This window comes from Mammaliicoccus sp. JADD-157 (assembly GCF_049310805.1).
Lineage (GTDB): Bacteria > Bacillota > Bacilli > Staphylococcales > Staphylococcaceae > Mammaliicoccus > Mammaliicoccus lentus.
In genome coordinates this window covers 634,387-692,057 of the sequence record NZ_JBMOVZ010000001.1, presented here as the reverse complement: position 1 = coordinate 692,057, position 57,671 = coordinate 634,387, and the positions used below count along the sequence as shown (strand labels likewise).

Sequence of the window (57,671 nt, the reverse complement as noted above, 5' to 3'; positions counted from 1 at the left end):
ATCTGTATAAGTATTTAATCCACCATGATACAGCATAATTAAAAAGTCAGGGCTTTCTTTCTCATGTAAATACCTCACCCATCTCTTAGCTGATACCATTGATTCTCCAACAGTTACTTCGTTCTCTAATTCTACATTTTTATTCTCCATTAAACCGCTTGAAGTAAATCCTATAATTCCTATTTTAATTCCATCGACATATTTTATAGTGTAAGGTGTTGTAAAATAAGGTTCTTTTGTTTTGCTATGTTCTATATTAGCTGCTAACCAAGGGAAACGGCTTAAAGCAATTGAACGATTTAAAAAATCTAACCCGAAGTTAAATTCATCTGGGCTAACCCCACTCGCATCAAATTTCATATCATTCATAATCTTAATCATTGGATTACGTTTATACGGCGCAATTTGAGCATAGTAAAATGCAAACATTGAACCAGATAACATACCACCATTATCAAGTAATAATACATGATGATTTGTCTTACGCTTATGCTTAACATAAGTAGCCATTTTTAATATATTACCACTTATTCCTTTCCTACCTATTTGTCCATGTAAGTCAGAAGTAGCTAACAAATCAATTGTCACAGTTTCATTAGTATTCAATGTTTTTCCCCCTTTTATTTTATTTTACCATTTTTAAAAAGAGTTATGTTTTTTTCTGCTAATTTGGTAGAATAACATCAACAGAGGTAGGAGACGTTTATGAAATCATTTAAAAGAATAATCATTCTAAATATTATCGTTGCTTTAACTGTTTCAGTATTAATTGGTTGGGTATTAAACAAAAATTATACCACTAGGATACATCAAAGATTAGATGCTACAAAAGAGATCATAGATTTAAAAATAGGAACTTTCATTACTCAAGCAGATAGTATTTCAGAGTCTTTAACGACTATATTATCTAATACGAATAATGAAGACTTTATAAATAAATTTTTAGAAGATAATCACACGAGATACAGATGGATTGATCACATTTACATAATAGATAATCAAGATAATATTGTATATGACTCTAAAGGTAAGGGCTATACAGATATAGAAGAATATCAAACTTATAAACATCGTTTTCCAGTTTCTAATAAAGACGAATTAAGAACTAAAAAGAAATCTCTTAAAAATTCAGATATACTACTTTTAACAACTCAACTAAAAGTTAAAAATAAAGATTATACATCAGCTGTTGAAATTAATATGAACGCATTTCAAGATGAGATAAAACTTATTTCAAACCGATTGAATATTAATATTCAATCGATTAATGGAACAGAAATTTATCAAATTGGACCTGAATTTAAAAACTCTAAATCCATCAACTATGTATATAAAGACTTACCATTCTTGGTAAATATTTCTGGACAATACTTTTTCATTTCAAGAATAGTAATTCCAAGTTTATTAATATTTTTAGTTATATTTTTATTATTAACAATCGTTGCATTAGTGTATAAAAGTCGCTTAGAAAGGATAGAACACGAGCGTTTAATAGAACAAGCAAATAATGAAAAACTTAGACTAATAGGGACATTAGCTGCAAATACTGCTCATGAAATTAAAAATCCCCTGACAAGTATCAATGGATTTATAGAATTAACGAGAATGAAATATGATAAAAATAAATTAGATACACATTTCAATATTATAACCGAAGAGCTAGAACGTATAAATGATATCGTTACACAGTTTTTATATTTAGGTAAACCAACAAACCTAGAGTATAAAAATATTAATATCGTACAAACAATCCAAGATGTGGAAGCATTCTTAGAGTATGAACTTGAACAGAATAATATCAACGTTATACTCAACTTACCTGATAAACCTGTTTATTCATATTTATCAGAAGACCAGTTGAAACAAATATTGATAAATTTATTCCAAAACTCTAAAGACGCTTTACTACAAACAACAGCTGCAAATATAACTATTAATTTGAACATAGATTCTAATAACAATATAACACTAGAATTTAAAGATAATGGTGCAGGTATTACAAAAGAAACAATCCAAAACATATTTGAGCCATTTTTCACAACGAAATCTTCAGGAAGTGGCCTCGGCCTATATTTAAGTAAGAAATTAATAGAAGATTGGAATGGTAAAATATACGTTCATTCTGAAGAAGGAGAAGGAACAACATTTACTATTTCGTTACCACTTTCTAAAAACTAAATATGTAATAGACCTCTAATATCAGTAGCAGACCCAAAATAAAAAGGAACTTTTCGTTAAAATTTCTAAACGAAAAGTTCCTTTTTTAATACTAACCTATTTGTATACGTTCTTTAGGATAATGGAATTTATCTGGCGTTGATTTTCCACCTAACATTACAACGAAACATAATAATCCTACGCGACCTATAAACATGAGTATCATGATTACTATTTTCGATCCTAATTGCAATCCATCTGTAATACCCATGGACAAGCCACATGTACCAAATGCCGACATGGTTTCAAAGAAAATAGATAATAAATCATGTTTTCCATCTTCGAACCTCACAATCGCAAGTACACCGACAAATGTGATAGCTAATGCTAATGAAATAACGGCAAATGATCTTTGTATATCTATCGGATGTACTTCCCGATTAAAAGCTTTAATTGTCGTTCGTCCATTACTAAAGTTAACTAAGTATAATACTAGTATAGTAAATGTTGTTGTACGAATACCTCCACCAACAGAACTTGGAGATGAACCGATAAACATTAACCCCCCTAAGAAAAAGTTGGTGGCTTCTGAAAATTGAGTTAAATCTATGGTTGATAAACCGGCGCTTCGTGTTGAAGATGATTGAAACATCGCATAAAACAATGATTTGTGCCAAGTAGCGCCTTTAAATGTATTTGAGAATTCAAATAGGTAAATGACTATCGTACCTAATACAAATAAAAATAAATATGTAGCACTCGCAATTTTCGTAAACAATGAAAATCTAAAGTTTGGTATAGTATTTTTCATATAAGTTTTAACTTCTATTAAAACAGGGAAACCTATTGCGCCTAACATAATGAGCAACATTATAATCGTTTGAACAAAATAATCATTCGCATATGGTGCTAACGAGTCTCCAGTAATATCTAGTCCACCATTCGTCGTGGCAGAAACTGAAGCAAAGATACCTTGATGTATAGCTTCATTCACAGACCCAATATCTTTATAAAAATAAAAAGATAATAAAATAGCCCCAATAAGTTCTATCATTAAAATCGTTCTTACAATATCTAATATTAATTTTACAACGCCATTCATTGCAGTTGAATTACTATCTAGCATAATAAGCTGTCTTTCTCTAAGTCCTATATGCTTACCTAATATAACCCAGAGCAATGTCCCTATAGCCATAACACCAATACCACCAATATTCAGTATGACTAATATAACTGCTTGTCCAAAAGTCGTAAATGTTTCTCCAATAACTACAGGAGTTAGTCCTGTAACACTGACTCCAGACACTGCTACAAATAAAGTATCTACAGGCTCAATATTTACACCTGGTTTTACAACATAAGGTAAATTCAATAATAAAAAGGCGACAATTATTGCGGCCAAATAATACAAAACAATACCTTGTTGCGGCGTCATTTTTTGAAAAAAGTATTTAATAATGGACACAAATTGTCACCTCTATTTATTTTAAAGTTAATGTCTTAGTTATTTCTTTACCCTCTCGGATAAGTTTAAGCTTAATTTCTTCACCTGACTTATGATTATTATACAATTCTTTACGGAATTCAAGGTTATTTTCTATTTTCTTGCCATCCATTTCTACAATAACATCAAGGAATTTAACGTCCGCTTTTTGAGCATTGCCTTTTTCATCAATACCAGTTACAACCATACCAGAGTTATATTTACTAGGCAGTGTTATTTGCGATTGTTCGTCAGATTTTAAAGTTTTATAATTTTGAGCCATTATGCCCATTTCTGGTCGTTTAATTTTACCATCTTTTTCTAATTTCTTGATATATTCAGCAGACTCATTTGAAGGAATAGCAAAAGCCATACCCTCTACATTAGGCATATCAATTTTTAATGATACTACACCAATTAAATTACCTTGTGCATCTAATATAGGCCCACCTGAATTACCAGGGTTTACAGCTGCGTCAGTTTGTATTGCTTTTATTTCCCAATCATATTCGTCATCCCCATTAAAATCAATAGGAACGGTTCTATCTAAACCAGAAACTACACCTGTAGAAATACTGTTTTGGAATTCCGCCCCTAATGGGCTACCAATAACAATAGCTGATTCTCCAAGTATTAAGTTATCAGAGTCTTCAAATTTAATTGGTTTAAAATTAGCATCTTTATCTGTAGGAATTGTAACAACAGCAATATCAGACCATTGATCCGACCCTACTACAGTACCTTTATACCTTTTACCATTTTCACCACTAATAACTGGTGATTTATCATTAGATATAACGTGTGAATTTGTCACTATGTATGTTTTGTTATTTTCCACTTTATAAATTACACCTGATCCTACACCGCTATTTTCTTCTTTCTCTTTTTGAGAGGATTCAGTTTTACTTGAAATATCTGAATCCTCATGAGAAACACCAACTACAGAGTTTTTAGACTTCTCAACAGCTTCCATTACATTTGTTATTGGTTTTTGAAAACCTTTTTGAGATTGCTTCTCTTCTATAGATTTACGACTTTCATTTGGTGGGTTAACATTTTGGAATATACTCCAAACTAATATGAATATAAGTATAATAGCTAATACAATGGCGATTATCGGCCAATGCTTTTCAATTTTCGATAAGATGATATTAAGTATATTTTTATCATTTTGAGATTTCTTTTCTACCTTTTCATCATGTTCGGCGCCGAGTTGTTTATTTATTTCGAATTCATTCTCTTGCTTATTATTCAGCTTATTTGATTGATTATGTACTTTCTTATACTTGATTTCTTCTGAATCATCTATATTTTGGTTATCTTTTAGATTTTCAAATGAATCTTCATTATTTTCTGTTGAGGGAGCATCATCTTCAATAGATGAACCTTCTTTAGAAAATTTATCTTCATGACTGGATTCTAATCTTTCATCATCTAAATCTAACGTTGGATGATCCTTTGATTCTTCTTTCTGCTTTTTGATTTCTTCTTTTGTTAATTTTTCAATACGTGCCTTTTGCATATTTTCTTTAACGCGTTGTTCGTTTTTCTTCTGTTGTTCTTTTTCATGAGCACGTCTTAATTCGTCTTCTTTACGTTCTTGTCTAATTCTTTCCTCACGTTCTGAATTATGAAAGAATTCACGTCTTTGTCTCTTATATTCATTTCTAGGAATGACATGTTTCTTTTGTGACATTTCTTGTCCTCCTCAACCAAAACACTTAATGTATCTATTATGCCATATAATGCAAAATTATTTAACCTAAATCCATTGCATTCAAGCAAATTTGCACATAAAAATTTATAATAAATTTACGAAAAATTAACATTACCTTAAACTTGTACTTTTGGCTATAGGTAAAATTTTTATATAAGCTCTTCTTTGTTGATAAAAACAATTGGTTGGGACGTAATCTCTAACTCATACTATTCCCTCAGGTGTCAGCACTTCACAAAATCGTAGATAACATCGCGCTAACGGGCTTGTTTAGAACCACTAGCTCGTTAGAAAATGTAACGGGCTTATCTCAAATTTCTTGCACGTTAGAGCAGTCTACCAAGTCCATATTTATAAAAAAATAAAGCACTTCGCATAATTTAATTAATAATGACAAAAATTAAATTAACGAAGTGCTTATATCAAACTTTTTTCATTACTAGTAATTCTTCCTATAGTGGGCTACGAATTTTTTAGCAAAATGAGAACTCTATCCCACTCCCTCGTAAATAACTAGTTATGAAGATTTTTTATTATGTCGAACTGATGTAATCCAACCGATAATCACTAATGCTAATAAAACTGTCCAGAAAATAGACTGCCATACAATACCGTGTGGGAAATCATGTGGTATTAATGCAATCTCATCGTGTGCTAATACGATAACGAGTAGCTTTATACCTACCCAACCAACTATAGCGAAAGCTGCTGCTTCTAAGTTCGGATATTTATTTAATAATTCTACGAAATATGTTGCAGCGAATCTCATAATGATTACACCCATCATACCACCGATGAACATTACACTGAATTGCCCTAAGTCCATTCCGCCAAAATGAATACCTAAAGCTGGTAATGTAACCGCGATTGCAAATGCTGCTAACATAGAGTCTATAGCAAATGCGATATCTGCAAATTCAACTTTTAATACTGTCATCCAGAAGTTCTTCTTCAATTTATGATGACCTTCACTATCAGAAGGGAATTCTTCTTCGGTAAAGTTTTCATCACTTTCTTCAACATCATCGGGCGTTTTAATATCTTTATCTTTATGCTTTTTAAAATCTATTAAGTTCTTAACAGACATATAAATAAGGTAAAGTGCTCCTGCTGCTTGAATTGGCCAGAAATTAGCCAAGAAGCTGATTAAGAATAACGAAATAAAACGGAAAACAAATGCACCTAATAAACCATAAAACAATGCCTTTTTCCTTAAATCTTCAGGTAAATGTTTTACCATTACTGCCATTACAACTGCATTATCTGCAGCTAATAAACCTTCAAGAAAGACCAATACGACTAAAACCCAACCATAGCTGAGCAATAAACTTGGATCCATCATCCTCACACTCCAATTTTTATTTTGCAAAACAAAAGAGACCATGCCTAATAAAAGGCAAAGGTCTCACTTAACATTTATAACATGCCCATATTACCGGAAACTTGCGTTTCGTAATGACGATAATATGCTAGAATTTACATTCTAAAGTTACTCCCCTTCGACAAAGTCGTAGGTCTATTTAGTTTTCTTCGTTATTATACATTGTTTTTTAGTTTATAACAAACTATATAATTTAATTTCTGGGAATTTATCTTCAAACCATCTTGTAGCAAATTCATTTTCAAATAAGAATACGAAATTATCATAACGATCTTTCACTAATATTGAACGGCTAGAGTTCATATTATCTTTAATATCTTTTTCGTTTTCAATCCATCTAGCTATTTTCTTACCAACTTGTTCCATTACAACGTCAACATTATATTCGTTTTTCATTCTATGTTCGAATACTTCAAATTGTAGCTGTCCAACAGCACCGAGTATAATTTGGTTCGTGTGTAATGTTTTATACAACTGAATAGCACCTTCTTGTACTAATTGTTCAATACCTTTATGGAAATGTTTTTGTTTCATAACGTTTTTCGCACTAACTTTCATAAAGATTTCAGGTGTAAACTGTGGTAAATTTTCGAAATGGAATTTCTGATTATTTCCTACAAGTGTATCTCCTATTTGATAATTACCAGTATCATACAGTCCGATTATATCCCCACTCACTGCATGGTTAACAGTCTGTGTATCATCAGCCATAAATGAAGTTGAACGTGTGATTTTATGTTTTTTCTTCGTTCTTTGCAATGTTACGTCCATACCTCGTTCAAAGGCTCCACTCACGACACGCATAAATGCGATTCTATCTCTATGTTTTGGATCCATGTTTGCTTGAATCTTGAATATAAAGCCTGAAAAATCTGTATCAAATGGATCAACTACTTCACCTTCTTCAGTCTTTCTACCATTTGGCATTGGTGCATGGTCTACATAGGCATTTAAGAAGTTTTGTACACCAAAGTTAGCTAATGCAGAACCAAAGAATACAGGTGTTAACTCTCCAGCAAGCAACATTTCTTTATCGAATGTTTCACCCGCTTCTTCAACTAACATCAATTCGTCAATAGCTTGTTCAAACTGTGAATCATTTTTAATTGGATGATCTTCTTCTAATTCATAATCATCATTTAAATGTAGTACATTTTCTTCATCTCTAAATGGCTCAATAGTTTTCTCTTCTCTATCTATAATACCGAAGAAATTTTGACCCATTCCAACTGGCCAGTTCATAGGATATGTTTCAATTTCTAAAGTTTTTTCAATTTCTTCAAGTAATTCAAATGGTTCTTTACCCATACGGTCAAGTTTATTAATAAACGTAAAAATAGGGATTCCTCTCATTTTACATACTTTAAATAATTTTAAAGTTTGGGGCTCTATCCCTTTAGCACAGTCAATTACCATGACAGCACTGTCTACAGCCATCAATGTTCTATATGTGTCTTCCGAAAAGTCTTCGTGTCCTGGTGTATCTAGAATATTGATATTATAGTGATCGTAATTAAATTGCATAACAGAACTGGTTACTGAAATACCACGCTCTTGTTCTACTTTCATCCAGTCACTCGTAGCAAATTTTCCTGACTTTTTACCTTTAACGGTACCTGCTTGTCTTATCGCACCACCGAATAGTAATAATTTCTCTGTTAACGTCGTTTTACCAGCGTCTGGATGCGATATAATCGCAAAGGTTTTTCTACTTTCTACTTCTTCTTTAATTGTCACAATTCATTTCTCCTTATAGTTCGGAAGTCCAATGGCTAATTCTATTCGCTAATTCGTTTGCGTCTTCTTCATCTAATACATTAAATAAATGTAGGTATAGATGCTCAATTAATGATTCACCGAATAAATCATAATCAATTTGAATAGACCAAAATAAATCTGGAATAGAAATAACAAAGTATTCTTCCTTTTTGTTCTCGTATATAAAAACTTTACATTTTAAGTTATCAGAATGGCTTTCTCTAATCTTCACTAGGTTTACCTCCATATTTTTCATAAGCTGCTTCTAGACCGATTAAATCGTCTCTATGAGGTGCTTTAATATGTCCTGGCATGATTTGATAAGGTTCTCTTCCTTTTGATGCTAATACCACTGTATCTCCTGGTTCTGAAATTTCAATAGCGTGTCTAATACCTTCTGCTCTATCTTCAAATTCTACATAGTTTTGGTGTGTCGCTCCTTTAGCTAATTCTGCTGTTAACATTTTCGGATCATCATTTGCTGGATTATCTGGTGTAAATACAACGTAATCTGCTCGACAACTTATTTTACCCATTTCAGGTGTTTTTGTTAAGTCTCTTTCTCCAGCCATACCTATTAAGAATATCAATTTTTGCTTAACAAAAGGTTTTACAGCATCAATTAATTTATCGATACCATCAGATGTATGTGCATAGTCAATAATTAAATCAATCGGTAGGTTTTTATCTAATACTTCTAAACGTCCTTCAACTGGGGGCATCTGTTTAACAGCTTTAATGATTTCTTTTAAATCATAACCTTGCACCCAAACACCAAGAAGGCTAGCTAATAAATTAAGAATATTGAATTTACCTAAATACGGAGATTCAACTTCATATTCACCAAATGGCGTTGTTAAAGTAAATGTCGCGCCATTGATAGATTCATTAATATTTTGAGCCATAAAATCAGCTTCATTGTCTATTCCATATGTAAATATTTCAAATGGAGTAACCGGCTCTAGCTCTTTAGAAAAAGCATCATCAGCGTTCAATATGACAAATTTATCTTTTCTATAGTCTTGGCCTAATTGGCTAAATAATAATGATTTGGCATGACCATATGCTTCCATTGTTCCATGAAAATCTAAATGATCTTGTGTTAAGTTTGAAAATATCGCAATATCAAACTCTACGCCTCTTAGTCTACCTATTACTAGACCGTGACTAGATACTTCAAAAGTCATGCTTTCACATTCTTGCTTAACAGCCTCGGATATATGTTTAGTTAATGTAACTGTTTCCGGTGTCGTGTTCACACCCTCCGTTACAGTTTCATTAATTTGAAACCCATTTGTTCCAAGATAAGCACTATTTTTACCAAGCGCTCTAGTTAAATGATGTACCATCGTTGCTATTGTCGTCTTACCATTCGTTCCAGTAACACCTATTGTTTTTAATTTTTGGCTTGGATATTCAAAAATTATATGACTAAAAATACTTGCTATTTTTAATGTATCTTTTACAACAATTAATAGTACTTCTTCAGATAATTCAATATATCTATCGCTTACGATTACAGTACACCCTTGTTCAATAACATTAGGGATAAATTCATGACTATCTACTGTATAACCTCGGGAGGCTACAAATATATATTCTTCAGTTGCAGTTCTAGAATCAGTTGTAATATCGTTTACTTCTTGGTTTGTATTCCCATAAACTTGCTTTAATTTTATTTTGTTTAATAACGTCTCAACTTTCATCGTTATTTCTCCTTTATTTTCAATAGGTCTATTATACACTTTCTTTATATGATTTTATAGTTTTGACTTAAGATAGATCTAGTTGTAAAATGAGTGAGTACTCACTTTTAAAATAAAAGAGGTGTTCATAATGATAAAAGTAGATAATATAACTAAGTCATACGGAAAAGTTAATATATTAAATGATATGACAACACATTTTGAACCAGGTTGTATCACAGGTTTAATTGGCCCTTCTGGTGCTGGTAAAACAACGCTCATAAAATGTATTTTAGGAATGGAAGCCATTGATTCAGGTAATATTACGATTGAAGATGTCGACATACCTAACCGTAAAATTTTACGTTCAATTGGATATATGGCGCAAAGTGATGCATTATACGAGGATTTAACTGCTTACGAGAACATGTTATTCTTTGGAAAATTATATATTACTAAAGAACAAAATTTACAAACCAATATACATCGTGCTTTAGAGATGGTGAATTTATATGATGAACGCAAGAAAAAAGTAAGTGCTTTTTCTGGAGGTATGAAAAGAAGACTTTCTCTCGCTATTAGTTTTATTCAAAACCCAAAAATATTAATTTTAGACGAGCCTACTGTAGGTATAGACCCAAAATTAAGAAAATCTATATGGAACGATTTATTTGAGGAACGTAATAAAGGAAAAACGATACTCGTCACGACTCACGTGTTAGATGAAGCAGATAAATGTGACAGACTATTATTAATGAGAGACGGCAATATTATTTCTTACGGTTCACCTGATGAAATAAAATCATCATTTAAAGTCAACACGATAGAAGAAGTTTTTCTTGAGTTAGGAGATGGTGTAGATGCTTAATATAGCAACAAGAATATTTAAACAAGTGTTGCGAGATAAACGTACACTAATGCTTCTGCTCGTTGCCCCACTGCTCATCTTAACATTAATTTATTTCTTGTTTAATTACTCAGATGAATCTAAAGAGTTAAAAATCGGCACGTATCAAGCTAATGAACATTTAATAAACCAATTACATGATAAAAATATTGAAACAGTTCAATATGATGATTATAAAAATCTAAAAGATAAATTTAAAAATGATGACTTAGATGGTTTTGTAGAAGATAGTAATCACGAGTATTCTATTACTTATGAAAATTCAGACCCTAGTGTAACGAATCAATTAAAGTTAAAGGTTAATCAAATTTTAGTCAGTAAAAATATCAATCAGTTAACAAACGCGTTAAATAATCAAAGTAAAATGTTAAGTGAAATAACGAAAAAGTTACCAGACAACATAAAACAAGATTTACCTCAACAAGACAAACCAAAAATTGAAAAAATTGAAACATCAAATCACTATTTGCATGGCAATAAAGATACGAATTATTTTGATACAATCAGCCCAGTTTTAATTGCATTCTTTGTATTTTTCTTTACCTTTTTAATTTCAGGTATTTCTTTACTGAAAGAAAGAACTTCAGGCACACTTGACCGTACACTATCCTCTCCAATTAAGAAATATCAAATTATTATAGGTTATATAATTGGTTATGGTACATTTGCTGTTATTCAAACAGCATTAATTGTTATTTATTCAATATATATATTACAGATGACAACAGAAGGAAATATTGCGCTCGTATTTATAACAAATATATTGATTTCATTTATTGCTTTAACTTTAGGCTTGTTATTATCAACTTTTGCATCATCTGAATTTCAAATGATTCAATTTATACCTCTAGCTATTGTTCCACAAGTGTTTTTTGCGGGTATAATACCAGTAGACTCAATGCACAAAACATTGCAATATATTGCACATATAATGCCGCTTTATTACGCTGGCGATGCAATCCAAAACGTTATGATCAGAGGTTATGAAATATCAGATATATATGTGAATTGGATTATTCTCTTCCTAATATTTGTCTTGTTGCTAGTCTTAAATATATTAGGTATGAAAAGATATCGGAAAGTGTAGGTTTATATTATGAATCGCTCTATTAAAGAAATTATGAACGAACAACTAAAAAAACAATCACAAATAAGTGAAAAACAAAAAGCAGTATTAAATAGCGCAACGGTATTATTTAGTGAACGTGGATTTTATAATACCTCGACAAAAGACATTGCGAGAATGGCAAAAGTTTCTGAAGGCACTGTATATAAACATTTCAAAACAAAAAATGAATTATTATATGCAGGATTATTACCTTTATATAAATCGATAGTTGCTCCTGAAGTGTTAAAAGAATTCAGTTCAGAATTATCAAAATGTGATAATTTAGATGCATTTATTGACACATTTGTAGATAATAGAATAAAATTCATTGATAATAATAAAAATATAATAAAAATAATTTTTGGAGAAATAATGTATAATACAGATTTCCGTAATATAATGACTGATGTTGTTAAGCAATCAATCGGACCCACTATTTCTCAATATATTCAAAATTTAAAAGACAACAATCAAATTGATAAAGATATACCCGCTGATTTAGCCTTTCGAATGATGGCTAGTCAAACGATTAGTGTGATGTTACCTGTATTACTTTCTCAAGATTACTCAAAATCAAAATTAAATGAAAATATCATATTAACTAAACAATTATTGATAAAAATGTTGAGATAATCATAAGAAATTGTATAGATTATGTAATAAATGCAATATCTTTTCACAAATTAAGGAAAATACGTTAAACTATCATAGATAATAAATACAAATACGGAGTGTGGCTAATGGTTTCTCAAAACAAAAAATTATTGATTATTACCGGTTCTTTTGGTAACGGTCATTTACAAGTAACGAATAGTATTGTGAAACAATTTGGTGAAATGAATCTTGATCATTTAACTGTCATTCAACATGATTTATTTCTTGAAGCACATCCTATTATGACTTCTATTGCGAAACAATGGTACATTAATAGCTTCAAATATTTTAGAAATATGTATAAATTTTTCTACTATAGTCGTCCTGAACAAATAGATAAGTGTTTTTATAAATATTATGGATTAAATAAATTGTTAAATTTACTAATTAAAGAGAAACCTGATTTAATATTACTGACTTTCCCTACGCCAGTAGTATCTGTTTTGACTGAACAATTTAATTTGAACATACCTATTGCTACAGTTATGACTGATTATCGTTTGCATAAAAACTGGGTTACACCACACTCAAATCGCTATTATGTAGCGACTAAAGATTTGAAAGAAGAGTTTAATTCAATAGGTATCGACTCAGAATCGATTAGAGTTACAGGAATACCTATTTCAAAACAGTTTGAAGAACCTATCAATCGTCATGATTGGTTAATGAAACTAAATTTAGATCCAAATAAAAGCGTTATATTAATGTCCGCTGGAGCATTTGGAGTTTCTACAGGTTTTTCATCTATGATTGAAAAAATTGATGCACATGCTAAAGACTCTCAAGTAGTCATGATTTGTGGAAACAATAAATCTTTACGCTCTGATTTAGCTCAATACTTTAAAGGTAATAAAAACGTACTTATATTAGGTTATACAAAACATATGAATGAGTGGATGGCTTCTAGCCAACTGATGATTACGAAGCCTGGTGGTATAACAATATCTGAAGCGTTTGCTAGACACTTACCATTAATTTTTCTTAACCCTGCTCCAGGACAAGAACTAGAAAATGCTGAATACTTTAGTGAAAAAGGATATGGGAAAGTTGCTAACACACCTGAAGAAGCTACTAAATTAGTTATTTCACTTGTAAATCAACCTGAGGAACTTAAAGAAATGACACAACTACTAGAAGAAAACTATTTAGAAAAACCAACTGAAACAATTTGTAAGGATTTACTTTCATTACTAAGCGATTCACTTACTTACAATGAAATTTATGGAAAGGTCCCTATGTATGCCAAATACTTCATCAGGTAAATCATTCTATAAAAAAGATTTTTGGATAATGCTCGTCATTTTATTTATGATGGAATTTGCTAGAGGTATGTATATATTAAGTTATTTACCATTTCTACCAACGACTACAGCGAAAGTGACTGTTGGTATTACTTCTACAGCAATTTCTTTACATTTCATAAGTGACGCGTTAACAAATTTCGTAATTGGTTTTCTATTAAAAAGATTCGGTCCAACTGTAATCTTAACTAGTGGTTTTTTATTAGCATTTACAAGTTTAGCATTAATTATTTTCTTCCCATCACCTGTTATTTATATTCTGAGTGCTATTTTACTCGGAATTGCAGTCAGTCCTATATGGGTGATTATGCTTTCGAGCGTAGAAGAATCATCACGTGGTAAACAAATGGGTTATGTTTACTTTAGTTGGTTAGTCGGTATGCTTTCAGGTATGATATTTATGAACTTATTATTCAAATTACATCCGACTAAATTTTCATTTATGATGGCATTATGTGTATTAGTCGCTTGGGTGTTGTTCTATTTTGTTAAAGTACAATTGACTGATTATGAAAGTAAATCTGTAAAAAAACAATTAAAAGAAATTGTAGATGTTACAAAGAGACATTTATTATTATTCCCAGGTATATTTTTACAAGGTGCTTCAATAGGTATGCTTGTTCCAATATTACCAACATACGCAACTAAACATATGGGTGTTACAACCTTAGAATATACGATTATTTTGATAGTTGGTGGTATTGGTTGTACAATTTCGATGCTATTCTTTTCAAAACTGATGGATAAATACGCTAAAGTATTTACTCATATTATTATTTTTATAGGCTTCTTAGCTTACAGTTCATTTATTTTTGGATTAACTTTATTAACACAGCTATTTATTGTTATAACAATCGCCCTATTAATCGGTACGATTTACGGTCTATTGTTGCCAGCATGGAATACATTTATGGCTAGTCATATAGATACAAAAGTACAAGAAGAAACATGGGGTGTATTCAACAGCGTACAAGGTTTTGGCACGATGATTGGACCTATACTAGGTGGCGTTATTTCAGAAATATTCGCTGACGTATACTATACAATTTATGCTTCAAGTTTAATTTTCTTATTCTTAGCTTTATTTTATGGTATATACTTTTTAAATGTCCGAAGAAAGAAAAGATCAAATACTGTATAAAAAAACAGAGGATATCCATTTTAAGTGGAATATCCTCTGTTTTTTTATTGAACAATTAAGTTCTAGAATAATCTGTTTAAATAATATAATCATGTCTTATATTGTTTAATTTTATCCTAATGTATAAGATGCTTCTTCAGACCAAGTTTCATCGTCATTTTGTTTCATTAATTTAATAGTATCAATTGTTTCTGAATGATTGATACCAGCCATTTTAACTTGCCCAAAGATGTCTTCAAACTCTTGGCTAGAAAGACCTTGTGCAATTGTAAAATGTGGGACAAATGGATGTGTGCTTTCACCATAGAATTCACTATTATTAAATTCATTATACAATGCTTCTAATTCATCTGTTTTTGTTACTTTAAAGTATATTACGTTTTTAGTTGGCGTAAAACTAGACGCCTTTGATACTTGAATGTTTACTGGTTGATGTTGTTTAGCAGTTTCCGCAAGTCTATCTTTAACTTTGTCTAGTTCATTGTCTTCAATGTCAAACTTTTCTTTAATAGTAATATGCGGACTAATTAACGCATAGTGTTTATCGTATCTTTTACGATAAGCATTCACTGCTTCTTGGAATGGTTTTGATGGAATAAGTACGATGCCTAATTTCATAATGATACTTCCTCCTTTGTTTGTCTTCTATTTTATTATATCAAACTTTTCTGTTTTTGATGACTTAAAAAGTAACTTAACATGTCTTCTAAGTGTGGTTTCCATGTTTTCCATGTGTGCCCACCCTCTAATTCTCTATATTCGTAAGTTATGTTATATTTTTGTAAAAGTTCACTAAAAGCTCTATTTGGTGTAAGAAAATCAGCATAATTGCCACTAATAAGTTTAAAATGATTTTCTTCTTTTCCAATATAATGTTTAATGTTTAACAACCCTAATGATGAGCACGCTTTAAATTTTTCTGTAACGGTATCGTTAATCATTGGACTAAATAAACCTAGTTGACTAAAATGATGTGGGTATTCTAGACCTGTTAATAAAGCAATGCTTGCTGCTAAACTATCGCCTAATAGTATTCTAGCATTTCCCACTTTCAACGTAGAAAATGTTTTATCAATATAAGGACAAAGCTCTTTCACAACAAATTTTGACATTTCTTTTCTATGCGAACCATCTGGATGAAATTCTTTTCTTCTTTCTTCGACACTTTCATAGTGAACACCTACTATGATTGCTTTATCTATTTGATTCGCAGATCTTAGCTTTTCATACGTTCGATGTATTTGGCCGAATTGGAAGAAATCACGACCATCAAAAGTAATAATCACATGATGTTTATACAAATCTGTATAATCTTTGGGTAAATAGATTGAGACTGTCACTTCCCTTTCTAAAAATTTACTTTCTAAATTAATTTGATCAACTAGACCTACTTTTTTATCCATAAAAAACGCTCCCAACTATACATATAAATACATTGTACAGTAGAGAGCGCATATTTGAAAGCGTTTGATATTTATAAATTATTCTTTAATATCAAATTCTTTTAAACGTTTAGGATAATCTTCATGCCAGAATTTTGCATCTGGAACTTCATTTGGATCGGGTCTATATATTGCATATTTTCCTGAACCTTTTTCTTTCTTTTGTCTTTCGAAATCTTTAAGTGCTCGTAATGCTGGTTTGTGTAGTATCCATATTGCAATAATATTTAACCACGCCATCATACCAACACCCAAGTCACCCATCATCCATGCTACATCCGCCGTTTTAACACAACCATAAATTGTGGCAGCTATGAGCACTATCCGCACAAGATTTATCCATATTTTCTGCTTGTCGGAGGGGACTATAAAGCTGACGTTGGTTTCTGCAATATAGTAATATGCGAGTATAGTTGTGAAAGCAAAGAAGAATAACGCTAATGCGATGAAATATGAACCTATTCCAGAATAGCCTGGACTAAATGTATAGTCATCTCCTGAGAATGCTTTATCTATACCTGCTTGTGCATACATTGCTGTACCACTCATATCTTTACTACCATCAGCACTTTCTACATAAATTCCATTATCATGAATTAAATGTGGCGATCCATCTTTATTTGTAGCACCATCTGTAGTATTAAATGTACCTGTCATTAAAATCATTAATGCTGTTGCTGTACACACTAATAATGTATCAATATATACAGAGAACGCTTGTACTAATCCTTGTTTTGCTGGGTGTGAAACTTCTGCTGCAGCTGCGGCATGAGGCCCAGTACCTTGACCTGCTTCATTTGAGTACAGTCCACGCTTTACACCTATCTCAATCATGGCACCAAATATACCACCAAATGCTGCTTCAGCTCCAAAGGCTGATTTAAATATAAGCGCAATTAACGAAGGAACTGCATCTATATTAAGAATAATAATTAATATTGCAAAACCTATGTAAATAATAGCCATAAACGGAACAACTGCCGTTGCTACATTTGCAATTGATTTAATACCACCAAAAATAATTAACGCTAGTAATATTGCTAAAACAATAGCTATAATCCATGCATTCAAACCGAATGCATTTTTCATTGAAGAGGCAATCGCATTTGATTGAACACCAGGTAGTAACAATCCTACTGAAAGTATTGTAACAAGTGCAAAAATAACTGCGTAAATTTTTCCTGCTTTACCCTTTATACCAGTTTCTATATAGTAAGCAGGGCCCCCACGGTATTGACCTTTAATTTCTCTTTTATAAATTTGACCGAGCGTTGATTCGATGAAAGCTGAACTAGCACCTAGGAACGCGGTTGCCCACATCCAAAATACTGCACCAGGACCACCGATGAAAATCGCTGTCGCAACACCTACAATATTACCAGTACCAACACGACCAGCTAATGAAACTGCTATCGCTTGGAAAGAAGAAATACCTGTAGGTGACTTTTCCCCTTGAAACATTAACCTTATCATTTCTTTAAAATGTCTAATTTGAAAAAACCGCATCATAAATGAGAATAAAATTCCTGTAAGTAATAAACCATATACAAGGGCTTTACTCCACACTATATCATTGGCAAAGCTAACAATAGATTCCATAATAATCTCCCCTTTGTTGTAAGCCTGTAAGATAATTTTTGAATTCTGAAAATTTGGAAATTATCTTGTTATGATTATACCATGTATAAAAACACAATCAATATATTTTTTCACTTAATAATTATATTATTTGTAAGCGTTTTCTTTGTTGATTTAATCTTTTTTTATATTAATATAGTTTAAAATACTATTAACTTTCTATTCATGAAAGATTAATATTTATTCTAATCCGTACAACTTAAAATTAGTATAGATTAATTTACGAATATAGATTTAAAAGTATTTCCAATAATCATTGTCAATTTTCATTTTTCGCTTATAATATAATGGTATACAAAACTAGATTAAAGGAGGTACGCTCTTGTTAAATAAAGCTTGGTTCCGTTCAGGAATCGCCATTCTCCTAACATTTCTAATCATAAAAGTATTTATGGAAATTAATCAGATTTTTTATCCAATCATTGTTATTGTTCAATCGATTTTATTACCTTTATTATTAGGTGGTTTCTTATTCTATATTTGTTTACCATTTCAAAAAATGTTAGAAAAAAGGAAAATACCTAGATGGGGCAGCATCACTATTTTAATGATTGCATTAGTATTCGTTATTATGTTGTTCATTTCTATAGTTGCACCTCTAGTAACAGATCAAATTAACAATTTAATTAGAAACATGCCTTACATCCAGCGTGAAGTACAAAATGCAGTAGATTATGCTTTACAACAAAGAGATAGACTACCAGATAACATTTCTCAAAAAATTAATGACTCTATAGAAAGTATTAGTGGTATTGTGACAGATATGCTTTCAAACTTATTTGGATATATATCTTCATTAGTATCAACACTTTTCTTATTAATTTTGGTACCTTTCTTCTTAATATATATGTTGAAAGATCATGAAAGATTTATCCCGTTTATCGCTAAACCATTTAGAGGACGTACAAAGTGGTTCGTAGTTAATTTATGTAAAGACATTAACCAAACGCTACAAGCTTATATACAAGGCCAAGTAACAGTCAGTCTAATCTTAGGTGTGTTACTTTATATCGGTTATACATTTGTAGGCTTAGACTACGCCCTATTACTTGCCTTGCTCGCATTAGTAACTAATATGATACCATTCCTGGGACCATGGTTAGCTTTCATACCAGCAGCCATTATTTCAATAATTCAAGATCCAGTGATGTTTATATGGGTAAGTATTATTACGTTAATTTGTCAGCAATTAGAAGGTAATGTTATTACACCAAATATTATGGGTAAGACTTTAAGCATTCATCCCCTAACAATTATTACTGTTATATTAGCAGCTGGTAATTTAGGAGGATTCGTAGCTATTTTAATTGCTGTACCAACTTATGCTGTTATTAAGACAATTGTTAGAAATGTATACACACATAGACAATCAATAAGTTCAACAGCATCGAGAACGGTAGAAGATGATCCAATAGTAGATAATGATTTAAAATAATGACTATTTAAAAAGCCGAAACACGGCATTTGTGTTTCGGCTTTTTTTATTGTACGCTGCCCTTATTTCAAGCTATATTCATTTTGCGGTTCGATAATTTTATTTATCGGACTGTATTTCGTGTTTAAGTCTGAGACATAACAATGTATCAGACCTCTTTATTATGACAGCAGTAGCTGATTAAATTGAAAATGCACTTATATCAAGCTTTTTTCAATCCTAGTCATCCTTACCGGGGCGGGACTACGAAATCTCTCTCCCATTTTAAATATCATTTCATATAAATAAAAACTCACAATTCGAAGGTTAAACAACAACGAATTGTGAGCACTATTTATGAGCCTAGTATACTTCCCAAACTAATAATTATTTTACGATATGATATCCTGAATCAACATGAATGTTTTCACCAGTTACACCGCTAGAGTAATCACTTAGCAAGTAAGCAGCTGTTTTACCTACTTCTTCTGTGTCTATATTGCGTTGTAATGGCGCACGTTCTTCAATTTCTTTAAGGATAGAGTTAAATCCACCTACACCTTTAGCACTTAAAGTACGGATTGGTCCTGCAGAAATTGCGTTAACACGGATATTATCTACGCCTAAATCACTTGCTAAATATTTAACATTTGCTTCTAAACTTGCTTTAGCTACGCCCATAACATTATAGTTAGGAACTGCAAATTCTCCGCCTAAGTATGTAGTAGCAACGATGCTGCCACCTTCAGGCATAAGTTTTTTAGCTTCTCTTGAAACAATTGTTAAAGAATAAGAACTGATGTCTTGTGCAAGTAAGAATCCTTCTCTTGTTGTATCACTAAATCTACCACGTAAATCTTCCATATTAGCGAAAGCAATTGAATGATAAACGCCATCTATTTTACCGAACTTATCTCCTATTTCTTTAAAAGCATTTACAACGTGATCGTCTTGTTGAACATCGCATTCATATAAATATGCTTCATCTTGGTTTTTTAGTTCGTCGAATAATTTTTCAAGTTGATTTTTACTACGTTCTTTTCTGTAAGTAAATACTAATTTAGCGCCAAGTTCATCTAATACTTTTGCTACGCCGAAACCAATACTTCTCTTATTAGCAATACCCATAATGACATATGTTTTTCCTTCTAAATTAAACATTCATTTAACTCCTTTAATATGTATATTATTCTTTACATTCACTGGTAATGATACCACTGGTCATACCACCTGACAAGCATAATACCTTTATTTTCATTTAGAAAAAAGCAAAAATGAGCAGCAAGTTTCACTCCTCATTTTCACTTTAAATCAAATGAATTCCATATCTTGTTTTAGTTCTGATACATATTCTTTCGAACCTGTAACAATCAGTTTATCTCCATATTGTAATTCTGTATCACCATGCGGTACGATTGAATCTTTTCCTCTAATAATTCGTACGAAAATGATATCGCCTGCAAAAGGAAATGAACGTAGTAACACATTGTGGTAACTGTGATTTTTCATTTCGATTTCATATAGTGATGTTTCTACGTTACTTAATAAGTTCAGTACGTTTGGAGATTCAATTAAACCTTTAAGTAAAATCTTATTACTTAAGAAACTACTAAAGAATTCAATGTTTTTATCGTGTAATTCATCATCTTCTGAAATGTTTTCTTGCTTACAAATAATTCGTTTAACACCATGTTTATGAGCCATTAAAGCTACTTTTTTATTAATAGTATCATCATTTGCAGAACAAACAATGATATCTGATTTAAATAATCCAAGCTCTATTAGTTCTTCTTCAACATAATCATCTAACTCATGTGTTTTAATACTTTCATCTAAATTACGATGATCAGCTAAGTCTTTTCTAAAGAACATAGTCGTTTGATATATGTGTGAATGAATACTTTGAGCAACTGGTATAGACAGTTGGTTTTTACCAATGAAACTTACTTTAACAATTACTTTAGTTTCTTCTGGTATTGGGAATAATTTCTTGAATACTATTGGTACAAACACACATGTTATTACTGCACTTAACACAAGTATACCTGAGATTTCAGGTGAAATAGTGCCTAATTGTTCAGCAATTTTAGCAGCTGCAATTACAAGAGAAAGTGTTGATGTTAATAAAAATGCTGATGAAATTGTTGTTTTCATATCATACCATTTCCCGATAATACTTACTGGTATTAATTTTGAAATTAAGAAAGCAATAAACAATAAAGGTATGATAAGCAACAAGCCTGGTTCTTTTATTAAAGAAGGTATGTTTAAATTTACACCGACCATGATAAAGAATATTGGTATGAAAAACCCATATCCAAATGAATCTAATTTCTCTATCATATCTTGATCTGGACCAAGCAATGAAACAATAACACCTGCTAAGAAGGCACCAAGTATATTTTCAGCACCTACGCCTTCTGCTAAAGCAACCAATAGAATAATAAGTGCAAATACTGCTCTTATCCCTATTTGTGTTGTTCCTGAAGTTAACTTTTTTAAGAACGGTGATTTAATGAAATAGCCACCAATTATGTAAAATACAATTCCAAATGCGATTAAAATCGTTATTAACCATAGCGGTGAATCACCTTTTGCGTTTATCGTACCGTAAACAGTTAATAGAATCATCGTTACTAAATCTGCTACAACTGCTACTAGTAAAATAAACTGGCCTATGCTCGTATGCATAATATTCATTTCTTTAAGCGTTGGAACAACTACGCCTAGACTTATTGTTGAAATGATAATAACCATAAGTAAAACATCATCGATTAAACCTGTCCATTTAAATACAAATGCTAAAAATATAGATAAAATCATAATCATTGAAAAGACGATAGTCATTAAAGATAAATTGCTTGGAATTTTATTCGCTTCTTCATCTTCTGAATGTTTCTTTGACTTAAATGCATTGAAATCAATTTCTAAACCACTTAAAAACATCAAAAAGATAAATCCAAGTGTAGATAAAATGGATAACCAAGCATCCTCTTTAACTAGACCAAATAAAGAATCACCAATTATAATCCCCATTATAATTTCGGCTACGACTACAGGTAAGAAAGATATCTTAAGTCTATTGACTAGTATAGGGGTTAAAAATGCTGCTACTACCACTATTACTAGCGAAGTAAAACTAGAATGTTCCATATTTTTCTCCTTATATTAAATATGACATAAATGCAGTTGCTAAACCAAAATATATTAACATACTAATAATGTCATTAATTGTCGTTATAAACGGGCCGCTTGCTACTGCAGGATCTATATTCATTTTATTCATAAACATAGGTATGATTGCTCCCATTAATGTACCAACTGTCATTGCAATTGTAAGACTGATGGAAACAATCAACGCCAAAACTGGCTCTCTGTATAATAAAATAATAATTAGAAATAAACTAAGTGCACAGCAGAAACCAGTTAATAAACCGGAGCCTGATTCACGTAAAGCGAGCTTGAATTTGCTTTGCTCATCAATTTCCCCTGTGGATATATTACGTACTGAAACGGCTAAAGATTGCGTTCCTGAGTTACCACTCATACCACTAATTATTGGGATGAAAGCTGCTAATAAAGCTACTTGAGATAAGGTTTCTTCGAATTGGCCTAGTATTGATGCTGTAATCATACCTAATACTGTTAAAATTAATAACCAAGGTAAACGTTTCATTGCTGTTTGAAATACAGTATCGTTAGTAGAGTCTATATCAGACACACCGGCCAATTTAGAGTAGTCTTCACTTGCTTCTTCATCCATAACATCTAAAATATCATCGATTGTTATAATACCTAATAAATGATCTTGATAATCAATAACAGGTAATGCAATTAAATCATAATCTCGCATCGTTTGAGCTACGTCTTCTTGGTCATCTGCTACATTAGAACTAATTACACGTTCACTCATAATTTCTTCGATATATGCGTCGTTTTCTGCGACGATTAAATCACGTAGTGAAATGACACCAGCTAGTTTTTTATTCTCATCTACAACAAAAATAACGTAAATTGTTTCTGCTTGAGGCGCTTGTTCTTTTACATAAAACATAGCTTCCTTTACAGACATTGTAGAATAAACTGAAATGTATTCTGTTGTCATGATACCGCCGGCAGTATCTTCTTCGTAATGAAGTAACGCTTTAATTTCACGTGCGTCTTCCCGGTTCATAAGCGTGAGCAAAGTGGCAACTTTATTCCTAGATAACACGTTTAGAATATCTACTGCGTTATCGTAAGACATATCACTTAACATTTCACTTGCATAATTGGCATTCATATTTTGAAATATTTCTTCATATTCTTCGTCATCTAATTCAGTGGTTTCAAAGAAATCCGCAACTTCATTAGGTGAAAGAAATTGATATATTTTTTGCTTAAAGGTATCATCACATATTTCAAAGTATTCACCTTGGTCATAAGTATGTAAGCGTAAAAATTCTTCTCGAAATTGATCAATATCATTGTTCTCTAATAAAGCATCTAACTGTTCTTTATCAAATGCTTCATCCTCAACATATTGCTCATTATTTTCGTTTGCCAATCTTGCCACCTCCTCTTAAAAAATTCAATTCATTATAGCACATCTACGTATTATAAGTGATAATGGACATCATCTTCAATATAAATTTTCCTTTTAGTAATTGGGTGTTCAAATTCCACAACATGACATTGTAATAGCTGGTGAGAGTATGCTGTTTCATCAGAACCATACAAACTATCTCCTACAATAGTATGGCCAATGTGTGAAAGGTGAACACGGATTTGATGTGTTCTTCCGGTAAATAATTGTAATTTTAATAATGAGCGCGTATCTTTTTGGTCCAATAATTCGTAATATGTATGCGCAAATTTTCCCGAGTCAGAAACTTCTCTTTCTATAATAGAATGTCTCGCTCTCGCTATAGGTGCGATAATATTTCCGCTATTTCGTAATACTAAACCATGAACAATTGCTAAATAATATTTATTAATAACCGTTTGTGACATCATATGGTGCAATAGTTGATGTTTCGTAAATATAACTATACCACTTGTCCCTCTATCTAAACGTGTAACGATATGTGGTATTGTTTGTTCTTCATTTTTATTCATATGGTATAGCACCGCTTCAACTAAACTATTGTGCGGGTGTTCTCTCGAAGGTGCTGTATTAATGATAGCTGGTTTAGACACTATAATTAACCATTCATCTTCATATAATATATTTAATGTAATATCAAAAGGCTCTAAATTAATGCTTGGCGTTTCATTCGGTAAACATACTTCTACTTTATCCCCTTGTTCTAATACTTTTCTTACAGTTGCATGTTCCCCATTAACAAATAAAGCACCATTTTTCTTAATGGCGCTTAAACTCTTTTTAGATATGCCTTTGTCATATAAAAATGTCTTTAACAACATAGTCGATGTTGCATTATATTGTAAAGTTTTCATATGTTAATCCTCATTTGAGATAAATGAATCATGCACTCTTTTCCAAAATGGGAAAGGTCTGAATCTAGCAAATCTCACTTTTTCATTTGCAACTCTATATTGTATAGACTCAATATTTTTATGTTTAACGTTAACATGATCAATCGTAACTTGTAATGTATCTTGATTAACCGGATGTATGTGACAAACGTGATGTTTAGGTAATACTAGTGGTGAGCCAACCGTTCTAAACACTCGGTTGTTTATAGATGCGATTTCTGCAATTTGCATCGCTTCTAAAGATGGATGTATTAAAGCACCACCTAATGCTTTGTTATAAGCAGTTGAGCCAGACGGTGTAGATACGCATAAACCATCACCTCTAAAGCGCTCAAATTGTTCTCCTCTCAATACTAAATCCACAACTAATGTCGCACCATCATCTGTTTTGATTGTCGCTTCGTTCAAAGCAAGATATCTTGTTTCATATCCACCCTTTTTATAACGAACAATTACTTCTAACAATGGATACTCTATTACTTGATATGTAGAGTTATTAATTTCAATAATAAGTTTTTCAACTTCATGCGGTAGCCAGTCAGCGTAGAAACCTAAATGTCCTGTATGTACGCCGACAAAACTTACATCCCCTAGCATGTGACTATACTGGTGAAATGCTTGCAATAATGTACCATCTCCACCTACCGAAATTACAATATCAGGAGATTCTTCATCTTGAACCATATTAAAATCAGTCATATGGTTTTTCATTTTGTACATTAACGCATTAGACTTAGAGTCACCTTTTGACAAAATATTATATTTCACAGCATTCACCCCTCAATCATGATTATGTTTATTGCTTTTCTGTCTAGAATAATATTTTTGAGCTTCTTGAATTTCTTCACGAATTTCAGACATTTCCTCATCTAATAAAAATGCTGCTTCTGCTGCTCTTTCAAGCCTATTCCTTATTTCTGGAGGATAAGCACCGTCATACTTATATCTTAAAGTATGTTCAATTGTTGCCCAAAAATTCATTGCTAACGTTCTAATTTGTATTTCAGCCAAAACAGTTGTCTTACCATGTAATGTTTCAATAGGATAGCTTATGATGACGTGGTATGAACGATATCCACTTTCTTTAGTGTATTGAATATAGTTTCGTTCTTCTACCACTTCAAAATCTTGACGTTGTCTTAGCAATTCCACAACAACATCTATATCATCAACAAATTGACACATCATTCTTAAACCTGCAATATCATACATTTCTTCCTTTAATCTATCGAAAGGTATGTTACGCTGATTTGCTTTATCAATAATACTTGAAATTGGCTTTACGCGACCTGTAACAAATTCTATTGGCGAAGGTCTATCTAAAGATTCGTATTGTTTACGTAACCCCTTCAATTTAATCTTCAACTCGTCAATTGCTTGTTTATATGGTGCCAAAAATTCGTCCCATTGATTCATAACCATCACTCCGCTTTGTTTAATTCAAATGCTTCTTCTACAGAAGCGACAAATGCTTTACCATAGTTGTGATTATCTGCGATGTTGTCTAGTAAAAATTCCATTTCTTCTTTAAATGAAGTTAATATTAAATGATCGTTCACGATGACCTCTTTATCAAAATTCTCGTGAATCATTGACCATGTTTCTTCGACAAATAATAAATAATCATATTGTTCCCCACTGTCTAGCATATATACAAACACAAGATTATCGCTATCAACAATCATATGTTCAGCCGGCTTTAATCCATCAGTTGGTTGGTCAGTATAACATTGTATTTGATTATCATTAATTTTAATTTCATTTACATAAATACGCATGACTGTTCCTCCTTATTCCCATTCATTTTAACACATTTTAATTTAAAGATTCATAACATGACTCTATTTTTACATAATTACTTGTTTAACCTATTATCTTCTATAATAATAGTATTAAAGGAAGTGTTAAAGACAATGGGACAAGAATTAGAAATAGAGTTTAAAAATTTACTTACTCGAGAAGAATATTCATCATTAAAACAATATTATTTTAAACAAAACGAACCTTTTAAACAAACAAATCACTACATAGATACAGAAAACCACGATATCATTTCTCAAAAAATGGCACTAAGAATACGTGAGAAAAACAAACAATATGAAATGACTTTAAAAGTACCACAAAAAGTGGGTTTACTAGAGTACAACGAAGTAGTAGACAGTTTACCACCAATAAATGAACCGTTAGACAAACATTTTTTACCAAAAAATATTTCTGAAATATTAAATAAACAGCAAGTCCCCTTAAATGAACTAAAGCTCTTGGGCGACTTAACGACATATAGATTAGAAAAAAGCCTAGATACAGGCCTTCTCGTTTTAGATCATAGCGAATATTTAGGGAAAGAAGATTTCGAATTGGAATTTGAAGTAACAGACTATAATAAAGGAAAAGAAGCCTTTTTAGAGCTACTTGCTGAACATCAAATTGAAAATCGTAAACCAGATAACAAAGTGAAACGCTTTTTTGACGCCCAAAGTCAATCAACATGAATTTGTTTTGATTACAAGTCGAATTACTTTTAAATATATAAGAACATGTTATATTAATATTATCAAGATTGAAATAAGCAAGAAAAGGTGAAATTATGACTCCATATGAAGTAATCGACCCCAAAGATTTATACGACATGATTGATCACTTTTATTACCTTGTAGAAAAGGATACACGGATTAATCATCTTTTCCCTGGTGACTTTGCAGAAACAAGTCGTAAACAAAAACAATTCTTAACACAATTTTTAGGTGGTCCTGCTTTATATACAGAAGAACATGGACACCCTTTGTTACGTCAACGTCACATGCCTTTTAAAATAACAACTAAAGAACGAGATGCATGGTTAGAAAATATGGAAAAAGCACTTACGACATCTCATTTAGAAAGAGATATACAAGAATATTTATTTGAAAGACTTAAGCTAACTGCAAATCACATGGTTAACGCTTAATATAGTTGAAGGTGGATAATATGGCCGAAGAATTAAGATTAATCCATGCTAATGAACAAAGTAATGCTGATTTAACACCAGCAAGCAAAATAGAAATATATTCATTTTTCGATCCATTTTGCGAAGATTGTTTTAATCTTTCTTCTACATTAGCAAAGTTAAAAATAGAATATCAAAAATACGTAAAGATTCGTCAGATTTTGAACCCATCTCTTAAAGTATTAACTAAATGTCAGGCTCAAAGTACATGTGAATTTGATAATATAGCACTAGCTTTTAAAGCTGCTGAATTACAAGGACATAATCGAGCTACAAGATTTTTAAATTTAATTCAGAATGAGATTATACCTCATGAAAAAATTATTACAACAGAACTTATTAGAAAATGCGCTTTTAAATCGGGAATAGACTTATCTGTTTTTATAAATGATTTAAAAGAACAAGCTTTAACAGAAAGCCTACAGACGGACATGCATATTGCTCGAGAAATGGATGTAAATATGACACCTTCCCTTGTATTCTTTAATGAAGATATACATTCAGAAGGTTTAAAAGTCGAAGGAACATATCCTTATCATATTTATACGTATATCATTCAAGAATTAATCGGGACAGAAGTTGAGAAACAACTTCCACCTAAACTAATCGAATATATACAATCACAAAAACTCGTTTCCGAACAAGAAATAGCAACAATATATGAATGGCCAGAGAAAATTGTAAAAAGAGAACTTAAAAAATTACAATTACAAGGTTACATTGAACAACAAGAATCTATTCATGGAGACTTCTGGAAATATAAGAAATGAAATTTACAAACTGAGCCTTGGACAATAAGTTTATTAGACTCAAATCAAACGGGATTGGGAAAGCATTATAAAAACAGCCAAAATTCTTTAGATAATAAGAATTTTGGCTGTTTTTTGTATGAGGAGCGATGATAATTCACTTTTATTCAGAAATCTAGGGATAAGAAGTACTCTATGTTGCACGTTGGCTTTGTCTTGCAACTTTCGAGAGGTCCTATTTGTATTTTATCGATTTCTACAATCACATTCTTACTTATTAATACCGAAATAAAAAAGGATTTATCCGTAGGTTTTCACCTAATGGATAAATCCTTTTAATTTGAGTATGAATTTTAATCACCCATACTCATGCATGAAAGATTAATTAATCTTTTGGGCTATTGCCTAATAGATAACTTTTGGGATGTTAACTATGAACGAATAAATAAAAAACACCGTGTCTGATTACACGGTGCTTAAACAAAGGGGATGGGAGAAATTTTTCACTTCAAACAAAGGGGTATGTTTGTTATGTGATTAATTTCATATACGTAATATAACATGCTATGTACACATAATTCAACAGAAAACCTCGTATTTTTCTATTTGTCACACACTTGTCATATTGGAAACGTGTACATGCTTTTAATCGCCTTTAACCAGTTTTTCAAAGGCATTTAATTTCTCTTCAAATACTTCCATCGCTTCTTCGATTGGTTGTGTAGATGTCATATCGACACCAGCTTTTTTCAATACTTCAATTGGATAATCTGAGCTTCCTGCTTTTAAGAATTCATTGATATATCTTTTAACAGCTGGTTCGCCCTCTTCTAAAATTTGTTTGCTTAATGCTTGTGCAGCACTATATCCTGTAGCATATTGATAAACATAGAAATTATAATAGAAGTGTGGGATACGAGACCACTCTTTAGCAATATTGTCATCTGTTATAACAGCGTCACCAAAATACTTTTTATTAAGTTCAGCATATTCATTATTTAATCTTTCAGCCGTTAACGGTTCACCGTCTTCTACAATTTTATGGATTAAATATTCGAATTCAGCAAACATTGTTTGTCTGAATAATGTTGCTCTAAATCTTTCAAGTTCTTGGTTTAATAAATATTTACGTTTTTCAGGATCTTCTAAGTTTTTATCCATGTATTCACTTAAAAGTGCTTCGTTTGTTGTAGATGCAACTTCTGCTACAAAGATTGAATAATCACTTTCATTTGATAATTGATTTTTACGACTAAAGTAACTATGAGCAGAATGTCCGAATTCATGAATTAGCGTAAATAAGTCAGAAATTGAATCTGTCCAGTTTAATAAAATAAACGGATTAGTTAAATGTGCACCAGATGAATAACCACCTGAACGTTTACCTTTATTCTCATAAACGTCTACCCATCTATTATTTAATCCTTCTTCAACAACTTCTATATATTCTTGCCCCATTGGTTGTAATGCTTTAACCATCCAATCTTTAGCTTCTTCGTAAGGCATATCAAATGAAGAATCTTGAACTAATGGTGTATACATATCATACATATGCATTTCGTCTAAACCTAATAATTCTTTTCTTAATTCTGTATAACGGTGTAATAAAGGTAGATGCTTATGTACAGTTTCAATTAAATTATCGTATACATCTTCTGGTATGAAATTATTAGATAATGCTTGTTGTCTAGCAGAATCATAATTGCGTACTTTAGAACTGAATATAGCTGTTTTTACTTTACCACTTAAAGTAGCTGTTAAAGTATTATTATGACTACCATAAGCTTCATATACATTATCGTATGCTGATTTTCTTAATACTCTATCTTCAGATTCTAATAGTTTTATATATGTTCCTTGCGTTAATTCGTGTTCATTACCATCTTTATCAATTGCTGGTTTAAATGTTAAATCAGCATTATTGAACATACCGAAAACATTACTTGGCGTTTGCAATGCTTCGCCCGCTTCAGCTAATATTTTTTCTTCTTTATCGCCTAAAATATGAGGTCTCTTTTTATTTAATTTTTCAATATCAAATTGGTATCTCTTTAATCCGTCATGTGATTCAACGAATTGATTTAATGTATCTTCATCTATAGACATTAATTCAGGTAAAATAAAGCTCCAAGCACTAGCAAATTTATTAGCTAAAGTTGCAGCTTTTGCTTCATATCCAGCGTATTTATCATTAGCAGTATCTTGATCGTGCTTTAAATGTGCATAGACATATACTTTACCTAATTTCTCGTCAATTTCACTATCTAATAACAGAGCGTTATATAGTGTTTCAGCATTATCTTTCAAATGTCCTTTATACTGTTGTTCTTTCCCTAAATAAGATTCTAATTCATTGAAAGCTTCTTCGTATGTTTCATCTGAAGAAAATATTGTTGTTAAATCCCAAGTGTACTTTTCTTCTTGTTCTTCCCTAGTAATTAATTTTGCCATATTAATAGCCTCCTTTGACATTCATATTAATAATTTTCTCATTAATCTCATTTTTTTGCACGTGATAAAGTCATTTTATTAAGTATTGATAAATATGACTTCAAGGCGCTTTTTAAAATGTCTTCCTTGGAATAGTTCACATTATTAAAAGTTCTAAATTTAATGAAGGAATTAAAACGTTCAAAAGTAAATGTACCTTTATTAATTTCTAAATATAAATAACATTGCCACGTTATAGCATTCGTTAAAATATATAATTGTTCTGGTACAATGATTCCTAAAAATTTAGGTCTATTCTTATGTATGAGACCAGATTGATATAATAAGGATAAAGTTGGTTCTAAAACACTTCTTGTTTGTCTACATTTTCCAATATAATTATTATAAAAATTATCATTTAAAAGAAATGTTGGCACTCTTGATACATTATGTGCTTGTAATAAATCTTCCCATTTTATGATATTCTTTCTAAAAATAAAATGGGAAATATCTAATGATTGTAATTGTTCATATTTAATTAGCAACTTACGTTTATAATCATATGTAATAAGTGTTCGATGCGTATGATTGATGAGAGCAGCTTCAAAATAACTTAACTTTAATATCCCATTACGCTCATTCGCCGGTTTACTTATCCAAATCACATTAAAATTTAAAGCCCTAAATCCTGCTGTTCTGCTAGCCAACAACTCTAGATTAATTGGTGAATATTGAAACTCTATAACAAGGTTACGATTTATCAATATGTCTGGTATTTGTTCGATTTCATGCAAATAATATTCCATGTCTATTTGTACTTTCTTATTTAAACTTGAATAAATGTGGTGCTTAGATGCTAAATGGGCTAAAGTTTCTTTCTTATAAACGTTTTTTAAACAATAACTATTAGATTTGTGAGCAAAATGAGCAATAGTATGCTTTCCACGTCTAAGAATTAACTCTGAATTACATTCAGGGCATCTATACAATTCATTGGATTTTGCATGTTGAGCATATACAAGTTCATTTCTAGTATTTAATCCCATAAGCATAAAAAAACACCTCTTTACTTTATTAAACGTAAAGAGGTGTTAAAATTACTTATTTTTAATTTGATTTTTTGGTTCAAAATATCTCGTGATTTGACCCATTACATTATAACTCATAACAACCTTAGCATAATCATCTAAATATAATTTAGACACTTGAGTTGGATTTGCATACTCTAATAGTTGTCCGTAGAAATCGTTAATAATTTCTTCGTTATCTATTTGATCAAATTGTACATAATAATAATATTTGTTGTCTAACATATATAATAAGTCTGTAAATACTAAGTCTTTATGTTCATTATAATGTGCATATTCAATAATATCTTCTAACTCTTCAAATCTAACAAGCAATCCTATATCTTTAGGAACAAATTGCTTTCTAGTTTCTTCATCTTGATCGTTTAAGAGTTCTCCAATATTTTGATCGGAATCGAGTGCTTGAGATAAGAAATCATTGACTTGATATTCTAATTGTTCATTAGATTCTTCATCAGTCATATTTAACAGTTCATCGCCTTTAGACTTAGAAACTGTAACTTCTACACCCTTTTCGAATGCATGCACTTGAATCCATAACGGGCCTTCAACTACGAATTCTTCTTCGTCATTGATTTCATCCATCATTGACCAGAAAAATTCTTCACCGCGTTTGCGGTTGGTCCATAAATCTTCCCTCTTGAAACCTCGCGCTTCGATGTCTTGATAAGTTATAAATAATTTTACCGTTGTTTCATCAATTCGTTCTATTCTCATAATGTCACACTCCCTTACTCTAGGAATAGTACATCCATTGTATTATAAACTCTTACATTTTAACAGTAATTTGTTCGAACTATTTTCTTTTATTTTTATACAAAAAAATAGCCCCTGTAAACAGGAGCCATAATTCTAATATTAGACCAAATTAGTCAACCATACGTTGAGCTTCTAAAAGTTGGAATGTACGCACTTTGCGTGGTAAGAAACGACGAATTTCATCTTCGTTATAACCAACTTGTAGACGTTTATCATCTAAGATAATTGGACGACGTAATAGTCCTGGGTTATCTTGAATAATTGTATATAGTTCTTGTAGTGGTAATGCATCGATATCCACATTTAATTTTTGATATGTTTTAGAACGAGTTGAAATAATTTCATCTGTTCCGTCTTCTGTCATTTTTAAGATTGATTTAATTTCATCTAATGTTAAGTGTTCTGAAAAAATATTACGCTCCGTATACGGAATGTCATGTTCTTGTAACCATGCTTTCGCTTTACGGCAAGATGTGCAACTTGGTGAAGTAAATAATGTTACCATACATCTCACTCTCCTAATTGAATATTATTTATGTTAAACGTCAGTGAACTTTATAAGATTATATTCCACTTATATATTATTTACCCTATATAGCACTAGGTTAAACATAAATGCTCACTTTGTTTAATTCCTATCTTAACGCTATAAATATATTATATAACTCAAAGATTAAAATTAAATGAGAAAAAACTAATAATTCATTAAAAAGCGAATAAATTATTGATTAATTCAGTGTAAATTGCGCATTTCCCTACTCATTAAGAATAACACAACTTACAAATTAATAAAATACTGTTATAATAGTAGAAAGAAATTATGTAGAAAAGAGGCATTTTTTTAATGGAAACTTTATTCTCTGGCATCCAACCTAGTGGGATTCCTACAATAGGAAATTACATTGGTGCGCTGAAACAATTCAATGAAATTCAATATAATTATGATTGCTATTTCTGTATTGTAGATCAACATGCAATAACAGTACCTCAAGATCGACTAAAATTACGTGAAAACACACGTAAGTTAGCAGCTATTTATTTAGCTTCCGGAATCGACCATGAGAAAGCAACATTATTTATCCAATCTGAAGTACCTGCTCACATTCAAGCAGGTTGGATTTTAACAACAATATCTTCAATTGGTGAATTGGAAAGAATGACACAATATAAGGATAAAGCTCAGAAACAATTTCAAGGTATACCAGCAGGTTTATTAACTTACCCACCTTTAATGGCAGCTGATATTGTACTATATAATACAAATATCGTTCCAGTGGGCGACGATCAAAAACAACATTTAGAATTAACTAGAAATGTAGTAGATCGTTTTAATACTAAATACAATGATATTTTAACTAAACCTTCTATTCATATGCCGAAATTCGGTGCAAGAATTATGAGCTTACAAGATCCAACTAAAAAAATGAGCAAAAGTGATGATAATCAGAAAAACTTTATTTCATTATTAGATGAACCAAACGTTGCCGCTAAAAAAATAAAAAGTGCCGTAACTGACTCTGATGGTATTGTTAAATACGATAAAGAGGGCAAACCAGGCATCAGTAACCTACTTGTCATATACTCTAGTATCACAGGTCAAACTGTTGAAGAATTAGAAGCACAATATGAGGGCAAAGGTTATGGAGATTTTAAAACCGATTTATCAGAAGAAGTTAAACGATTCTTAACAGACTTCCAAGAAAAATATAACTATTTCTATGAAAACAAAGATATTCTAGATGAAATCCTTGATCAAGGTAGAGATAAAGCTAGTAAAGTCGCTAATAAGACGCTTAAAAAAATGGAAAATGCAATGGGATTAGGTAGAAAAAGAAAATAATATAAAAAGCTTCATCCAAAATTGGATGAAGCTTTTTATATGTTAGACTTTGGATTCAATGCATCTTTTAATCCTTCACCTATAAAATTAATACATAAAATTGTAACTGTAATCGCAACTGCTGGAGGCATCCAAATCCATGGCTTCCCTCTAAGTACATCTCCTTCTTGAGCATCAGAAAGCATATTCCCCCATGTAGGTGTCGACTTATCTATTCCGAACCCTAAGAAACTCAATCCCGCTTCAGCAACTATTTGGACGGCAAATAGCAAAGTCGCTTGCACTATAATAACGCTCAATATATTTGGGAATAGGTGCTTAAATAAAATTTTATATACAGGTGTACCGATAGACTTAGCTGCTAAAAAATATTCATTTTCTTTTTCTTGTAAAACTTTACCTCTAACTAACCGTGCGATACTAACCCATGAAAGAAGCACTAAAACAGTACCTAGTATAAATGCCGAACCATATTTACTATCAATTTTATCTGCAAAAGTAGCATTTAAAACTATGGCAAATGGTATAAAAGGGAATAGCATTATAAATTCAGAAAATCTCATAAGAAATGTATCTACCCATCCACCATAGTATCCCGAAATCATACCATATAACACACCTATAACTATTAAGCCGACTGTTGTTAAGAACCCAAAAATAATTGATACACGACCCGAGTACAATAATCTACTTAAAATATCTCTTCCTCCAGTATCGGTCCCTAATAAATACTCACTCGACATATTTCCTTTTATGTATACTAAATTTTGAGCATTAGGATCAAAAGGAGCTAAAAGTGGTGCAAACATTGACAATATAAATATCAACATAATCGTAATTAATGATGTCATTGCAATTTTATTTTTAATAAACTTATAAAAAGCTATTTGATATGGCGAATTGTTTTTATTAATTATTCTCATTTTATCCCTCCTTAGTTACTCTTTATTCTCGGATCAACAATACTATAAGTAACGTCAGATACTAAATTAGCTAATAATCCTAAAAAGGAGAAGAATAATAATAAAGCCATCATTAGTGGATAATCTTTACCACTTATCGACTCAATTAGTAACTTACCTATTCCAGGGTAAGAAAATAAAGTTTCAGTTATTACTGCGCCACCAAATATCGACAAAATATCTGATCCAAAAAATGTAACAATAGGAATAATTGAATTTCTTAGAATATGTTTATTATATATTTTAGAACGAGATAATCCTTTAGCACGAGCTGTTCTTGCATAATCTTTTCTACTGTTTTCAACAATATCATTTCTTAAAAATTGTATATATCCTGCTGTAGATAAAGCTCCAAGCATCGTTCCTGGGAGTATTGAATGATACAATTTACTTAAATAGTAAGGTAATGTTCCTTCATCTAAACCAATTTCAACTGATCCTGAAAATGGAAAAATCCCTAGCTTAAATGCAAAAATATAAATTGCGAATACTCCTGCAACAAATGAAGGTATGGCAAGCATTAAATAATTTAAAATTTGTATACTATAGTCAACAAGAGTATATGGTTTTCTACCTGAGATAATTCCTAGTGGAAAAGCTAAAAAATATGTAATAATTAAACTCACTGTTCCTAGTAATACAGTATTAGGCATTCTTTCTTTAACTAAATCAATCACTGGTCGTTTATATCTTATAGAATCACCTAAATCCCCAGATAAGGTTTTCTTAGCCCATTTTACATATTGAATAGGTATTGGGTCGTCTAAACCTAATTTTAGACGTTGGGCTTTGATATACTCAGGATTCGTATTTTTAGGATCAATTTCACCAGAAAAAGCGTCTCCCGGTTGCAGTTTTGAAATTGTAAATATAACCATCGTAGTTAAAATTAATAATGGAATCATAAGTAATAACCTTCTAATAATTAACTGAATCATATATATGCCACCTCTTCATGTAAAATACAAGAAACTGTGTGTTTATCTCCAACTTGAATTGGATAAGGTTTTCTATTTTTACATGCTTCCCTTACAAGTGGGCAACGTGTGTGAAACGGACAACCACTTGGCGGGTTCGCTGGAGAGGGTAAATCACCTTTTAATATAATTCTTTCTTTTCTCTTCTCAGGATTCACTTCAGGTATCGCCGAAATAAGAGCCCTTGTATATGGATGCATTGGATTAGTATAGATTTCCTCAGCTGGCCCTTGTTCAACAATGTGACCTAAATACATTACACCTATATAATCACTGATATGTTTAACGACACTCAAATCATGTGCTATAAATAAGTAACTTAAATTAAATTCATCTTGTAAGTCTTTTAATAAATTTAACACTTGAGATTGTACGGAAACGTCAAGAGCACTAACAGGTTCATCAGCAATAATTAACTTTGGTTTAAGAGCTAGAGCTCTGGCAATACAAATTCTTTGCCGCTGACCTCCAGAAAATTCGTGTACATATTTATAATAAGCTTCTTCATTTAACCCTACTTTTAACAATAATGTTTTTACTTCAACCTCGATTTCTTTTTTTGGTTTTTTATAATAATTTTTTATTGATTCAGCTATTATATCACCAACCATTTGCATAGGATTCAATGAAGCATAAGGATCTTGAAAGACCATTTGAAACCCTTTTCTGATATCTCTCATTTTTTTACCATTCATACTTGTAATATCATTTCCACAAAACTCAATTTTTCCTGCAGTAACATTTTGAAGTCTCAATATTGTACGTCCTGCTGAGGATTTTCCACATCCTGATTCCCCAACTAATCCCATCGTTTCTCCTTCATTAATTTTAAAAGAAATACCATCTACAGCTTTAATGTGCCCAATAGTTCTTCTGAAGATACCACCCTTAATTGGATAATAGTGTTTTAAATCTTTTACTTCTAAAACTACTTTCTCAGACATTCTGAACACTTCCTTTCAAACTTTCAGGCAATTCATTATGTAAATGACAAAATACTGAATGTCTATTTCCATTATTGATAAGAGGTGGATTAATCGACTTACATATATCAAGCTCAACGGGGCAACGATTACAGAAACGGCAACCCTTATTTGCTAATTCATGTATTCCGGGAACTATACCCATAATTGTTTCTAATCTTTCAACTGTTTTATCAAGTCTAGGAATAGATTTAAGTAATAACTGTGTATATGGATGCTTCGGATTTGTGAATAGCTCATTTACTTCAGCAATTTCTACTACTTTTCCTGCATACATCACAGCAACTCGGTCACATACTTCAGAAATAACACCAAGATCATGTGATATAAAGATAATCGACATATCTGTTTTATTTTGAATAGATTTTAACAAATCTAGAATTTGTGCTTGTACAGTCACATCTAATGCTGTAGTTGGCTCATCTGCTATTAATAAACTAGGCATACAAGAAACAGACATCGCTATCATAACCCGTTGTCTCATACCACCAGATAGTTGATGTGGATACTCGTTCATAACTTGTTCTGCTCTAGGTATTCCTACTTGTTTCAATAATTCAATAGCAAGGTTTTTGATATCACTTTTCTTTAAATTTAAATGTATTTTTATCATTTCACTTAACTGGTTACCAATTGTAAATACGGGATTTAATGAAGTCATTGGTTCTTGAAATATCATCGCTATTTCTTTACCTCTAAGTTTATTTAATTCTGATTCTGATAAGTTATCAATTCTATTTCCTTTAAAATATATTTCACCAGCTGAAATTTTAGATGTTTTTTCTGGTAATAAATTCATTATGGAGTTACTTAGAACTGATTTACCACTACCAGATTCTCCTACGACTCCAAGAACTTCTCCTTTAAAAACATTAATATTTACATCTTCTATAGCGTTATAAAAACTACCTTTAGTATAAAATCCTGTGCAAAGGTTCTTAACTTCTAATATTGGTTCTCCTCTCAAAATAAACCACTCCTAGTTATGAAAAACCTCGTCATTTTAATTAACGAGGTTTTCAAATATTTATTTTTCAACGCCCCATTCATGAATAGGATTTGAACCTTTAAATGATACTTCGTAGTTTCTTACATTATCACTTACGACGGTTGTATCTATTAATTCAGCGATCGGAATAACAGGTAATTCTTCATTCATTAATTGTTGCCACTTAATATATAAATCTTTACGTTTCTTTTTATCATTTCCAACTACATTATAATCTAAAGCATCATCAAGTAATTTATCTGCTTTTTCGCTCTTGAATCTAGATTCATTCCATAAAGCATTTGATTTATAAAGTCCTGATGGATCAGGGTCTGATCCTTGCAACCAAGTGCGGAAGTATACTTCCATACTTTCATCTGCTTTTTCAAGATCTTGACCGAATTTACCGAACTCCACCATTTGCACTTTAGTTTTAAGTCCAACTTTTTCCCAGTAACCTTTTAATGCTGCTGTACGTGGTTCGAATGTTGGATTTGTACCAGCATAGTGTTTTAAATTCACAACAAACTCTTTACCTTTAGGATCTTCTCTGAATCCATCCCCGTCTTTATCTTTATATCCAGCTTCATCTAATAATTTTTTCGCTTTATCAACATCATATTTATAATCATTTAATTGATCTTTATCAGCAGCAATCCAATGTGCTGAAGGTATTAAACCATTTGTCTTTTTACCGTATTCATATAAAAAGGCTTTAATCCACTCATCACGATTAATAGCATACGCCATCGCTTTTCTTAATTTAGGATCTTGATATTTAGGCCTTGCTTTCCCAACTTCCATTTTATCTTTATTATAATCGTTTAATACAAAACCTAATATCATATAACTAGTTGATGGTGCTTGTAAAATTTTCAGATTTTCAGGATTTTTATCTTTTATTTCTTTTGCAACAGGAGCAGTAACAGAAGACATATCAATTTCTCCGCTTTCAAGCGCCTGTGCAAGAGCAGTTTGATCAATAACGCGTAATACAATTTTGTCTAATCTCGGCTCGCCTTGCCAATAATCTTTATTTTTTTCTAATTCGACAGATTCACCATCGACAATTTTTTTAATTTTAAAAGGACCTATTCCAATAGGTTTTTTTCTAACTTGATCTGATTTCGCCATATCTTTCACTGGAATATCTTTAAATGCTTTCTCACTAATTGGACTACTTGTCCATAAATTGTTTAAATTGTTTAACTTATTCTTTTCAAATGTAATTTCTACAGTATAATCATCAATCTTTTTAATACCTTCAATTTTATCTGATTTACCGTCTTTTTTATCTTTAGCACCTTTAATATCTTGTACGCCAGTAAATCTAGGTCCATCATAATCTTTATCAGCTAACGTTTCTAACGTAAATATCCAATCATTAACTGTAAAGTCTGAGCCATCGTGCCATTTGATTCCTTTTTTGACTTTAAACTCATAAGTTAGACCATCTCCTTTATCCTTCCAAGATAAAATATGAGGTTTCATTTCAAGTTTCTCATCATAATCAACTAAACCATCATTGAAATAACCTATAACTTCACTGTCAGAGCTGCTACTAGCGAATACACTCTGAAATGCGCCTTCTGGAGGGGCGCCTAAACCAACTTTTAATGTACCTCCTTTTTTATCTGATTTTGGAGTTTTACCACCTATCTCAGAGGTTTCTTCTTTTTCTTTCGTTTCTTTACCACAAGCCGCTAAAACGAGTATGGTAACCATTACTAACACAAATATTGATTTAATTCTTTTTCTCATATAATCTCCCCTTTCATATCAAAAGTACTGATATTCTATTGAAGGAAATCGTTGTATATATGTAAGATAATTCCAAATATAATATCATTTATATTATATATTTATCAATCAAATTAATGCAATATCTAATTTCTGAAAAATCAGAAAAAATCATTATCTAAATATGAAACTTTATTGTTACTTCCATAATAAAAAGAGTTACTCATCTAGACATCATAGTCTAAATGAGTAACTCTTATTTAATATTTATGCATTATTTGTTATTTTTCAATATATGCTTCTTTCAATGTAGATACCCCACCAAATTGGTGATTAACGACGTTTTTAACATTTGGTTTTTGTAGTTGAGCTACACCAACTTGATAAAGTGGTACAATGCCCGCTTCGTTTAACAACATACCTTCTGCTCGTTGTAATTCTTTTAGTCGTTTATCTGGATTTTCAGCTAGTGATGAGTCTGCTGCTTTAATAATCTTGTCATATTCTTTATTAGACCAGCCTGTGTTGTTATGTGAACCATCTGTTACATAAAGCTCTAAGAATGTCATCGGATCAGGATAGTCTGGTATCCAGTTTTCTAATGACATTTCATATTGTCCTTTAGAAACAACATCAAGTTTTTGTTTAAATGGTTGTTGTTTAATTTTAATATTTACACCATCTAAATTTTTCTCAAGTTGTTCTTTGAAGTATTCAGCATCTCTTTTAGCTGTATCTTTGTCGTATGTCATTAATTCAATCGTAAATTCATCTTTCCCTAATTCTTTTTTAGCTTTTTCAAAATGTTCTTTAGCTTCTTTCACATTGTAGTGATTTTCATTTTTAACGCCATCTTGGTATTCATTACCTTTACTGTCTTTAACAAAGTCTTTTGGCACAAAGTTATCAGCTGGAATAGACCCGTTATTTAAATTATTTTTCACATAAGCTTTTTTATCAATTGCTTTTGCAAATGCTAATCTAAAGTCTTCGTTTTTAAATTCTGGAACTTTATCTTCGTTTAATTTGAAATAATAAGTTATTGTATCTAATTCCGTCGTGTAACCTTTATCATCTTTATATTTATTAACTTGTTCTGCAGGTAATTCAACAATGTCTAATTTATTTGTTTCGTATAAATTTACTGCAGTAGAAGCTTCTTTTACAACTTTGTAATTAACTTTATCCAATTTAACTTTATCTTTATCCCAGTACTCATCGTTTTTCTCAAGTGTAACTTTGTCATCTGTTTTCCATTCAGTCATTTTGAAAGGACCATTATATAATGTGTTTTTCAAAGTTGTACCATATTTATCGCCTTGTTTCTCAACGAATTTTTTATTTTGCGGCATAAACGTACCGAATGAAAGTAATTCTTTATAGTATGGTAATGACTTTGTTAATTCGAACTCTAATGTGTGGTCATCTATAGCTTTTACACCAAGTTCTTCTGGCTTCTTATCTCCAGAATTGACTTCTTCTGCATTTTTAATATCGAATAATATATAAGCATATTCAGATGCAGTATCTGGATCAACTACTTTTCTCCAAGCATATACGAAATCATTTGCTGTAACTGGGTCTCCATTAGACCATTTAGCATTTTCTCTTAATTTAACTGTCCACTTTTTACCGTCGTTAGTAATTTTCGGCTCCCCTTTAGCGACAGCCGGAATAGCTTTATCGTCTTTATCTAATGTATACAAACCTTCCATCGTTTGGAAAAACATATCAAATGAAAGTCCATCAGTAGCCATTGCAGAATCCATTGTTGGCACATCTCCATTGATTTGAAGGTTTAATGTTTGCCCATCTTTTGAACTTTTTCCACCGCTTCCTCCTGATGAACAAGCACTCAATACTAAAACTGCAGTTAACAATATCGATAAAATTTTTATACCTTTTGACATGTAACTCATCCCCTTAGTTTCTATTTATTTAAACTATGATTTGTTACTTTTGCTTACTTGCATGTTTTAAGTCTGTGTCTCCCCCAAACTTATGTCTTTCAATGTCATTAACATAACTTTGAGTTAAACGTGCATTACCTTGTTGGTAAATAGGTATAATAGTCGCTTCATCTAATAACAATGACTCAGCATCTTGCATTGTTTCAACACGTTCTTGCTCTTTCTTCAGTAGTTTATTTCCTGAATCCTCAATTTTCTTATCATATTCTTTATTTTTCCATCCAGTTTCATTCATAACATTATCGCTAGTAAATAATTCTAGGAATGACATAGCATCTGGATAATCAGGTGCCCATCTTCCAAATGAAATTTGATAATCCATACTTGATTCTAATTTTAATTTTTGTTTAAACGGTTGCTGTTTAACTTTAATTTTTACACCAGGTAAATTTTGTTCGATTTGTTCTTTAAAGTATTCAGCGTCTTTCTTGGCATTGTCTTGATCATAAGTTAATAATTCAAATGTAAATTCATCTTTACCAAGATCTTTTTTAGCTTTTTCTAAATGCTTTTTAGCTGATTCTTTATCAAATTTATTTTCTGTTTCGACGCCTTTAGTATAATCTTTACCTTTAGTATCTTTTACAAATTCGGTCGGAACTAATGTTTTAGCTGGTTTAGAACCATTGTTTAAATTACTCTTAACATATTGTTCTCTATCAATTGATTGAGCAATTGCCATTCTTAAATCTTTATTTTTAAATTCTGGTACATCCTTTTGATTCATTCTCATAAAGTAAACTCTAGCTTCTAGTTCGGTATTATAAGCTTTATCATCTTTATATTTATTTACGTTTTCAGCTGGTATTAAAGCTTCATCAACATCACCAGCATTATACATATTTAAAGCTGTTTGAGGTTCTTTAACAACTTTGAAGTTAACGCTGTCTAATTTTACATTTCCTTTATCCCAATACTTATCATTTTTCTTCAAAGTATAATTATCTTCTGTTTTCCAATCTGATAAAGTAAACGGTCCATTATATAATGTATCTTTAGCTGTTGTACCGTACTTATCTCCTTTTTCTTTAACGAATTTTTCATTTTGAGGTAAAAATGAACCGAAAGTAAGTAACTCTTGATAATAAGGTAATTCACGATTAAGTTTAATTTCTAAAGTTTTATCATCAACCGCTTTTACACCTAACTCTTCAGGTTTCTTTTTACCTTTATTAATATCTTCAGCATTCTCGATATCAAACATGATAAATGCATATTCAGAAGCTGTCTTTGGCGTAACTAACTTTCTCCAAGCATAAACGAAATCATTTGCTGTAACCTTCTCTCCATTAGACCACTCAGCATCTCTTAATTCTATCGTCCAAGTCAAACCGTCATCAGATTTCTTTGGATCTCCTTTCGCTATACCCGGAATAGCTTTATCATGTTTATCTAATTTGTACAAACCTTCCATTGTGTTATTCAATACATCAAAAGAAGTTGCATCTGTTGCTAAACTTGAATCCATCGATGGTATATCAGAAATTGAAATAAGACGTAATGACTTGCCATCCCCTGCAGCATCACTGTCCTTCTTTTCCTTTCCACCCCCGCTACATGCTGACAAAACTAAAGTTATCGACAAAAGTACTAATGAAATTAATCTCAACCTCTTCTTTCTCATAAACATATCCCCTTATTCGATTTTTGAAAATTCAGTCATTTTCTGAACTTTCTTTAATTATAAAGATATTTATAATTTGTCGCAACTTAAATTACTATTTTAAAAATTAATTATATTTTTTGAAATTTTTATATACAATAATTGTACTTAAGATAATAAAAAACCTTACAAAACAATTAAGCTTTGTAAGGTTCTATCTATTAAATATTATTTAGCACCCTTTATTTCTACTTCTTTAAGGGTATAATCTCCACCATATTTATGGTTTTGCCAATTTTTGATATAAGGCTGTCTTAAACGTGCTGATCCTGTTTGGAATAGCGGCGCAATAGATGCTGAATCTAAAAATTGCGTTTCTGCATCTTGTAATTTTTTAATTCGCTTATCTTCGTTCTCTTCTTTAAGCATTTCATCTGAATTCGCTTCTTCCAATGCTTTATCATATTCTTCATTAGCATAGCCTGTTTGGTTATGAGGCGAATCAGATGTAAATAAATCTAAGAATGTTGTTGGGTCTGGATAATCTGGGAACCACCCAGCAAATGAAATATCGAAATCTTTTTTAGATTCTAATGCTAATTTCTGTTTAAAAGGTTGTTGTTTAATTTTTAATGTAACACCTGGAAGATTTTTTTCTACTTGTTCTTTAACGAACTCTCCTGCTTTTTTAGATTCATCTTCATCATATGTTAAGAGTTCTATTGTGAATTTATCTTTTCCTAAATCTTTTTTAGCTTTTTCAAGTGATTTCTTAGCATCATCTTTATCAAATTCCAGTGGTGATTTAACACCATCTATATAATCTTTACCTTTACCATCTTTAACGAAATCTTTAATCATTAATGTATCTAATGGTTTAGATCCATTGTTTAATAAGGAATCGACATAAGATTTTTTATTTACTGATGTTGCTATTGCTTTTCTTAAATCTTCATTCTCTAAATCTTTATTTTTCTCTTTGTTAATTCTAAAGAAATAGCTTCCTGAAGTAGACTGGGTAGAGAAGTCTTCTCTATCTTTATATTTTTTTACGTTTTGTGCATCCAAGCCTACCATATCTAGCTTACCAGTTTGGTACATATTAATTGCTGTTTGTGTATTTTTCACAACTTTGATATTAACATCTTTAAGTTTAACTTTATCTTTATCCCAATATTTATCATTTTTCTCTAATTTCCACTTATCTTCAGATTTCCATTCTGTTAATTTAAACGGGCCGTTTGATAAAGTTGTTTCAGCTGTTGTACCAAAATCATCACCATGTTTTTTCACAAATTTTTCATTTTGCGGCATGTATGAGCTGAATGCTAATAAACTTTCCATCCATGGAACATCTTTTACAAGTTTAATTTCTAATGTTTGATCATCAATTGCTTTAACGCCTAGTTCTTCAGGTTTTTTATCACTGTTTGTAATTTCTTTTGCATTTTCTATGTTTTCAAACATATATGAAAATTCAGCAGCAGTATCTGGATCTACAGTACGTCTCCATGCAAATACAAAGTCGTGAGCTGTTACTGAATCGCCATTAGACCATTTTGCATCATCACGTAGCTTAATCGTCCATGTTTTACCATCGCTTGATTTTTCAGGTTCACCTTTTGCTACACCTGGTACTGGCTTATCATCTTTATCTAATACATATAAACCTTCTAATGTTTGCGTAAATGTCGTAAATGAAACTTGGTCAGAAGCTAATGATGGATCCATAGTAGGAATATCATCGCCAGAAGATAAATTTAATTCATTCTTGGATTTAGATTGTTTAATGTTATCGCTATTACCTTCTTTTTCGTTGCTACCGCATGCTGCTAACGTTAATATAATCGCACTTATCACTACAAATAAAGCTGTGAGTTTTCTCTTCATTTTATTACTCCCCTTACATTTAGTGATTTAATAGCTTTCAGTTAATTAATAAGAAGCTTATACAAAAAGGCAATCAATGTTCCCATCGATTGCCTTAATTGTTTGATTATTTAGATCCTGCGATTTCTACTTCTTTAAGTGAGTAGTCACCACCGAATTTATGTGGTTGCCAATTCTTAACATAAGGTTGACGTAAACGTGCTACACCTTGTTGGTAAAGTGGCCCAATAGAAGCAGATTCTAAGAATTTACTTTCTGCATCTTGTAACATTTTCGTACGTTTTTCGCTGTTTTCTTCTTTCAGCATTTCATCAGTATTTGCTTCTTTTAACGCTTTATCATATTCAGCATTTGAATATCCAGTTTGGTTATGTGGACTATCTTTCTTAAATAAGTCTAAGAATGTTGTTGGATCTGGATAGTCTGGACCCCAACCAGCAAATGAAATATCATAATCGCCTTTAGATTCTAATTCTAATTTTTGTTTAAACGGCTGTTGTTTAATTTTTAATGTAACGCCTGGTAAGTTTTGTTCAACTTGTTCTTTAACAAATTCAGCAGCTTTTTTAGAAACATCTTGGTCATATGTTAACAACTCAATGTTAAATTTATCTTTACCCGTTTCTTTTTTAGCTTTTTCTAATAGTTTTTTAGCTTCTTCTTTATCATAATTTAATGGAGATTTAACGCCATCGATGTAGTCTTTCCCATCTTCATCTTTAACGAAGTCTTTAACCATTAATTTATCTGAAGGTACAGAACCATCATTTAATAAAGAATTCACATATTTTTTCTTGTCTATTGATTTAGCAAACGCTTTTCTTAAATCTTCATTTTCTAAATCTTTATTTTTCGTTTTATTGATTCTATAGAAGAAGTTAGATGAGTTTAATTCAGTAGAGAAGTCTTCTCTATCTTTATATTTACTTACATTAGTAGCATCTAATGTTACTGAATCTAATTTACCTGTTTGGTATAAATTAATAGCTGTTTGTGTTTCTTTTACTACTTTATAGTTAACCTCTTTAAGTTTAACTTTGTCTTTATCCCAATACTTATCATTTGGCTCTAGTTTCCAATTATCTTCTGTTTTCCATTGTGTCATTTTGAATGGACCATTTGATAATGTAGTATCAGCTGTAGTACCGAATTTCTTGCCTTGTTTTTCGACAAATTTTTCATTTTGTGGCATGAATGAACCGAATGCGAATAGACTTTGCATCCATGGAACGTCTTTCACTAATTTAACTTCTAAAGTTTGATCATCGATTGCTTTAACCCCTAATTCTTCAGGTTTTTTCTTACCAGATGTAATTTCTGAAGCGTTTTCGATATTTTCAAACATATACGCATATTCAGCAGCTGTATCTGGATCTACTGTACGTTGCCAAGCATACACAAAGTCATGAGCAGTTACAGGATCTCCATTTGACCACTTAGCATCATCACGTAACTTAATCGTCCAAGTCTTGCCATCGTCCGATTTCTCTGGATCGCCTTTCGCAACACCAGGCTCTGGTTCATCGTCTTTATTTAACACGTATAACCCTTCTAAAGTTTGGTTAAATGTAAAGAATGAAACTTGGTCGGTTGCTAATGACGAATCCATCGTCGGAATATCTGAACCGGAAGATAAGTTTAAAACGTTTTCAGATTTTTCACTTTTAACGCCGCCTTTACCTCCACTATCATCTTTTTTGGAACCTCCACCACTACAAGCTGCAAGTGTTAATACAGCTGCAACTAAGATTGACATGAGTACAGAAAGTCTTTTCCTCATATAGTTACTCCCCCTTGTTTTCTATCTTCTGAAAATTCAGAAGCTTTAATTTTATTATATTTTAAAAATGTATGAAAAACAATAGAAATTCACACAATTTTCAAATAATTGTTATTTTATACTTTCAAAATTATTAATAATTAGTTGTAATAATAATTCTATTAGTTCATATTATGCTTCTGATAAATTAAATGTCTTGTTGTAATTTTCTTTTTTCTTAGCAAATTCTTTCTCAGAACAATATACGTAATGCTCTGGCCCTACTTCTCTCAATTCTAGCTCTTCATCATCAGTATATTGGTGTACGTCAGGATCGTATGATGATCTTGTTCTGGTTCTTTCAGATTCTGGATCTGGTAATGGAATAGCTGACAATAATGATTTAGTATATTCATGTTGTGGATGTTTATATATTTGATCTGATGGTCCAAGTTCAACCAATTTACCAAAGTACATTACACCGATTCTATCTGATATATATTTAACCATTGATAAATCATGCGCTATGAATAAGAATGTAATCCCTTTTTCTTCTTGCAATCTTTGCATTAAGTTAACAACTTGTGCTTGAATTGAAACGTCTAAAGCTGAAATAGGTTCATCTGCTATAATAAATTCTGGTTCTACTGCTAAAGCACGTGCTATTCCTAAACGCTGTCTTTGTCCGCCAGAGAATTCATGTGGATATCTATTTGCATGTTCTTTATTTAAACCTACTGTTTCCAACAATTCGTAAACACGCTTTTTTCGTTCTTCGTTGCTAGAAACTAATTTATGTACATCTAATCCTTCAGCAATAATATCCATTACTTTTAATCTTGGATTTAAAGACGCATATGGATCTTGGAAAATCATTTGCATACGTCGATTAAACCTTAATAAATCTTTACGTTTTTTGATGTTTTGAATATCAACATTATCAAATATAACTTTTCCATCCGTTGCATCATGTAATTTAATAAGTGTTCGTCCAGTTGTGGATTTTCCACAACCAGACTCCCCTACTAAACCTAATGTTTCACCACGATATATTTTAAATGAAATATCATCTACTGCTTTTACTTCATTTTTCTTGCCTTCGTTGAAATATTGTTTCAAATTCTGTACGTCGATTAATATTTCTTTTTTCTCAGCCATTAGAACGTCACCCTTTCTACACGCTTCGGCTTATCAAACTGGTCAGGTGTTTCTTTTAATTTATTTTTAACCGCTTCTGGTAAGTCTACTTCTGGTGCTCTTTCATCTAACAACCAAGATTTCACGAAATGTGTAGGTGAAACTTGGAACCATGGCGGTTCTTCCTTGTAGTCGATATCCAGTGCATAATCACTTCTCCTAGCGAACGCGTCTCCTACAGGCGGCTTTATTAAATCTGGTGGTGTACCAGGAATTGCAAGCAACTCTGTTTCATGAGATGTTTCAAGGCTTGGCATAGAAGATAGAAGCCCCCAAGTATACGGATGTTTCGGATTATAGAAAATTTCATCTACTGAACCTGTTTCTACAATTTGTCCACCATACATTACAGCCACTCTATCAGCTACGTTTGCTACAACACCTAAGTCATGGGTGATAAAAATAATTGATGTATCAATCTTATGTTGTAACTCTTTCATCAACTCTAATATTTGAGCTTGTATAGTAACGTCCAAAGCAGTTGTAGGTTCATCCGCTATGAGTATTTTTGGATCACAAGCCAATGCCGTTGCAATAACAATACGTTGTCTTTGTCCACCTGAAAATTGGTGTGGGAAATTATTAAAACGATTCTTTGCGTTAGGCAATCCAACTAAATCTAAAATATCTAATGCCCTTTTCTTAGCATCACTTTTAGATAATTTTTGGTGCTTAATAAGAGGTTCCATAACTTGCTTTCCTATTTTCATAGTTGGATTTAATGAAGTCATTGGATCTTGGAAAATCATCCCTATTTCCTTACCTCTGATTTTTTGCATTTCTTTTTCTTCTAACTTCGCTAAATCTTTACCATCAAATAAAATAGAACCTTCTTTTATTCTGCCTACTTTACTTGGTAGTAATTGCATTAAAGCTTTTGTAGTAACTGATTTTCCCGAACCAGATTCACCAACAATTGCGAGTGTTTCACCTTTATCAAGATAAAAATCTACACCTCTAACTGCTTGTACTTCCCCCGCGTCAATGTCGAAGGAAACTTTTAAGTTATTTACTTCTAAAATTCTCTTAGCCATAATTCATTTCCTCCTTATTATTTACGCATTTTAGGGTCAAAGGCATCTCTTAGACCATCACTGAATAGATAGAAGAATAAGATTAATAAGCTTAATACCACAGCTGGAACAAATAGTTCATGTGGGAAGATCAATAACATCTTTCTTCCTGTATCAACTAGAGAACCTAATGATGCTTGTGGTGCTGGTATACCTAGACCAATAAAGCTTAAGAATGCTTCGAAGAATATTGCACTTGGTACTGTAAACATTGACGTTACAATAATTGGTCCAAGTGTGTTTGGCAAAATATGTTTAAAGATTAATTTATAATTTGATACCCCTAATGTTCTTGAAGCCATTACGAATTCTTGTTCTTTAAGTTTTAAGAATTGTCCACGAACAATACGACTCATACCTAGCCAACCTGTAACGGACATGGCTAAAATAATTGTCCACATTGACGGATCGAATAATAACACGAACAAGATAACAACAATTAAGTTTGGAATTGAAGATAATATCTCAACAATACGTTGCATGATATCATCCGTCCTACCACCGAAGTAGCCAGATAAAGCACCGTATATTACCCCAATAAATATATCTAATGCTGCTGCTATTACACCGATGAATAATGATACTTGCGTACCTCTCCATGTACGTGTCCATAAGTCACGTCCTAATTCATCTGTACCAAACCAATAGTTCTCATTTACATTAGATCCTTCGTAAACATCGAAGCCGTCTCTATCTGTACCATCAAATGGCAAGAAAGGAACTTGATCTAATACTGGTATTTTTGGTGGCAAGTTAGCGTGTGACACGTTTTGGTCACTAAACTTATGATCATTCATAAGTGGACCAACTAGTGATAATAAAGTAAGTAATACTAACCCTATTAAACCAATTACTGCTAATTTATTACTTTTTAGTTGAGCCCAAGCATCTTGCCAGAATGTACGACTCTTTCTTTCAAATTTCTCTTCAACCACTTTGTCTCTACCGTGAAGAACAAACTTTTCAGCCGGCACCCCTTGTGTAGAATGTGTGATTGAGGCATTGTCATAACCGCTATTGTTTAATTTATCTTTCTCATGATCGTTATTAGCCATTATTTTTTACCTCCTTCAACACGAATTCTAGGGTCAATAAGACCATACAATACGTCTACAATAAAGATTGAAATTATAAATAAGAAACTGAATAGTAATGTTAATGCCATAATAACTGGATAGTCATTCGTTTGAATTGAACGTACGAACTGGTCACCTAGTCCTGGCACTCCAAAGATGTTTTCAATTGTCAATGTACCAGTTAAAATCCCAGCTAACATTGGAACAATAATTGTAATAATTGGAATTAAACCATTACGTACAGCATGTCCGAATATTACTCTTGAACTGGACATCCCCTTAGCTCTCGCTAATTCTATGTAATCAGAGCCCAATACCTCAATCATTTCAGAACGTATATAACGTGCAATTGTTGCTGTTACACCTGCTGCTAAAGCTAAGGATGGTAACACTGCAGTCATAAATCCACTCCAACCTGCTACAGGGAAGATTTGCCATTCAACAGCAAATACATATTGTAGCAACACTGCCAGAACGAATGACGGCACCGAAATGAAAATAACTGATAAGAAGGTTGCTCCATAGTCAATAATCGTATTTTGCTTGATTGCGGCCACTATACCGAGCAATAGTCCGGTAATTGTACCTAAAATCATCGCGTATGTACCCATTTCAACAGAGGGTCCTAGTCTTGGTTTTATTAAACTCCAAACTTCTCTGTTATCGTATTGGAATGAAATACCGAAATCACCTTTAGCTACATTTTTTAGGTAATTTGCATACTGTACTGATACAGGATCATTCAAACCATACTTTTCGTTTATAATAACTTTTTGTTCTTCTGATAATTTCTCATCGTTGTACGGTGAACCCGGTAACAATTTCATTAAGAAAAATGTTATCGTCATAATTAAAAACAATGATATGAACATATAAAGAATACGTTTCAAAGTGTACTTAACCATTGTTTTGCCTCCAATCCCCTTATCGAATTCATATTTCTTTTAATATTCAGAAATATTTATATACATTATACAGAATTTATTCAACTTAAATCAACACGAATATTCTGAATTTTGAATAAGCATTACCCAATATCTACTTGTTGTTTTATCACAATAAAGCGACAACGCGAAGCAATTATTCATTTTATAGGTATAAATATACAATACTAGTATAATAATTACCTATTTTTACGAGTAAAGGATTAATTTATATGTATTTGCATACATAAAATATACATATGTAAAATTACACAAATATTTTTATTAAGTTTCTTAAAATATAAAAAATATTTTTCAATCTGTTATAATACAATTAATTCTTAACGTTAGAGGTAGGTAATTATGAAATTTTGGAGTATTTTTACCTTCAGTTACATAGGCATATTTTTAATTTTATGTTTAGTATTTATGAAGGATTTAGATCAAGCGAGTAATATTTTCTTTTATATGATGACTATTTTATTTGCAGTTAGTTGGCTTATTGCGATGAAACAAGAAGGTGTTGGAGAAGTATCTAGACAAGCAATACGTAAATTTAATTTTCACATGAAATCTAAAGCTTCACAATCATATTTAGAAGACGATGAAGTAATGAATCCAAATATGAAGGATATAAATCTTAAAGAAAGAAATGTATATGATTGGGTGATACCGTTTGTTGTTGTTAGTACTGTATTTTTTATCATATCTATTATAATAGGATTTTTGGTTTAGCTGATTGGTCGTGTTAATTAATATGGTCAATGAATTACCGTAAGTTATCTCGTAATCTAGTGCGTTTGCTTATGTAGAGTGTGCCAAAAGTTCAACACATAAGTAAAAAACAGGCTGGGACAAAATCATGTCTCAGCCTGTTTCATTATAATGTTAGTAAACAGCTGTTAGGCTCTATGTTGCACGTGAGCCCTGTCTTGCAATATTATCGCCTCGTATGTTGCACGTCGACCTCGTCTTGCAACTTTCATAAACATTATCCACAAAAAAGCTGAGACATTCGTTAAAAATGTCTCAACTTCTTATTTTATTTAAATTTTTTAAAGATTAATACTGCGTTATGTCCACCAAATCCTAGGCTGTTACTCATTGCATATTCAATGTCTAAATTAGCCGCTTCATTAGGTGTAATATCTAAGTTAATTTCTGGGTCTGGTGAAGTTGCATTTATTGTTGGTGCAACGATGCCATTTTGTATAGATAAGCCTGTTAAAATAGCTTCTACTGCTCCTGTTGCGCCTAATAAATGACCCATCATTGATTTTGTAGAACTTATTTTAAGGTTTTTAGCTGCTTCGCCAAACGTAGAGTTGATTGCTAATACTTCGTATAAGTCACCAATTGGTGTACTTGTACCATGAGCATTTAAATATTGAATGTCTGCAGCTTTGATACCTGCATCCTCAATAGCCGCTTGCATTGCTCTAGCACCACCTTCACCATTTGGAGATGGTGCTGTAATATGGTATGCATCACCTGTTGAACCGTAGCCAACAACTTCAGCATAAATATGAGCGCCACGAGCTTTAGCTGATTCTAATGACTCTAATACAACAACTCCAGCGCCTTCCCCCATAATGAATCCATCTCTTCCTTCTTGGAATGGACGGCATGCTGAGTCTCTATCTGGATTAGTAGATAATGCTTTGTTAGCACTGAAACCAGCCATAGCCATTTCAGTAATTGGTGCCTCTGTTCCACCAGCTATCATAACATCAGCATCTCCACGTTGAATGATTTTGAAAGCATCACCAATTGAATTTGTACCTGTAGCACATGCTGTAACAGTACAACCATTTGGCCCTTTAGCTCCTAAATCAATAGAAACTTGTCCTGTAGCCATATCTGGAATCATCATAGGTACGAAAAATGGGCTTACACGTTTTGGTCCACGTTTTAACAACATATTATGAGAGTATTCGAAAGTTTCCATACCACCTATACCAGAACCAATCCATACTCCTACACGGTTGCTATTTTCATCAGTAATTTCATATTTAGAATCTTTTAAAGCTTCACGTGCAGCTACAATCGCATATTGAGTAAATCTATCCATCTTACGGTATTCTTTTTTAGGAATATGATTTTCAATATCGAAGTCTTTTAATTCACCTGCTAATTTAGCTGGAAATTCAGATACATCAATTCTTGTGACTTCATCTATTCCATTTTCGCCGTTGATTGCATTTTTCCATGTTGTAGGGACGTCATTACCCAAAGGATTTAACGTTCCTAAACCAGTCATTACAACACGTTTTTTTTCTGTCATTATTAAATTTCCTCCTATTTACCCCAGCGTAACGTTATGGCACCCCAAGTTAGGCCGCCACCAAATCCTACTAGGACTAAAGTATCATTATCTTTTATTTTACCTTGTTCTATTTCATATGCAATACTTAAGGGTATTGAAGCTGCTGAAGTATTGCCATATCTATCAACAGTTACACTCATTTTTTCTTTCTCAATACCTAATCGATCTCTTGCTGACTCCATAATTCTAATATTCGCTTGGTGTGGCACGAACATATCAACATCTTCTGGTTCAAGACCTGCTTTTTCTACAACTTTAGTAGATGCTTCCCCCATAATTCTCACTGCAAATTTAAATACTTCACGGCCGTTCATTTGTATCGTATTAGCGTCCATATCTTGGTATAAATATGGTCCTCCATTCCCATCAGAACCTAATTCAACACCGAGTATACCTCTTCCTTCAGATACTTCTCCAATGACAGCTGCTCCAGCTCCATCTCCAAAAAGAATCGCTGTGCTACGATCATTCATGTCTGTTATTTTTGTTAATTTATCAGCACCTACTACTAAGACATTTTTATAAAGTCCTGAACTAACAAATTGTTGAGCTGTAACAATTCCATAAATGAAGCCTGTACATGCTGCTAATTGATCCATTGAAGGGATTTTATTTAAACCTAATCTTTTTTGTAATGTTGTAGCTACAGTTGGAAATGGTTTATCTCCAGTAGAAGTAGCAACTATAATCATTTCAATTTCATCTTTATCAAGACCAGAATCTTCAATAGCTCTCACTGCAGCTTCATATGCTAAATCACTTGTATCTTCGTCCTCCGCAGCAAAACGTCTTTCTTTAATACCTGTCATTTTTCTAATCCACTCATCTGAAGTATCTAAATAACTTTCAAAATGTGCGTTTGTTACTACACGTTCTGGTGAATATGCACCAAAACCTTTTATACCAATATCCATTAGAGACACCTACTTATAATCTGTTATTATTATCAGGTACTAATTTATCATACTTTTACTATTACATACAAGTCAATTAACTTTACCCAAATATTTAAATCGTTTTCATGATTAAAGGTATACATTTTATAAAAAGTTAATTATAATGAAATGTATGATACTAAATGTTACGGAGGAAAAGATATGCATTATATTATGACGTTTATATGGGCATTCTTGTTATCACAAATGATTAACTTTGTATTACATAGTTTAGGCGGTTCTGAAGCATCTATTAATGTTCTTAACCCTACTATTTATGCTATCGTTTTTACAGTTGTAGTTATATTATTCAGCCTAACAATAGGCAAATCTGAACCTAAAGAACAGGTTGATCACCAATAATTTTACATCAAAAAATCCCACCAATGCAATTTATTGGTGGGACTTTTTATTAATTATTCATTTACTTCAAATTTTACTTCTTCATTTTCAAGATGCACGTTAACTTGAGTACCTTCTTTTAATTCTTTACCAATCATTAGTCGAGCTAAAGGTGTTTCAATTTGTCTTTGAACAAATCGTTTCAATGGTCTTGCACCAAATTGTGGTTCGTATGCTTCTTTTGCAATCCATTCTTTAACATCTTGATCTACATTTATCTTAATATGTTGATCTGTTAATCTAATATTTAAATTAGTGATAATGTGATCAACGATAAAGCTCATATCTTTAATAGACAATGGTTTGAATAATACGATGTCATCCATTCTATTTAGGATTTCCGGTTTGAAATGAGCATGTAAACTATCTGTTACTTGTTTTTTAGCTGATTCTTCAATTTCTCCAGATTCAGTTACGCCATCTAATAAGAATTGAGAACCAATATTACTTGTCATAATAATGATTGTGTTTTTAAAGTCAACACTTCTTCCTTTTGCGTCAGTTAATCTACCTTCATCTAATAATTGTAGTAACACGTTAAATACGTCATTATGCGCTTTTTCAATTTCGTCTAGTAATATTACTGAATATGGCTGTCTTCTAACAGCTTCAGTTAATTGACCGCCTTCTTCATATCCTACATAACCTGGAGGCGCACCAATTAATCTAGCGACAGAATGTTTCTCCATGTACTCACTCATATCAATTCGAATCATATGTTTTTCAGAATCAAACAATGTTGCTGCTAATGTTTTAGCAAGTTCTGTCTTACCAACCCCTGTTGGTCCTAAGAATAAGAAACTACCGATAGGTCTGTTTGGATCTTTAATACCTGCTCTAGCTCTTACTACTGCATCCGCTACTAAATCAACTGCTTCATCTTGACCTACTACACGTTCATGTAGAATATCAGATAATTTTAGAAGTTTTTCTCTTTCAGTTTCTACTAATCTCGATACAGGTATACCTGTCCATTGGCTTACGATATAACCGATTTCTTCGTCTGTTACGATTTCTCTTATTAAACGATCGTGGTCATCGCCATTTTCTTCAGCGAAACTATCTTCTAATTCTCTTAATTCCGCTTCAATTTGTGGTATTTTACCATGTTTAAGTTCAGCAGCTTTACCTAAATCATATTGATTTTCTGCATTTTCTAATGCTTTTTTACTTTCGTCTAATTCTGCTCTTTTATCTTGTAATAATTTGATTTGTTCTTTTTCTTCTTCAACTTTACTTTGTAATTGCTGTTGTTTTTCTTTTTCATCAGCAAGTTCTTTTTGAAGTTCTTCTAATCTTATTTGACTTGCTTGATCTGATTCAGATTTTAATGCATTTTCTTCAATTTCAAGTTGCATTACACGACGATTTACAGCATCTAATTCAGTTGGATTAGATCCCATTTCAGTTCTAATTGTTGCACATGCTTGGTCTACTAAATCAATCGCTTTGTCAGGTAAAAATCTGTCCGTAATATAACGATCAGATAATTCTGCTGCTGCCACTATTGCTCTATCTTGGATTCTAACACCATGGTGAACTTCATATCTTTCTTTTAAACCTCTTAAAATAGAAATTGTATCTTCTAAATCTGGTTCACTAACATTTACTTTTTGGAATCTACGTTCTAATGCAGAATCTTTTTCAATGTATTGACGATATTCGTTTAAAGTTGTTGCACCAATACAATGTAATTCACCTCTAGCAAGCATAGGTTTTAACATGTTACCTGCGTCCATAGCACCTTCTGT

50 protein-coding genes (2 of these 50 only partly in view) are annotated in these 57,671 nt (G+C 31.8%); 13 read left to right on the top strand and 37 right to left on the bottom strand.

Features of this window, described 5'->3' with window-relative positions; genetic code table 11:
• Nucleotides 1-606, bottom strand: partial view of a bifunctional metallophosphatase/5'-nucleotidase gene (locus tag ACO6VN_RS03465; protein ID WP_194200925.1) — the 5' portion only. Its footprint begins 909 nt before the window's first position; 606 of the gene's 1,515 nt are visible here — the first part of the coding sequence; it begins with the start codon at nucleotides 604-606; its stop codon lies beyond the left edge, outside the window.
• Nucleotides 607-705: 99 nt separating this feature from the next.
• Between ACO6VN_RS03465 and ACO6VN_RS03460 the strand changes: the two genes are divergently transcribed.
• On the top strand, nucleotides 706-2,178 hold the full coding sequence (locus ACO6VN_RS03460) for an ATP-binding protein (protein WP_216683317.1): 1,473 nt from the start codon (nucleotides 706-708) through the stop codon (nucleotides 2,176-2,178).
• A gap of 91 nt (nucleotides 2,179-2,269) precedes the next feature.
• Here ACO6VN_RS03460 and ACO6VN_RS03455 read toward each other — a convergent pair whose 3' ends face one another.
• The 6 genes from ACO6VN_RS03455 to ACO6VN_RS03430 all read right to left on the bottom strand — a co-directional run bounded on the left by ACO6VN_RS03455 (nucleotide 2,270) and on the right by ACO6VN_RS03430 (nucleotide 10,202).
• Nucleotides 2,270-3,622 (bottom strand): TrkH family potassium uptake protein, encoded by a 1,353-nt coding sequence (locus ACO6VN_RS03455; protein WP_017000714.1) that lies wholly within the window; start codon nucleotides 3,620-3,622, stop codon nucleotides 2,270-2,272.
• Nucleotides 3,623-3,638: 16 nt separating this feature from the next.
• Nucleotides 3,639-5,336, bottom strand: coding sequence for a S1C family serine protease (locus ACO6VN_RS03450; protein ID WP_194200927.1), 1,698 nt, complete (start codon nucleotides 5,334-5,336; stop codon nucleotides 3,639-3,641).
• 538 nt (nucleotides 5,337-5,874) lie between these two features.
• Nucleotides 5,875-6,696 carry a TerC family protein gene (locus ACO6VN_RS03445; protein WP_194201140.1) on the bottom strand — a complete coding sequence of 274 codons (822 nt, stop codon included), beginning with the start codon at nucleotides 6,694-6,696 and terminating at the stop codon, nucleotides 5,875-5,877.
• A 216-nt stretch (nucleotides 6,697-6,912) separates the two neighbouring features.
• On the bottom strand, nucleotides 6,913-8,475 hold the full coding sequence (locus ACO6VN_RS03440; RefSeq protein ID WP_064204869.1) for a peptide chain release factor 3: 1,563 nt from the start codon (nucleotides 8,473-8,475) through the stop codon (nucleotides 6,913-6,915).
• Nucleotides 8,476-8,488: 13 nt separating this feature from the next.
• Nucleotides 8,489-8,728: a YueH family protein gene (locus tag ACO6VN_RS03435; protein WP_017000856.1), complete on the bottom strand. Its 240-nt coding sequence runs from the start codon at nucleotides 8,726-8,728 to the stop codon at nucleotides 8,489-8,491.
• Entirely contained in the window at nucleotides 8,718-10,202 is a 1,485-nt protein-coding gene (locus ACO6VN_RS03430; RefSeq protein ID WP_216683316.1) for a UDP-N-acetylmuramoyl-L-alanyl-D-glutamate--L-lysine ligase, read from the bottom strand. Before ACO6VN_RS03430 ends, ACO6VN_RS03435 begins: the two co-directional genes overlap by 11 nt.
• 130 nt (nucleotides 10,203-10,332) lie before the next feature.
• Between ACO6VN_RS03430 and ACO6VN_RS03425 the strand changes: the two genes are divergently transcribed.
• From ACO6VN_RS03425 to ltaA, 5 genes are all read left to right on the top strand, one after another.
• Nucleotides 10,333-11,049 (top strand): ABC transporter ATP-binding protein, encoded by a 717-nt coding sequence (locus ACO6VN_RS03425; RefSeq protein ID WP_147640943.1) that lies wholly within the window; start codon nucleotides 10,333-10,335, stop codon nucleotides 11,047-11,049.
• Nucleotides 11,042-12,175 (top strand): ABC transporter permease, encoded by a 1,134-nt coding sequence (locus ACO6VN_RS03420; protein WP_194200928.1) that lies wholly within the window; start codon nucleotides 11,042-11,044, stop codon nucleotides 12,173-12,175. Before ACO6VN_RS03425 ends, ACO6VN_RS03420 begins: the two co-directional genes overlap by 8 nt.
• A gap of 9 nt (nucleotides 12,176-12,184) precedes the next feature.
• Nucleotides 12,185-12,829, top strand: coding sequence for a TetR/AcrR family transcriptional regulator (locus ACO6VN_RS03415; RefSeq protein WP_422404225.1), 645 nt, complete (start codon nucleotides 12,185-12,187; stop codon nucleotides 12,827-12,829).
• Nucleotides 12,830-12,936: 107 nt separating this feature from the next.
• Nucleotides 12,937-14,112 (top strand): diglucosyl diacylglycerol synthase, encoded by a 1,176-nt coding sequence (locus ACO6VN_RS03410; RefSeq protein WP_194200929.1) that lies wholly within the window; start codon nucleotides 12,937-12,939, stop codon nucleotides 14,110-14,112.
• The gene (ltaA, locus tag ACO6VN_RS03405) at nucleotides 14,090-15,292 is read left to right on the top strand and encodes a lipoteichoic acid biosynthesis MFS flippase LtaA (RefSeq protein ID WP_194200930.1); all 1,203 of its coding nucleotides are present in this window, start codon (nucleotides 14,090-14,092) and stop codon (nucleotides 15,290-15,292) included. Before ACO6VN_RS03410 ends, ltaA begins: the two co-directional genes overlap by 23 nt.
• Before the next feature lie 111 nt (nucleotides 15,293-15,403).
• Here the strand turns inward: ltaA and ACO6VN_RS03400 are convergent, their stop codons facing one another.
• The 3 genes from ACO6VN_RS03400 to ACO6VN_RS03390 form a co-directional block, all read right to left on the bottom strand.
• Nucleotides 15,404-15,910 (bottom strand): 2'-5' RNA ligase family protein, encoded by a 507-nt coding sequence (locus ACO6VN_RS03400; protein WP_017000863.1) that lies wholly within the window; start codon nucleotides 15,908-15,910, stop codon nucleotides 15,404-15,406.
• A gap of 35 nt (nucleotides 15,911-15,945) precedes the next feature.
• Complete coding sequence (locus ACO6VN_RS03395; RefSeq protein WP_017000864.1) at nucleotides 15,946-16,695, bottom strand: alpha/beta hydrolase; 750 nt, start codon at nucleotides 16,693-16,695, stop codon at nucleotides 15,946-15,948.
• 78 nt (nucleotides 16,696-16,773) lie between these two features.
• Nucleotides 16,774-18,333 carry an alanine/glycine:cation symporter family protein gene (locus tag ACO6VN_RS03390; protein ID WP_228086158.1) on the bottom strand — a complete coding sequence of 520 codons (1,560 nt, stop codon included), beginning with the start codon at nucleotides 18,331-18,333 and terminating at the stop codon, nucleotides 16,774-16,776.
• Nucleotides 18,334-18,694: 361 nt separating this feature from the next.
• Between ACO6VN_RS03390 and ACO6VN_RS03385 the strand changes: the two genes are divergently transcribed.
• Nucleotides 18,695-19,807 carry an AI-2E family transporter gene (locus ACO6VN_RS03385; RefSeq protein ID WP_017000866.1) on the top strand — a complete coding sequence of 371 codons (1,113 nt, stop codon included), beginning with the start codon at nucleotides 18,695-18,697 and terminating at the stop codon, nucleotides 19,805-19,807.
• 366 nt (nucleotides 19,808-20,173) lie between these two features.
• Here the strand turns inward: ACO6VN_RS03385 and fabI are convergent, their stop codons facing one another.
• The 7 genes from fabI to ACO6VN_RS03350 form a co-directional block, all read right to left on the bottom strand.
• Nucleotides 20,174-20,947 (bottom strand): enoyl-ACP reductase FabI, encoded by a 774-nt coding sequence (gene fabI / locus ACO6VN_RS03380; RefSeq protein WP_194200931.1) that lies wholly within the window; start codon nucleotides 20,945-20,947, stop codon nucleotides 20,174-20,176.
• A gap of 150 nt (nucleotides 20,948-21,097) precedes the next feature.
• Complete coding sequence (locus ACO6VN_RS03375) at nucleotides 21,098-22,939, bottom strand: cation:proton antiporter (protein WP_194200932.1); 1,842 nt, start codon at nucleotides 22,937-22,939, stop codon at nucleotides 21,098-21,100.
• Nucleotides 22,940-22,949: 10 nt separating this feature from the next.
• Complete coding sequence (gene mgtE / locus ACO6VN_RS03370) at nucleotides 22,950-24,332, bottom strand: magnesium transporter (protein ID WP_016999369.1); 1,383 nt, start codon at nucleotides 24,330-24,332, stop codon at nucleotides 22,950-22,952.
• Between the two features lie 50 nt (nucleotides 24,333-24,382).
• Nucleotides 24,383-25,225: an RluA family pseudouridine synthase gene (locus ACO6VN_RS03365; protein WP_216683314.1), complete on the bottom strand. Its 843-nt coding sequence runs from the start codon at nucleotides 25,223-25,225 to the stop codon at nucleotides 24,383-24,385.
• Nucleotides 25,226-25,228: 3 nt separating this feature from the next.
• Nucleotides 25,229-26,032 carry an NAD kinase gene (locus ACO6VN_RS03360; protein ID WP_016999371.1) on the bottom strand — a complete coding sequence of 268 codons (804 nt, stop codon included), beginning with the start codon at nucleotides 26,030-26,032 and terminating at the stop codon, nucleotides 25,229-25,231.
• A gap of 12 nt (nucleotides 26,033-26,044) precedes the next feature.
• Nucleotides 26,045-26,680, bottom strand: a complete 636-nt coding sequence (locus ACO6VN_RS03355; RefSeq protein WP_016999372.1) for a GTP pyrophosphokinase — start codon at nucleotides 26,678-26,680, stop codon at nucleotides 26,045-26,047.
• Nucleotides 26,681-26,685: 5 nt separating this feature from the next.
• Nucleotides 26,686-27,042, bottom strand: coding sequence for a hypothetical protein (locus ACO6VN_RS03350; protein ID WP_422404224.1), 357 nt, complete (start codon nucleotides 27,040-27,042; stop codon nucleotides 26,686-26,688).
• 135 nt (nucleotides 27,043-27,177) lie between these two features.
• Here ACO6VN_RS03350 and ACO6VN_RS03345 point away from each other — a divergent pair, with 135 nt between their 5' ends.
• The 3 genes from ACO6VN_RS03345 to ACO6VN_RS03335 all read left to right on the top strand — a co-directional run bounded on the left by ACO6VN_RS03345 (nucleotide 27,178) and on the right by ACO6VN_RS03335 (nucleotide 29,020).
• Nucleotides 27,178-27,756: a CYTH domain-containing protein gene (locus ACO6VN_RS03345; protein WP_070045153.1), complete on the top strand. Its 579-nt coding sequence runs from the start codon at nucleotides 27,178-27,180 to the stop codon at nucleotides 27,754-27,756.
• 95 nt (nucleotides 27,757-27,851) lie between these two features.
• The gene (locus ACO6VN_RS03340; RefSeq protein ID WP_194200934.1) at nucleotides 27,852-28,211 is read left to right on the top strand and encodes a globin; all 360 of its coding nucleotides are present in this window, start codon (nucleotides 27,852-27,854) and stop codon (nucleotides 28,209-28,211) included.
• A 20-nt stretch (nucleotides 28,212-28,231) separates the two neighbouring features.
• Entirely contained in the window at nucleotides 28,232-29,020 is a 789-nt protein-coding gene (locus ACO6VN_RS03335; RefSeq protein ID WP_016999376.1) for a DsbA family protein, read from the top strand.
• A 624-nt stretch (nucleotides 29,021-29,644) separates the two neighbouring features.
• Here the strand turns inward: ACO6VN_RS03335 and pepF are convergent.
• From pepF to spxA, 4 genes are all read right to left on the bottom strand, one after another.
• Nucleotides 29,645-31,450: an oligoendopeptidase F gene (gene pepF / locus ACO6VN_RS03330; RefSeq protein WP_216683313.1), complete on the bottom strand. Its 1,806-nt coding sequence runs from the start codon at nucleotides 31,448-31,450 to the stop codon at nucleotides 29,645-29,647.
• 47 nt (nucleotides 31,451-31,497) lie between these two features.
• A complete protein-coding gene (locus ACO6VN_RS03325) occupies nucleotides 31,498-32,481 on the bottom strand; it encodes a competence protein CoiA (RefSeq protein WP_216683312.1) in 984 nt (327 codons plus the stop codon).
• A 45-nt stretch (nucleotides 32,482-32,526) separates the two neighbouring features.
• Nucleotides 32,527-33,234, bottom strand: coding sequence for an adaptor protein MecA (gene mecA, locus ACO6VN_RS03320; RefSeq protein ID WP_016999379.1), 708 nt, complete (start codon nucleotides 33,232-33,234; stop codon nucleotides 32,527-32,529).
• A 151-nt stretch (nucleotides 33,235-33,385) separates the two neighbouring features.
• Nucleotides 33,386-33,781 (bottom strand): transcriptional regulator SpxA, encoded by a 396-nt coding sequence (spxA, locus tag ACO6VN_RS03315; RefSeq protein WP_016999380.1) that lies wholly within the window; start codon nucleotides 33,779-33,781, stop codon nucleotides 33,386-33,388.
• A 339-nt stretch (nucleotides 33,782-34,120) separates the two neighbouring features.
• Between spxA and trpS the strand changes: the two genes are divergently transcribed.
• A complete protein-coding gene (gene trpS, locus ACO6VN_RS03310) occupies nucleotides 34,121-35,116 on the top strand; it encodes a tryptophan--tRNA ligase (RefSeq protein ID WP_216683311.1) in 996 nt (331 codons plus the stop codon).
• Between the two features lie 35 nt (nucleotides 35,117-35,151).
• On the opposite strand, the gene opp4C is transcribed toward trpS, so the two are convergent.
• The 13 genes from opp4C to opp3b form a co-directional block, all read right to left on the bottom strand.
• Nucleotides 35,152-36,039, bottom strand: coding sequence for an oligopeptide ABC transporter permease (gene opp4C / locus ACO6VN_RS03305; protein WP_016999382.1), 888 nt, complete (start codon nucleotides 36,037-36,039; stop codon nucleotides 35,152-35,154).
• Nucleotides 36,040-36,050: 11 nt separating this feature from the next.
• On the bottom strand, nucleotides 36,051-37,016 hold the full coding sequence (gene opp4B, locus ACO6VN_RS03300) for an oligopeptide ABC transporter permease (RefSeq protein ID WP_216683310.1): 966 nt from the start codon (nucleotides 37,014-37,016) through the stop codon (nucleotides 36,051-36,053).
• A complete protein-coding gene (locus ACO6VN_RS03295; protein WP_422404223.1) occupies nucleotides 37,013-37,999 on the bottom strand; it encodes an ABC transporter ATP-binding protein in 987 nt (328 codons plus the stop codon). The genes opp4B and ACO6VN_RS03295 overlap by 4 nt, the downstream gene beginning before the upstream one ends.
• Entirely contained in the window at nucleotides 37,992-39,005 is a 1,014-nt protein-coding gene (locus tag ACO6VN_RS03290) for an ABC transporter ATP-binding protein (protein ID WP_216683308.1), read from the bottom strand. The genes ACO6VN_RS03295 and ACO6VN_RS03290 overlap by 8 nt, the downstream gene beginning before the upstream one ends.
• Before the next feature lie 60 nt (nucleotides 39,006-39,065).
• Nucleotides 39,066-40,787, bottom strand: a complete 1,722-nt coding sequence (gene opp4A / locus ACO6VN_RS03285) for an oligopeptide ABC transporter substrate-binding protein (RefSeq protein ID WP_422404222.1) — start codon at nucleotides 40,785-40,787, stop codon at nucleotides 39,066-39,068.
• A gap of 260 nt (nucleotides 40,788-41,047) precedes the next feature.
• Entirely contained in the window at nucleotides 41,048-42,676 is a 1,629-nt protein-coding gene (locus ACO6VN_RS03280; RefSeq protein ID WP_064204854.1) for a peptide ABC transporter substrate-binding protein, read from the bottom strand.
• A 43-nt stretch (nucleotides 42,677-42,719) separates the two neighbouring features.
• Nucleotides 42,720-44,360 carry an ABC transporter substrate-binding protein gene (locus ACO6VN_RS03275; protein WP_422404221.1) on the bottom strand — a complete coding sequence of 547 codons (1,641 nt, stop codon included), beginning with the start codon at nucleotides 44,358-44,360 and terminating at the stop codon, nucleotides 42,720-42,722.
• A gap of 207 nt (nucleotides 44,361-44,567) precedes the next feature.
• Nucleotides 44,568-46,229: a peptide ABC transporter substrate-binding protein gene (locus ACO6VN_RS03270; RefSeq protein ID WP_422404220.1), complete on the bottom strand. Its 1,662-nt coding sequence runs from the start codon at nucleotides 46,227-46,229 to the stop codon at nucleotides 44,568-44,570.
• Nucleotides 46,230-46,335: 106 nt separating this feature from the next.
• The gene (locus tag ACO6VN_RS03265) at nucleotides 46,336-48,009 is read right to left on the bottom strand and encodes a peptide ABC transporter substrate-binding protein (RefSeq protein WP_064204851.1); all 1,674 of its coding nucleotides are present in this window, start codon (nucleotides 48,007-48,009) and stop codon (nucleotides 46,336-46,338) included.
• Nucleotides 48,010-48,180: 171 nt separating this feature from the next.
• Nucleotides 48,181-49,146, bottom strand: coding sequence for an ABC transporter ATP-binding protein (locus ACO6VN_RS03260; protein WP_016999390.1), 966 nt, complete (start codon nucleotides 49,144-49,146; stop codon nucleotides 48,181-48,183).
• Entirely contained in the window at nucleotides 49,146-50,219 is a 1,074-nt protein-coding gene (locus ACO6VN_RS03255) for an ABC transporter ATP-binding protein (RefSeq protein WP_016999391.1), read from the bottom strand. The genes ACO6VN_RS03260 and ACO6VN_RS03255 overlap by 1 nt, the downstream gene beginning before the upstream one ends.
• Nucleotides 50,220-50,236: 17 nt before the next feature.
• Nucleotides 50,237-51,313 (bottom strand): oligopeptide ABC transporter permease, encoded by a 1,077-nt coding sequence (opp3C, locus tag ACO6VN_RS03250; RefSeq protein WP_016999392.1) that lies wholly within the window; start codon nucleotides 51,311-51,313, stop codon nucleotides 50,237-50,239.
• On the bottom strand, nucleotides 51,313-52,239 hold the full coding sequence (gene opp3b, locus ACO6VN_RS03245; RefSeq protein ID WP_016999393.1) for an oligopeptide ABC transporter permease: 927 nt from the start codon (nucleotides 52,237-52,239) through the stop codon (nucleotides 51,313-51,315). The genes opp3C and opp3b overlap by 1 nt, the downstream gene beginning before the upstream one ends.
• A gap of 381 nt (nucleotides 52,240-52,620) precedes the next feature.
• Between opp3b and ACO6VN_RS03240 the strand changes: the two genes are divergently transcribed.
• A complete protein-coding gene (locus tag ACO6VN_RS03240; protein ID WP_016999394.1) occupies nucleotides 52,621-52,992 on the top strand; it encodes a DUF3899 domain-containing protein in 372 nt (123 codons plus the stop codon).
• A 307-nt stretch (nucleotides 52,993-53,299) separates the two neighbouring features.
• On the opposite strand, the gene fabF is transcribed toward ACO6VN_RS03240, so the two are convergent.
• Both fabF and ACO6VN_RS03230 read right to left on the bottom strand, forming a co-directional pair.
• On the bottom strand, nucleotides 53,300-54,541 hold the full coding sequence (gene fabF / locus ACO6VN_RS03235; protein ID WP_064211097.1) for a beta-ketoacyl-ACP synthase II: 1,242 nt from the start codon (nucleotides 54,539-54,541) through the stop codon (nucleotides 53,300-53,302).
• 14 nt (nucleotides 54,542-54,555) lie between these two features.
• Nucleotides 54,556-55,497, bottom strand: a complete 942-nt coding sequence (locus tag ACO6VN_RS03230) for a beta-ketoacyl-ACP synthase III (RefSeq protein WP_064205090.1) — start codon at nucleotides 55,495-55,497, stop codon at nucleotides 54,556-54,558.
• 183 nt (nucleotides 55,498-55,680) lie between these two features.
• On the opposite strand from ACO6VN_RS03230, the gene ACO6VN_RS03225 reads away from it, so the two are divergent.
• Nucleotides 55,681-55,881: a YjzD family protein gene (locus ACO6VN_RS03225; protein ID WP_016999321.1), complete on the top strand. Its 201-nt coding sequence runs from the start codon at nucleotides 55,681-55,683 to the stop codon at nucleotides 55,879-55,881.
• 53 nt (nucleotides 55,882-55,934) lie between these two features.
• On the opposite strand, the gene clpB is transcribed toward ACO6VN_RS03225, so the two are convergent.
• On the bottom strand, nucleotides 55,935-57,671 hold the 3' portion of the coding sequence (gene clpB, locus ACO6VN_RS03220) for an ATP-dependent chaperone ClpB (protein WP_422404219.1). Its footprint extends 861 nt past the window's final position; 1,737 of the gene's 2,598 nt are visible here — the last part of the coding sequence; its start codon lies beyond the right edge, outside the window — the gene reads right to left on this strand; its stop codon occupies nucleotides 55,935-55,937.

Excerpts from the sequence above, each read along its gene's own strand:
- ACO6VN_RS03460 (WP_216683317.1), top strand. The coding sequence starts at position 706 with ATGAAATCATTTAAAAGAATAATCATTCTAAATATTATCGTTGCTTTA.
- ACO6VN_RS03450 (WP_194200927.1), bottom strand. The coding sequence starts at position 5,336 with ATGTCACAAAAGAAACATGTCATTCCTAGAAATGAATATAAGAGACAA.
- ACO6VN_RS03445 (WP_194201140.1), bottom strand. The coding sequence starts at position 6,696 with ATGGATCCAAGTTTATTGCTCAGCTATGGTTGGGTTTTAGTCGTATTG.
- ACO6VN_RS03430 (WP_216683316.1), bottom strand. The coding sequence starts at position 10,202 with ATGAAAGTTGAGACGTTATTAAACAAAATAAAATTAAAGCAAGTTTAT.
- ACO6VN_RS03425 (WP_147640943.1), top strand. The coding sequence starts at position 10,333 with ATGATAAAAGTAGATAATATAACTAAGTCATACGGAAAAGTTAATATA.
- ACO6VN_RS03420 (WP_194200928.1), top strand. The coding sequence starts at position 11,042 with ATGCTTAATATAGCAACAAGAATATTTAAACAAGTGTTGCGAGATAAA.
- ACO6VN_RS03415 (WP_422404225.1), top strand. The coding sequence starts at position 12,185 with ATGAATCGCTCTATTAAAGAAATTATGAACGAACAACTAAAAAAACAA.
- ACO6VN_RS03410 (WP_194200929.1), top strand. The coding sequence starts at position 12,937 with ATGGTTTCTCAAAACAAAAAATTATTGATTATTACCGGTTCTTTTGGT.
- ltaA (WP_194200930.1), top strand. The coding sequence starts at position 14,090 with ATGCCAAATACTTCATCAGGTAAATCATTCTATAAAAAAGATTTTTGG.
- ACO6VN_RS03400 (WP_017000863.1), bottom strand. The coding sequence starts at position 15,910 with ATGAAATTAGGCATCGTACTTATTCCATCAAAACCATTCCAAGAAGCA.
- ACO6VN_RS03395 (WP_017000864.1), bottom strand. The coding sequence starts at position 16,695 with ATGGATAAAAAAGTAGGTCTAGTTGATCAAATTAATTTAGAAAGTAAA.
- ACO6VN_RS03390 (WP_228086158.1), bottom strand. The coding sequence starts at position 18,333 with ATGGAATCTATTGTTAGCTTTGCCAATGATATAGTGTGGAGTAAAGCC.
- fabI (WP_194200931.1), bottom strand. The coding sequence starts at position 20,947 with ATGTTTAATTTAGAAGGAAAAACATATGTCATTATGGGTATTGCTAAT.
- ACO6VN_RS03375 (WP_194200932.1), bottom strand. The coding sequence starts at position 22,939 with ATGGAACATTCTAGTTTTACTTCGCTAGTAATAGTGGTAGTAGCAGCA.
- ACO6VN_RS03365 (WP_216683314.1), bottom strand. The coding sequence starts at position 25,225 with ATGAAAACTTTACAATATAATGCAACATCGACTATGTTGTTAAAGACA.
- ACO6VN_RS03355 (WP_016999372.1), bottom strand. The coding sequence starts at position 26,680 with ATGAATCAATGGGACGAATTTTTGGCACCATATAAACAAGCAATTGAC.
- ACO6VN_RS03350 (WP_422404224.1), bottom strand. The coding sequence starts at position 27,042 with ATGCGTATTTATGTAAATGAAATTAAAATTAATGATAATCAAATACAA.
- ACO6VN_RS03345 (WP_070045153.1), top strand. The coding sequence starts at position 27,178 with ATGGGACAAGAATTAGAAATAGAGTTTAAAAATTTACTTACTCGAGAA.
- ACO6VN_RS03340 (WP_194200934.1), top strand. The coding sequence starts at position 27,852 with ATGACTCCATATGAAGTAATCGACCCCAAAGATTTATACGACATGATT.
- ACO6VN_RS03335 (WP_016999376.1), top strand. The coding sequence starts at position 28,232 with ATGGCCGAAGAATTAAGATTAATCCATGCTAATGAACAAAGTAATGCT.
- pepF (WP_216683313.1), bottom strand. The coding sequence starts at position 31,450 with ATGGCAAAATTAATTACTAGGGAAGAACAAGAAGAAAAGTACACTTGG.
- ACO6VN_RS03325 (WP_216683312.1), bottom strand. The coding sequence starts at position 32,481 with ATGCTTATGGGATTAAATACTAGAAATGAACTTGTATATGCTCAACAT.
- mecA (WP_016999379.1), bottom strand. The coding sequence starts at position 33,234 with ATGAGAATAGAACGAATTGATGAAACAACGGTAAAATTATTTATAACT.
- spxA (WP_016999380.1), bottom strand. The coding sequence starts at position 33,781 with ATGGTAACATTATTTACTTCACCAAGTTGCACATCTTGCCGTAAAGCG.
- trpS (WP_216683311.1), top strand. The coding sequence starts at position 34,121 with ATGGAAACTTTATTCTCTGGCATCCAACCTAGTGGGATTCCTACAATA.
- opp4C (WP_016999382.1), bottom strand. The coding sequence starts at position 36,039 with ATGAGAATAATTAATAAAAACAATTCGCCATATCAAATAGCTTTTTAT.
- opp4B (WP_216683310.1), bottom strand. The coding sequence starts at position 37,016 with ATGATTCAGTTAATTATTAGAAGGTTATTACTTATGATTCCATTATTA.
- ACO6VN_RS03295 (WP_422404223.1), bottom strand. The coding sequence starts at position 37,999 with ATGTCTGAGAAAGTAGTTTTAGAAGTAAAAGATTTAAAACACTATTAT.
- opp4A (WP_422404222.1), bottom strand. The coding sequence starts at position 40,787 with ATGAGAAAAAGAATTAAATCAATATTTGTGTTAGTAATGGTTACCATA.
- ACO6VN_RS03280 (WP_064204854.1), bottom strand. The coding sequence starts at position 42,676 with ATGTCAAAAGGTATAAAAATTTTATCGATATTGTTAACTGCAGTTTTA.
- ACO6VN_RS03275 (WP_422404221.1), bottom strand. The coding sequence starts at position 44,360 with ATGAGAAAGAAGAGGTTGAGATTAATTTCATTAGTACTTTTGTCGATA.
- ACO6VN_RS03270 (WP_422404220.1), bottom strand. The coding sequence starts at position 46,229 with ATGAAGAGAAAACTCACAGCTTTATTTGTAGTGATAAGTGCGATTATA.
- ACO6VN_RS03265 (WP_064204851.1), bottom strand. The coding sequence starts at position 48,009 with ATGAGGAAAAGACTTTCTGTACTCATGTCAATCTTAGTTGCAGCTGTA.
- ACO6VN_RS03260 (WP_016999390.1), bottom strand. The coding sequence starts at position 49,146 with ATGGCTGAGAAAAAAGAAATATTAATCGACGTACAGAATTTGAAACAA.
- ACO6VN_RS03255 (WP_016999391.1), bottom strand. The coding sequence starts at position 50,219 with ATGGCTAAGAGAATTTTAGAAGTAAATAACTTAAAAGTTTCCTTCGAC.
- opp3C (WP_016999392.1), bottom strand. The coding sequence starts at position 51,313 with ATGGCTAATAACGATCATGAGAAAGATAAATTAAACAATAGCGGTTAT.
- opp3b (WP_016999393.1), bottom strand. The coding sequence starts at position 52,239 with ATGGTTAAGTACACTTTGAAACGTATTCTTTATATGTTCATATCATTG.
- ACO6VN_RS03240 (WP_016999394.1), top strand. The coding sequence starts at position 52,621 with ATGAAATTTTGGAGTATTTTTACCTTCAGTTACATAGGCATATTTTTA.
- fabF (WP_064211097.1), bottom strand. The coding sequence starts at position 54,541 with ATGACAGAAAAAAAACGTGTTGTAATGACTGGTTTAGGAACGTTAAAT.
- ACO6VN_RS03230 (WP_064205090.1), bottom strand. The coding sequence starts at position 55,497 with ATGGATATTGGTATAAAAGGTTTTGGTGCATATTCACCAGAACGTGTA.
- ACO6VN_RS03225 (WP_016999321.1), top strand. The coding sequence starts at position 55,681 with ATGCATTATATTATGACGTTTATATGGGCATTCTTGTTATCACAAATG.